50 protein-coding genes (2 of these 50 cut by a window edge) are annotated in these 57,454 nt (G+C 58.5%); 30 read left to right on the top strand and 20 right to left on the bottom strand.

Annotated elements, in window-relative coordinates; translation table 11 throughout:
* Positions 1-906: the 3' portion of a RidA family protein gene (locus QEH57_RS11495; protein WP_309006876.1), read on the top strand. The gene continues 345 nt to the left of window position 1, outside the view; the window shows 906 of its 1,251 coding nt (coding positions 346-1,251); the start codon falls outside the window, past its left edge; the stop codon is at positions 904-906.
* Here QEH57_RS11495 and QEH57_RS11490 read toward each other — a convergent pair.
* Together QEH57_RS11490 and QEH57_RS11485 are read right to left on the bottom strand one after the other, a co-directional pair.
* Positions 896-2,323, bottom strand: a complete 1,428-nt coding sequence (locus QEH57_RS11490) for a polynucleotide adenylyltransferase (RefSeq protein WP_309006875.1) — start codon at positions 2,321-2,323, stop codon at positions 896-898. The genes QEH57_RS11495 and QEH57_RS11490 overlap by 11 nt on opposite strands.
* Before the next feature lie 85 nt (positions 2,324-2,408).
* Positions 2,409-2,777, bottom strand: coding sequence for a DUF423 domain-containing protein (locus QEH57_RS11485; protein ID WP_309006874.1), 369 nt, complete (start codon positions 2,775-2,777; stop codon positions 2,409-2,411).
* A gap of 67 nt (positions 2,778-2,844) precedes the next feature.
* On the opposite strand from QEH57_RS11485, the gene QEH57_RS11480 reads away from it, so the two are divergent.
* The 10 genes from QEH57_RS11480 (at position 2,845) to QEH57_RS11435 (ending at position 12,746) form a co-directional block, all read left to right on the top strand.
* Complete coding sequence (locus tag QEH57_RS11480; RefSeq protein WP_309006873.1) at positions 2,845-3,522, top strand: TorF family putative porin; 678 nt, start codon at positions 2,845-2,847, stop codon at positions 3,520-3,522.
* Positions 3,523-3,608: 86 nt separating this feature from the next.
* Entirely contained in the window at positions 3,609-4,037 is a 429-nt protein-coding gene (rplM, locus tag QEH57_RS11475; protein WP_309006872.1) for a 50S ribosomal protein L13, read from the top strand.
* Positions 4,038-4,055: 18 nt separating this feature from the next.
* Positions 4,056-4,454 carry a 30S ribosomal protein S9 gene (gene rpsI, locus QEH57_RS11470; protein ID WP_309006871.1) on the top strand — a complete coding sequence of 133 codons (399 nt, stop codon included), beginning with the start codon at positions 4,056-4,058 and terminating at the stop codon, positions 4,452-4,454.
* Between the two features lie 159 nt (positions 4,455-4,613).
* Positions 4,614-5,639, top strand: coding sequence for an N-acetyl-gamma-glutamyl-phosphate reductase (argC, locus tag QEH57_RS11465; protein ID WP_309006870.1), 1,026 nt, complete (start codon positions 4,614-4,616; stop codon positions 5,637-5,639).
* Between the two features lie 92 nt (positions 5,640-5,731).
* Positions 5,732-6,952 carry a bifunctional glutamate N-acetyltransferase/amino-acid acetyltransferase ArgJ gene (gene argJ / locus QEH57_RS11460; protein ID WP_309006869.1) on the top strand — a complete coding sequence of 407 codons (1,221 nt, stop codon included), beginning with the start codon at positions 5,732-5,734 and terminating at the stop codon, positions 6,950-6,952.
* 126 nt (positions 6,953-7,078) lie between these two features.
* Complete coding sequence (argB, locus tag QEH57_RS11455) at positions 7,079-7,957, top strand: acetylglutamate kinase (RefSeq protein WP_309006868.1); 879 nt, start codon at positions 7,079-7,081, stop codon at positions 7,955-7,957.
* 102 nt (positions 7,958-8,059) lie between these two features.
* Positions 8,060-9,286: an aspartate aminotransferase family protein gene (locus QEH57_RS11450; RefSeq protein WP_309006867.1), complete on the top strand. Its 1,227-nt coding sequence runs from the start codon at positions 8,060-8,062 to the stop codon at positions 9,284-9,286.
* 36 nt (positions 9,287-9,322) lie between these two features.
* The gene (argF, locus tag QEH57_RS11445; RefSeq protein ID WP_309006866.1) at positions 9,323-10,267 is read left to right on the top strand and encodes an ornithine carbamoyltransferase; all 945 of its coding nucleotides are present in this window, start codon (positions 9,323-9,325) and stop codon (positions 10,265-10,267) included.
* Positions 10,268-10,389: 122 nt separating this feature from the next.
* Positions 10,390-11,619, top strand: coding sequence for an argininosuccinate synthase (locus tag QEH57_RS11440; RefSeq protein ID WP_309006865.1), 1,230 nt, complete (start codon positions 10,390-10,392; stop codon positions 11,617-11,619).
* Between the two features lie 143 nt (positions 11,620-11,762).
* A complete protein-coding gene (locus tag QEH57_RS11435) occupies positions 11,763-12,746 on the top strand; it encodes a transposase (protein ID WP_309006864.1) in 984 nt (327 codons plus the stop codon).
* Positions 12,747-12,825: 79 nt separating this feature from the next.
* Here the strand turns inward: QEH57_RS11435 and QEH57_RS11430 are convergent, their stop codons facing one another.
* The 5 genes from QEH57_RS11430 to QEH57_RS11410 form a co-directional block, all read right to left on the bottom strand.
* A complete protein-coding gene (locus QEH57_RS11430; RefSeq protein ID WP_309006863.1) occupies positions 12,826-13,365 on the bottom strand; it encodes a hypothetical protein in 540 nt (179 codons plus the stop codon).
* A gap of 87 nt (positions 13,366-13,452) precedes the next feature.
* Positions 13,453-14,673, bottom strand: coding sequence for an ABC transporter permease (locus tag QEH57_RS11425; protein WP_309006862.1), 1,221 nt, complete (start codon positions 14,671-14,673; stop codon positions 13,453-13,455).
* Positions 14,674-14,697: 24 nt separating this feature from the next.
* On the bottom strand, positions 14,698-15,438 hold the full coding sequence (locus QEH57_RS11420) for an ABC transporter ATP-binding protein (protein ID WP_309006861.1): 741 nt from the start codon (positions 15,436-15,438) through the stop codon (positions 14,698-14,700).
* A gap of 12 nt (positions 15,439-15,450) precedes the next feature.
* Positions 15,451-16,764 carry an efflux RND transporter periplasmic adaptor subunit gene (locus QEH57_RS11415; RefSeq protein WP_309006860.1) on the bottom strand — a complete coding sequence of 438 codons (1,314 nt, stop codon included), beginning with the start codon at positions 16,762-16,764 and terminating at the stop codon, positions 15,451-15,453.
* 23 nt (positions 16,765-16,787) lie between these two features.
* Entirely contained in the window at positions 16,788-18,179 is a 1,392-nt protein-coding gene (locus tag QEH57_RS11410) for a TolC family protein (protein ID WP_309006859.1), read from the bottom strand.
* A gap of 193 nt (positions 18,180-18,372) precedes the next feature.
* Between QEH57_RS11410 and QEH57_RS11405 the strand changes: the two genes are divergently transcribed.
* From QEH57_RS11405 to QEH57_RS11375, 7 genes are all read left to right on the top strand, one after another.
* Positions 18,373-18,963 (top strand): RNA polymerase sigma factor, encoded by a 591-nt coding sequence (locus QEH57_RS11405; RefSeq protein WP_309006858.1) that lies wholly within the window; start codon positions 18,373-18,375, stop codon positions 18,961-18,963.
* Positions 18,960-19,367, top strand: coding sequence for a hypothetical protein (locus QEH57_RS11400; protein ID WP_309006857.1), 408 nt, complete (start codon positions 18,960-18,962; stop codon positions 19,365-19,367). Before QEH57_RS11405 ends, QEH57_RS11400 begins: the two co-directional genes overlap by 4 nt.
* Positions 19,364-19,726: a hypothetical protein gene (locus tag QEH57_RS11395; RefSeq protein ID WP_309006856.1), complete on the top strand. Its 363-nt coding sequence runs from the start codon at positions 19,364-19,366 to the stop codon at positions 19,724-19,726. The genes QEH57_RS11400 and QEH57_RS11395 overlap by 4 nt, the downstream gene beginning before the upstream one ends.
* 105 nt (positions 19,727-19,831) lie before the next feature.
* A complete protein-coding gene (locus QEH57_RS11390) occupies positions 19,832-20,299 on the top strand; it encodes a DUF3015 family protein (RefSeq protein ID WP_309006855.1) in 468 nt (155 codons plus the stop codon).
* Between the two features lie 128 nt (positions 20,300-20,427).
* Positions 20,428-22,284 (top strand): DUF4105 domain-containing protein, encoded by a 1,857-nt coding sequence (locus tag QEH57_RS11385; protein WP_309006854.1) that lies wholly within the window; start codon positions 20,428-20,430, stop codon positions 22,282-22,284.
* A gap of 90 nt (positions 22,285-22,374) precedes the next feature.
* A complete protein-coding gene (locus QEH57_RS11380) occupies positions 22,375-23,184 on the top strand; it encodes an alpha/beta hydrolase (protein ID WP_309006853.1) in 810 nt (269 codons plus the stop codon).
* Positions 23,185-23,230: 46 nt separating this feature from the next.
* Positions 23,231-24,550, top strand: coding sequence for a TAXI family TRAP transporter solute-binding subunit (locus tag QEH57_RS11375; RefSeq protein ID WP_309006852.1), 1,320 nt, complete (start codon positions 23,231-23,233; stop codon positions 24,548-24,550).
* A gap of 52 nt (positions 24,551-24,602) precedes the next feature.
* Here the strand turns inward: QEH57_RS11375 and QEH57_RS11370 are convergent, their stop codons facing one another.
* Both QEH57_RS11370 and QEH57_RS11365 read right to left on the bottom strand, forming a co-directional pair.
* Positions 24,603-25,718: a hypothetical protein gene (locus QEH57_RS11370; protein WP_309006851.1), complete on the bottom strand. Its 1,116-nt coding sequence runs from the start codon at positions 25,716-25,718 to the stop codon at positions 24,603-24,605.
* A gap of 7 nt (positions 25,719-25,725) precedes the next feature.
* Entirely contained in the window at positions 25,726-25,995 is a 270-nt protein-coding gene (locus QEH57_RS11365; RefSeq protein WP_309006850.1) for a MoaD/ThiS family protein, read from the bottom strand.
* A 220-nt stretch (positions 25,996-26,215) separates the two neighbouring features.
* Between QEH57_RS11365 and QEH57_RS11360 the strand changes: the two genes are divergently transcribed.
* From QEH57_RS11360 to QEH57_RS11345, 4 genes are read left to right on the top strand one after another with little or no spacing between them, the layout of a single operon-like run.
* Positions 26,216-26,722, top strand: coding sequence for a hypothetical protein (locus tag QEH57_RS11360; protein ID WP_309006849.1), 507 nt, complete (start codon positions 26,216-26,218; stop codon positions 26,720-26,722).
* A 24-nt stretch (positions 26,723-26,746) separates the two neighbouring features.
* Complete coding sequence (locus tag QEH57_RS11355) at positions 26,747-27,448, top strand: PspA/IM30 family protein (protein ID WP_309006848.1); 702 nt, start codon at positions 26,747-26,749, stop codon at positions 27,446-27,448.
* A complete protein-coding gene (locus tag QEH57_RS11350; RefSeq protein WP_309006847.1) occupies positions 27,441-28,115 on the top strand; it encodes an OB-fold-containig protein in 675 nt (224 codons plus the stop codon). Before QEH57_RS11355 ends, QEH57_RS11350 begins: the two co-directional genes overlap by 8 nt.
* A gap of 6 nt (positions 28,116-28,121) precedes the next feature.
* A complete protein-coding gene (locus QEH57_RS11345) occupies positions 28,122-29,840 on the top strand; it encodes a flotillin domain-containing protein (RefSeq protein WP_309006846.1) in 1,719 nt (572 codons plus the stop codon).
* A gap of 208 nt (positions 29,841-30,048) precedes the next feature.
* On the opposite strand, the gene QEH57_RS11340 is transcribed toward QEH57_RS11345, so the two are convergent.
* The 4 genes from QEH57_RS11340 to QEH57_RS11325 all read right to left on the bottom strand — a co-directional run bounded on the left by QEH57_RS11340 (position 30,049) and on the right by QEH57_RS11325 (position 35,383).
* Complete coding sequence (locus QEH57_RS11340) at positions 30,049-31,647, bottom strand: S8 family serine peptidase (RefSeq protein ID WP_309006845.1); 1,599 nt, start codon at positions 31,645-31,647, stop codon at positions 30,049-30,051.
* A 94-nt stretch (positions 31,648-31,741) separates the two neighbouring features.
* Positions 31,742-33,508 (bottom strand): hypothetical protein, encoded by a 1,767-nt coding sequence (locus QEH57_RS11335; RefSeq protein ID WP_309006844.1) that lies wholly within the window; start codon positions 33,506-33,508, stop codon positions 31,742-31,744.
* Between the two features lie 6 nt (positions 33,509-33,514).
* A complete protein-coding gene (locus tag QEH57_RS11330) occupies positions 33,515-33,811 on the bottom strand; it encodes an STAS domain-containing protein (protein ID WP_309006843.1) in 297 nt (98 codons plus the stop codon).
* 18 nt (positions 33,812-33,829) lie between these two features.
* Positions 33,830-35,383: a response regulator gene (locus QEH57_RS11325; RefSeq protein WP_309006842.1), complete on the bottom strand. Its 1,554-nt coding sequence runs from the start codon at positions 35,381-35,383 to the stop codon at positions 33,830-33,832.
* A gap of 337 nt (positions 35,384-35,720) precedes the next feature.
* Between QEH57_RS11325 and QEH57_RS11320 the strand changes: the two genes are divergently transcribed.
* The 7 genes from QEH57_RS11320 (at position 35,721) to QEH57_RS11290 (ending at position 43,556) form a co-directional block, all read left to right on the top strand.
* The gene (locus QEH57_RS11320; protein WP_309006841.1) at positions 35,721-36,086 is read left to right on the top strand and encodes a response regulator; all 366 of its coding nucleotides are present in this window, start codon (positions 35,721-35,723) and stop codon (positions 36,084-36,086) included.
* 13 nt (positions 36,087-36,099) lie between these two features.
* Positions 36,100-38,475, top strand: coding sequence for a chemotaxis protein CheW (locus QEH57_RS11315; RefSeq protein WP_309006840.1), 2,376 nt, complete (start codon positions 36,100-36,102; stop codon positions 38,473-38,475).
* A complete protein-coding gene (locus QEH57_RS11310) occupies positions 38,468-38,917 on the top strand; it encodes a chemotaxis protein CheW (RefSeq protein ID WP_309006839.1) in 450 nt (149 codons plus the stop codon). The genes QEH57_RS11315 and QEH57_RS11310 overlap by 8 nt, the downstream gene beginning before the upstream one ends.
* Positions 38,918-39,116: 199 nt before the next feature.
* Positions 39,117-41,207, top strand: a complete 2,091-nt coding sequence (locus QEH57_RS11305) for a PAS domain-containing protein (RefSeq protein ID WP_309006838.1) — start codon at positions 39,117-39,119, stop codon at positions 41,205-41,207.
* Positions 41,208-41,241: 34 nt separating this feature from the next.
* Positions 41,242-41,616, top strand: coding sequence for a response regulator (locus QEH57_RS11300; protein WP_309006837.1), 375 nt, complete (start codon positions 41,242-41,244; stop codon positions 41,614-41,616).
* Between the two features lie 15 nt (positions 41,617-41,631).
* Entirely contained in the window at positions 41,632-42,690 is a 1,059-nt protein-coding gene (locus tag QEH57_RS11295; RefSeq protein ID WP_309006836.1) for a chemotaxis response regulator protein-glutamate methylesterase, read from the top strand.
* An 11-nt stretch (positions 42,691-42,701) separates the two neighbouring features.
* On the top strand, positions 42,702-43,556 hold the full coding sequence (locus QEH57_RS11290; RefSeq protein WP_309006835.1) for a protein-glutamate O-methyltransferase CheR: 855 nt from the start codon (positions 42,702-42,704) through the stop codon (positions 43,554-43,556).
* A 14-nt stretch (positions 43,557-43,570) separates the two neighbouring features.
* Here the strand turns inward: QEH57_RS11290 and QEH57_RS11285 are convergent, their stop codons facing one another.
* The 7 genes from QEH57_RS11285 to QEH57_RS11255 form a co-directional block, all read right to left on the bottom strand.
* On the bottom strand, positions 43,571-45,631 hold the full coding sequence (locus QEH57_RS11285; RefSeq protein ID WP_309006834.1) for a hypothetical protein: 2,061 nt from the start codon (positions 45,629-45,631) through the stop codon (positions 43,571-43,573).
* Positions 45,628-47,628: a hypothetical protein gene (locus tag QEH57_RS11280; RefSeq protein ID WP_309006833.1), complete on the bottom strand. Its 2,001-nt coding sequence runs from the start codon at positions 47,626-47,628 to the stop codon at positions 45,628-45,630. The genes QEH57_RS11285 and QEH57_RS11280 overlap by 4 nt, the downstream gene beginning before the upstream one ends.
* Positions 47,629-47,754: 126 nt before the next feature.
* Complete coding sequence (locus QEH57_RS11275; protein ID WP_309006832.1) at positions 47,755-49,101, bottom strand: ABC transporter permease; 1,347 nt, start codon at positions 49,099-49,101, stop codon at positions 47,755-47,757.
* Positions 49,102-49,161: 60 nt separating this feature from the next.
* On the bottom strand, positions 49,162-50,085 hold the full coding sequence (locus QEH57_RS11270) for an ABC transporter ATP-binding protein (protein ID WP_309006831.1): 924 nt from the start codon (positions 50,083-50,085) through the stop codon (positions 49,162-49,164).
* 113 nt (positions 50,086-50,198) lie between these two features.
* The gene (locus tag QEH57_RS11265; protein WP_309006830.1) at positions 50,199-51,992 is read right to left on the bottom strand and encodes an SLC13 family permease; all 1,794 of its coding nucleotides are present in this window, start codon (positions 51,990-51,992) and stop codon (positions 50,199-50,201) included.
* A gap of 233 nt (positions 51,993-52,225) precedes the next feature.
* Positions 52,226-55,105 carry a response regulator gene (locus tag QEH57_RS11260; protein WP_309006829.1) on the bottom strand — a complete coding sequence of 960 codons (2,880 nt, stop codon included), beginning with the start codon at positions 55,103-55,105 and terminating at the stop codon, positions 52,226-52,228.
* A gap of 141 nt (positions 55,106-55,246) precedes the next feature.
* On the bottom strand, positions 55,247-55,894 hold the full coding sequence (locus QEH57_RS11255; protein WP_309006828.1) for a hypothetical protein: 648 nt from the start codon (positions 55,892-55,894) through the stop codon (positions 55,247-55,249).
* Between the two features lie 271 nt (positions 55,895-56,165).
* Between QEH57_RS11255 and QEH57_RS11250 the strand changes: the two genes are divergently transcribed.
* Positions 56,166-57,454 carry the start of a PAS domain S-box protein gene (locus QEH57_RS11250; RefSeq protein ID WP_309006827.1) on the top strand. Its footprint extends 2,674 nt past the window's final position, so 1,289 of the gene's 3,963 nt are visible here — the first part of the coding sequence; its start codon is at positions 56,166-56,168; the stop codon falls past the right edge of the window.

The following is a 57,454-nucleotide window of genomic DNA, read 5'->3' as shown; positions in this document are numbered from 1 at the left end:
AGTTTGGATGCGGTGGTAGCCGCTCCGGCTGCAGCGGTGGCGAACTTGCGGGAGTCGGGAGCAAATAGCCGCGTCTTTTGGGCCTCCGATCGAAGGGAATCGTTGCGAGCGGTGCGCCCGTACTCGAGCTTGCTGATTACTTCTGGAGTGCTGGCGGACGGGTTGCCGGGTGAAGGGAACGGCTTTGGTTCGATGGCGGAGCAAACGGCTTCGGTCTTGGCGAAGTTGGACGCGACCTTGCGGGACTGGGGCTTGAACCGAGGAGATCTGGTTTTCGTGCGAGCTATGTTGAGTCCAGTCGAATCGGAGGAAGGGGCGAGGGAGACGGACTTCGCTGGCTTCGAGGGAGCGTGGAAAGGCTTTTGGGAAAGGACGCTAGCGGGGACGCCCCCGTTGAGCGTATTCTCGGCTCCCGGCTTTTCGACCACGGGGAGGATAGTGGAAATCGAATTCTACGCGGCTTTTCCGGATGCCATGGGGCCCTTCGTTCCCAATACTCCCGGCGAGGAAGGAAGCCGAGACGGCCTAGCGTGGCGGGAGGGGGCCGATTCGTCCTTTCTCAGCCGCTCGGTGGCGGTGGCTCGGGATGCCAAGCTTACCTGGTTTGCGGGAGTGATCGATCGGGAGGAGTCTGCCATTTACGGGCAAGCGATGCAGTCCTTGCTTACCTTGGAATCTCGCATGGCTGAGGTCGGGCTCGATTACCCGAATGTGGTCCAACTGCGGGCGTATTTGAATATTCAGGACAACTTTGGAATGGAGTTTGGCGAGTGGAACAAGGCTTACCGTCGCTTTTTCGATCACCCAAAGCTGAACCCCGAAAAGCCGGTACGCACTGCGTTTCCGATCGAAGAGCTGCCAGCGGGAGCCTTGATCGAGGTGGAGGCCTTGGCCGTTAGCTATTGAGGGCGTTCCAATTTTGATCGAGCCAATCGCTAGCGGTGGACGCGTCTTGGAAGGCTCCGTCGAGCTGGGCTTCGTAGGCACGGTCGAGGATGGCCTTGAAGTCAGGACCGGGCTTCAGGCCGCGCTCTATGAGGTGGCGTCCGAGCAGGATCGGTTTGGGAGCGTGCTTTTCTAGATCCAGTTCTTGGATACGCTTTTTGAAGTTGGCGATTCGCAAGGTTTGAGCCTCTGAAATGAGGGGCGGGCGTCCGCGGTGGTCGGCGGTCATGACGTAGACCAGCTCATGGGTGCTCGCAGGACTGAGACGCTTGGCAAGGCGCCGGAGCGAGGCGTCGCTGTGGCCGCCTTCGGGAACTGTATTCAAAAAGTGGTGATTCCCAACTAACCCCATGACCTTGTCGCGGATTTCGTGCGGCGCCCGCATGGCGTTGAAGAATTGCTCGGCGAGCCATATGCTTTGGGTTTCGTGCCCGGGGCTGATCCAGTGCATGGCGCCCCGCTTTTCGGCCCAGCGGGTGCAGCGGGCTTTGCCGAGGTCGTGACAGAGGGTGCCGAAGGCGAGCACGCCGCGTTCCTTTTCTGGGAGCGAGCTCCAGTCGGTTTCGCGGATGAGGGCTTCGAGGCAGCAAAGGGTATGGCTCCAAGCGTTGCCTTCCGGATGCCACTCCGGATCCTGGGGAAGGTTTCTGAGAGCGTTGAGTTGGGGGAAGTAGCGGATCCAGCCGCTCTTTTCGAGAACCCGCATGCCGTGGGAGAGGGAGGTGGAGCGGCAGGCCCACTTTTCCCACTCGGTCCAGATGCGCTCCTTGGCCAGGGTCCAGAACTCGTGGCCGATCTCCTGGCATAGGGTGGCGGTGTCGTCGTGCAGCTCTAACTGGAAACGCCCGGCGAACTGCATGGCCCGCAGGACGCGGAGGGGGTCTTCCTTGAAAGCGGGACTGACGTGGCGAAGGGTGCGGTTTTCTAGGTCGCGCAGGCCGCCGAAGTAGTCGATGACCTCGCTGCTTGCGTGGTCGTAGAGGAGGGCGTTGATGGTGAAGTCGCGGCGCTTGAGAGCTTCTTGCTCGCTGAGGTGGGCGTCGGCCTCGATGACGAAGCCCCGGTGGCCGGAGCCGGATTTGGATTCGCGGCGGGGGATGGCGAAGTCGTACTCTTCGCCATGTGTCCAGAGTTTAACTACGGCGAAGGCCTTGCCGACGAGGTCGGTCTTGCCGAGCTTGGCTAGGGCTTTGGCGATGGTTTCGAGGTCGAGGCCGTAGACTTCCACGTCGAAGTCCTTGGGCGTGATGCCGAGGAGGGCGTCGCGCACGGAGCCGCCGACGATGCGGCAGGTGCCGCCGGCGGATTCGAGGGCGAGCAAGGCCTGCTTGAGCGGGGCGGGGAGTTCGAGGGCGAGCGGTTGACGGATGGGCTGCATGCGGAGAATGTGGCGGAGTTGGGAACGAGACCGCGGTAGGCGCGGGCGCCGAAGTTCGCCCTAGGAGCGAGCTCCTGCGGTTAGGCTACTTTCGATTTTCGAAGACGATGCTGATCCAGCCGGCGATGAAGGCGAGGCCGCCGAGCGGAGTGATGGGGCCAAGTAGGCTCCATTTGGTGAGGGCCAGAGCGTAGAGAGATCCTGAGAAGAGCAGGATGCCAGCGGTCCAAAGGCGGAAAGCCCAAGCGCTGCGCAGCTTGTCGGAGTTGACCGCGGCGACGAAGAGGGCGACGGCGTGCACGAGGTGGTAGAGCACGGCGGTGTCCCAGGTGCCGGCGCTGTCGTTGGCGGCGAGCTGAGCTTTGAGGCCGTGGGCGCCGAAGGCTCCGAGGCCGATGCCGGCGGCAGCGATAAGGGCGGAAAGGTTGAGTCGTGTTTTTGAAGCGTGTGGCATCGGGATTATTTGCTGTTTGGGGCGAGATTGGTTTGTTAGGTCCTGTAGCCCAAACCTTTTTCTTTGCATGAGATCCCATCAAACGTTTTCCCTTCGCCTCGTCTTGCTGCTTCTATCGTTAGGTAGCGGAAGAGCGCTAGCGGGGGAGTTCACCGCGGAAGCGAAGTTCCAGAGCGCCTATCTCGACCGTGGCTTGAAGGCAGGGGAGTTCACTTGGTTTCCCTCGATCGAGTTCGCGGAGAACGATTTCTACGCGGGCGTTTGGGCTTCGCTGCCTTTGGAGAAGAAGGGCAGTCCTCACTTCTTCAGCGACGAGATCGATTTTTACGCCGGCTACGGCTGGGCCGTGGCTGACAAGTGGGCCGTGGATTTGGGCGGAATCCATCACAAGGTGCCTAACGGCTCCGCTACCAACGAGGCCTACCTCGGTCTCTTCGGGGAATTGGGAACTGTCTCTCCATCAATATATATATACAAGGACTTCGACACGGAGGAACTCTTCGTGGAGGCGGCGGCCACGGTGGCGGTGCCGCTGCAGGGCTTTCCGTTCCAGGCGACCGGCCGCGTCGGAATCTTGGATGGCGATTTGGACTACCGCTATTTTGGAGTGGACCTTGTCTACCCGGTGGAACTGAGTAGGACCTCGACGCTGTCGCTCGGTCTTCACTACGACGACAACGACTTCGGCTTCGGCGTCCCTGACAGCAACTTATACGGAAGCGCCTCCATCCGGCTTCGATTCTAGGGCCGCGGCGACGCAAAATTAATTCAGTAAACCATTGACAAGGCTCCGGCGCAGGCTAGGTGTTTTGCTCTTTTTCTCGAAATCCGATGAAAACATTTCTAGCCAAACAGGAAACAGTACAACGCAACTGGTACGTGATCGACGCAAAGGATCAGGTACTCGGACGTCTATCTGTTAAGATCGCAAACATTCTACGTGGCCGCAACAAGCCTGCCTACACTCCACACGTGGACACAGGAGACTTCGTTGTCGTTATCAATGCCGACAAGATCGCCCTCACTGGTAAGAAGGAAGAGCAGAAGCAATACATGTTCTACAGTGGTTACGTCGGTGGAGAAAAGCGCCTCAGCGTTGCGCAGATGCAAGAGCGCCAGCCAGACTTCGTCGTAAAGCACGCAGTCAAGGGCATGCTCCCAAAGAACCGCCTCGCTCGCAAGATGCTCACCAAGCTCAAGGTATACGCTGGCGAGTCACACCCACACGAAGCACAAAACCCAGAGGCCATCTCCCTCTAGTACAACCGCTCTTAAGACATGTCTGTTGAATCAAACGTATTTCTAGGCACCGGCCGTCGCAAAACTGCAGTTGCTCGCGTTCGCCTCCAGGAAGGCACCGGCAAGATCGTAGTAAACGGCAAGGAAACCGAAGACTTCTTCTCGCACGATAACTTCAAGCGTATCGCCCTCTCCCCACTCGCTACTTCCGAGCTCAAGGACAAGGTCGACATCATCGCTAAGGTTCAGGGCGGCGGCGACAGCGGACAAGCTGGCGCGATCTCTCTTGGTATCGCTCGCGCTCTCCTCAAGCTCGACGGCGAGCTCCGTATCCCACTCAAGCAAGCTGGCCTCCTCACTCGCGATCCGCGTATGAAGGAACGTAAGAAAGCCGGTCAGCCAGGGGCACGTAAGAAGTTCCAGTTCTCGAAGCGTTAATCCGCTTATCAACAGAATTTTTCGGAAGCCCTCACTGGTTTATGCCATGAGGGCTTCTTCTATTCTGAATTCAGGCGCTTTTGCCTTTTCACACTCTTTTTCCCGTAGGAAGCGACATCTACCGCTAGACGGCCAAACTCTATCCAACTTTTTCCCGCAATGAACGCAGCCATCGTAGGCGCCTCCGGATATGGAGGAGAAATTCTAGTCAAGCTCCTCGCGGCTCACCCGAAGGTGACGCTCAAGGCCGTCACCTCGCGGAGCAAAGCGGGCCAGCCGGTCAGCTCCGTCATCCCTGCTATGCGGGGAATCCTCGACGAGATGCTCTTCGAAAACTCGGACCCGGCGGAACTCGCCGCCCGGGAGGATATCGATGTCGCAGTTCTGGCCCTCCCGCACGGGGCGGCCGCCGAATACGCGCGGCACCTTGTCGATGCCGGCAAGAAGGTGATCGACCTCAGCGCCGACTTCCGGATTTCCGACCCCGCGACCTACGAGGAATTTTACGGCGCTGCCCACCCGGACGTGGAGCTGCTCGGCCGGTCGCGCTACGTGATGCCGGAGCTTTCCGACGATTCCTGGAAGCAGAAGGATCTTTTCGCCTGTCCCGGATGCTACCCGACGAGCATTTTGATTCCGCTCCTCCCCCTCGTGAAGGCAGGCATCGTTAGCAAGGAGCACATCGTGGCCAACTCCTTTAGCGGCACCAGCGGCGCCGGCAAGCAGAGCAAGGAAGCGTTTTCCTTCTGCGAGGTGAACGAGAGCGCCAAGGCCTATGGCGTTCCCAAGCACCGGCACCTCTCAGAAATCGAGGAGCAGCTCAGCGCCGCGGCAGGGGAGAAGGTTGTTATGCAATTCAACCCGCATCTCGCCCCCATGAATCGGGGCATTGCCACTACGATCACCGTTCCCTCCAACGGATCGAGCATCGAGGGCCTCTACGCCGAGTGGGAAAAGACCTATGCCGGCAAGCCTTTCGTCTGTATTCTGCCAAGCGATACGCGGCCGGATACGAAATACGTTGTCGGAACCAACCGGGTCGATATTTCTGCAGTCAAGGACCAGCGTACCGGCAACTTCGTCATCACTTCCGCTGAAGACAACCTCGTCAAAGGCGCCAGTGGCCAGGCCGTTCAAATCCTAAACCTCTGGCAAGGTTGGGAGGAGACTACCGGCCTCATCTAGAATTCGATCCCTCCGGTGGGACGACTTGTTCGCAGGCGTCTGAAACCAACCGCTATCCGAGAAGACGCTCCCCTTTCAAAAAGAGAAATTTTATGTCACACGAAATTACATTCACGCCCAACACCGCCGGTGTAACGGATCCCAAAGGATTCTTTGCCAATGGAGTTTCAGCTGACATACGACGTAAAGGTAACGACCGGCTGGATACGGGCATCGTCTTTTCGAAAACCCCTTGCGCCGCAGCAGGAGTCTTCACCAAAAACCGCGTTAAGGCAGCTCCGGTTCTGCAGTGCGAAAGCGTCCTGAAAGTTGCCGGTCCGATTCACGGGATCATCGCTAACAGCGGAAACGCGAACGCTTGCACGGGCGCCCAGGGAAAGTTGGATGCCAAGAGCATGGCCGACCAAGCGGCTGCTGCCTGCGGGGTGGAAGCGAACAGCTTTCTGGTTTGCTCGACTGGCCGTATCGGCGACCTGCTTCCTATGGACCGGATTTCGCCAGCGATCGCGAAGTCCGGAGCGGGAATCGTGGCGGGCGATACCGATGGGGAGAGTTTTTCGAACTGTATCCTCACTTCAGATACGCGGAAGAAAACCTGTACCGCGACTTTCGAAGTAGACGGAAAAACGGTCACCCTTGCTGGTTCTGCAAAGGGTGCGGGCATGATCCAACCCAACATGGCCACCATGCTCGCGTTTATCACGACTGATATTGCCGCGGATAATGCCACGCTCAAGGAGCTCCTGGCCGAAACCGTGAAGCATACCTTCAACGCAATCACGGTCGACGGCGATATGAGCACTAACGATACGGTGCTCGTTCTCGCCAACGGCGAATCCGGCGTGACGCTCGACGACAAAACTTTGGAAAAGTTTAAGGAGGCGCTTTTTCTAATCTGCGATAACCTAGCGGACAAGATCGTAGCCGATGGCGAGCGCATCACCAAGGTAGTGGAGCTCCTTATAAGCGGCGCGGATTCGGAAGCGGGGGCGGAGAGCATTGCCCGTTCGATTGGCAATTCCTTGTTGGTGAAAACCTCCTGGTATGGAAACGACCCGAACTGGGGACGTCTCATGGACGCGCTTGGTTACGCGGATTCGGAATTCGATCCGGACAAGATCGATATTTCATACGGCGACGTTCCAGCTCTTGTATCCGGTACGCCGATACCGGAAAACAAGCCGAAATGGAAGGAAGTGGTAAAGGAGCGGAGGTTCACTATCCACATCAACATGCACGCCGGTGAAGCGAGTTATCGCTTGCGGGCCAGCGACCTGACCGAAGGTTACGTCGATTTTAACAAGAGCGAGTAGTATCATTTTCCCACGGGTTGTTCAGATGTTCGCTGGTATATACGTTTCAGAATAACGCCTGAGTAAACCTGTGATATCTGTGGGAAACAAAAATAACCCAATCATCCCTTTCCCTATCCTAAATCTATGAACATGCAGGAAATCATTTCCAAAGCGGCTGTATTAGTTGAAGCGCTGCCGTACGTGCAGAACTTCCGCGGGGCGACCTTCGTAATAAAATACGGCGGCAGTTTCATGGACGATCCGGATCCGGAGATCCGCGCTCGCGTCGCGGGTGACATCGCCTTCTTGTCCGCGGTAGGTATCCACGCTGTGGTAGTGCACGGTGGGGGAAAAGCGATCAGCCGAGCCCTCGAGGAAAAGGGAATCGAAACCAAGTTCGTCAACGGCCTCCGCTACACCGATGGCGAATCCGTTAAGGTCGTCCGTGACGTGTTAAGCGGTAAGGTGAACGGCGAGGTCTGCGAGATGTTGCAGGTTCGCAAGGACCACCCCATCGGCATTCCAGGGGAAAACGTGCTGCAGTGCGAAAAACTGGATACGGATGTTAATGGCGATGCGGTCGATCTTGGCTTCGTCGGAAATATCACCACCGTAAAGGCCAAGATTATCAAGAAGGCGATCAAGGACGGTTACACGCCAGTCATTTCTCCGGTTGCTATCGACGATGACGGTCAGCTCTACAACGTGAATGCCGATGTTGCCGCGGCCTGCGTCGCTAGCGCTTTGAGGGCCCGCAGACTCGTTTACATGAGCGATGTTCCCGGCCTGCTTGCGGATCCCAAGAATCTGGATACGCTGATTTCTACGCTTAAAGTGAACCAAGTCGAAAAGCTGAAGAAGAACGGAACGATCAGCGCTGGAATGCTGCCGAAGGTCGAGAGCGCCGTAAAGGCTCTCGATGCGGGAGTACATCGCGTCCACTTCATCGATGGCCGTCTCCCTCACAGCCTTCTTCTCGAGATCTTCACCGATAAAGGTATCGGAACTGAAATCTGCCACTGACATGTGCGTAACGTGGAGCTTTAGCCCGCGTATCCGTTGCAGCATCCCACCACTTAATTACGCGGACTAAGTCTCCGCGCTACGAAAACAATAACAAACATCATGACTACACAAAACACCGAGCAGCTCTATAAAGACAATGTACTCGGCAATTATGGATTGCCGCCTATTACGTTTACTCGTGGTCGCGGTGTTCGTGTGTGGGACGACGCTGATAATGAGTACATCGACTTTTGTTCAGGGATTGCGGTGCTCACTCTGGGACATAGTCACTCGCGACTTGTATCCGCGATACAATCACAAGCGGAAAGCTTGATCCATGTTAGCAATCTCTACCGGAACGAGAAGCAAGCCCAGCTCGCGGCCAAGCTCAACGAGCTGGCTGGCGGCGGCGGAAAGGTCTTTTTCTGCAATAGCGGCGCCGAAGCGAACGAGGCTTTGATCAAGCTGTCGCGGCTTTATGGGAAATCCAAGTCCGGCGAAGAGGGAAAGCAGTTCAAGGTCATCGTAGCGGATAAGGCCTTTCACGGTCGGACCTTCGGCGGTATGAGCGCTACGCCACAGGAGAAGATCCAAAGCGGCTTCCGCCCCTTGGTACCGGGGTTCGAAACGGCTCCGCTCAATGACTTGCAAGCGTTCGCCGAAAAGGTAGACGAGACGACATCCGCCATTTTCGTGGAAACCATCCAGGGCGAAGGCGGAATCAACCCTTGCTCAGTGGAGTTCCTGCAAGGCTTGCGCAAGCTCTGCGACGAGAAGGGCATCCTGCTTCTTATCGACGAGGTGCAATGCGGTGCCGGGCGTTCCGGAACGTTCTTCGCTTTCGAAAAGGCGGGCATCCGGCCGGACGCTATCGGCATGGCGAAGGGCCTCGGCGGAGGCGTTCCGATCGGCGCGGTGTGGATGGACGATAAGCATGCCGCCCTGTTTGGCCCTGGTTCGCATGGTACGACTTTCGGCGGAACGCCGCTCATCTGCGCGGCGGCCTTGGAAACGATCTCGGTTGTGGAAGAGGAAAAGTTGCTCGAGAACGTTTCCGAAATGGGCGCGTATTTCTTGAAACAGCTTGAGGCGCTCAAGGCTGAGTTTCCTGACTACATCCTAGATGTGAGGGGGCAGGGTTTCATGCTTGGTATCCAGATTGCGGAGCTTCCCTTCGAGATGGTCACCAAGTTTCGCGAAGCCGGACTGGTGGTGCCGCCTGCAGGCGGAAACGTAATCCGCTTCTTGCCGCCGCTGATTGCGACCCGATCCGATATCGATGCAGCTCTTGCGATCGTCAAGGGAGTCGTCGCCACCCGCGTCGCCGAGCTGGCGGCAGCCGTGTAACCAATTACCCAATACCCGAAAAACCAACATTTATTCATGCAGCACTTTTTAAAGGAAACCGATTTCACCGTTAACCAGGCCGCGGAGGTCTTCACTCTGGCCCACGCCCTCAAGAAGGGACGCGGCAAGCACACTCCTCCGACCCTCAAGGGCCAGACCTGGGCCATGATCTTCTCCAAGTCCAGCACCCGCACCCGAGTTTCCTTCGACGTGGGCATCCACGAACTCGGCGGGCATCCTATCTTTCTTAACAAGAACGATATCCAGCTCGGTCGCGGCGAATCGATTTACGATACGGCGAACGTGCTTTCGCGCTTCGTGCACGGACTGATCGTGCGCACCTACGAGCAATCCGAGATAGAGCAGTTGGCGGAGTTGGGCAGCGTGCCGGTTATCAACGCGCTTACCGATTACCTGCATCCGTGCCAGATCTACACCGACGCCTTCACCATGGCGGAGCGTTGGGCGGATGGAGCGAATTTCCTCGAGTCGCTCAAGGGCAAGAAGCTCGCTTACTTCGGCGACACGGCCAACAACATCGCCAACTCCTGGATTCTCGGCGCGGCGATGTTTGGCATGGAGCTCGTGTTGGCTGGACCGAAAGGCTACGAGCCGGGCGAGGATATCAAGGCGACGCTGGCCGAAAGCGGCCACGCTCCGACCTGGAGTTTCACCACGGACCCAGAGGCGGCAGCCAAGGATGCGGACGTGCTCTACACGGACACCTGGGTGAGCATGGGACAGGAGGAGGAATCTGCCGAACGCATTGCCGTGATGAAGCCTTATTCCGTGACTTCCGATCTCATGAAGCTTGGCAAGTCCGACGCGCTCTTCATGCACGACCTTCCAGCCTACAAGGGAATGGAAGCTCAGGAAGACGTCCTCTACGGGCCGCAATCCGTCATCTTCGACGAGGCGGAGAACCGTCTGCATACCCAGAAGGCGATCATGTCCGTGCTTGCCGAAGCGAACCGCAGGTAGGCTTAATGTTTTCTTACCGCAGATGACGCAGGGTTGGATCAGGTGATTTTCTGAATTTGATCTGTGTACATCTGTGAATTCTGTGGTTTAAAACTACTCTCTCAATTTCCACTTTATCCATTATGAAAATCGTACTCGCATACTCGGGCGGCCTGGACACTTCAGTCCTCGTTCGCTGGCTCAAGGATCACTACAACGCGGAGATCATTACTTTCGCCGCAGACGTCGGCCAGGAAGAGGAGCTCGACGGACTCGAGGAAAAGGCGAAGGCCACTGGTGCCTCCGCCCACTACACGCTCGATCTCAAGGACGAGTTCGCCAAGGACTACATCTACCCGATGCTGCGGGCTAACACCATCTACGAAGGCCAGTACTACCTCGGCACTTCCATTGCCCGTCCGCTCATCGCCAAGGCCCACATCGAGCTCGCTCGCAAGGTTGGAGCAGACGCGGTTGCCCACGGGGCGACTGGCAAGGGCAACGACCAAGTACGCTTCGAGCTCAGCTACGCGGCCCTCGCTCCGGAGCTGCAGATCATTTCCCCATGGAGAATGGAAGTTTTCCGCAAGGCTTTCCCGGGCCGCACGGAAATGATCAAGTACTGCGCGGACAACAACATCAACGTTGAGGCCTCCGCTTCCAAGCCGTATTCGATGGACCGCAACTCCCTGCACATTTCTTACGAAGCTGGCATCTTGGAAGATCCTTGGTTCGACCCGACCACTCCGGAAAACAAGAAGATGTACAAGCTTACTGTCGATCCCGAGGACGCTCCGGACGAAGCCCAGTACATCGAGCTCGATTTCGAAAAGGGCGACTGCACAGCGATCGACGGAGAGAAGGTCACGCCAGCCGAGGCTGTCTACAAGCTCAACAAGATCGCCGGCAAGCATGGCATTGGCCGCGTGGACATCGTTGAAAATCGCTTCGTCGGCATGAAGAGCCGCGGCGTGTACGAGACACCCGGCGGTACCATCATCATGATGGGCCACAAGCAGGTCGAGTCGCTCACTATGGATCGCGACCTCGAGCACCTGCGCGACAGCCTCATTCCGAAGTATGCGGAACTTGTATACAACGGATTCTGGTTCGCTCCCGAGCGCGAAGCCCTGCAAGCCTTCATTGACAACAGCCAGAAGAGCGTTACGGGAACGGTTCGCCTGAAGCTCTACAAGGGCAACGTTACGACTGTCGGCCGCAAGTCACCGTACTCGCTCTACGACGAAAACGTGGCTTCCATGGAAGGGGTACAGTCCTCTTACAACCCCGACGACGCTACGGGCTTCATCCGTTTGCAAGGCCTGCGCCTCCGCGCTCGCGCCGCGACGCAGTTCGAGTTCATCGAACAGTAGCTCGCGGCTCGGATGTAATATTTCCAACGACGAAGGCGTCTCCCAAGCGGGAGGCGCCTTTTTCATGCAGCGAATAAATAGGGACAGGCTATTTATTTGCGTGTCTGGGTTGCGGGATCGGGAGTGTTGGGTAGGCTGCCTCTATGAGGACGCGGCGCTTGAAGGTGGAAGGGGTGGGTGCCGTTTATCACTGCATATCGCGTATCGTGGGCGGGGAGTTCCTGCTGGAGGGCGAGCGCGAGAAGGAGGTGCTTAGAAACCAAATCTGGAAAGTGGCGGACTTTTGCGGCGTGGAAGTGCTCACTTACTGTATCATGTCCAACCACTTGCATGTTTTGGTACGCACTCCTGACCAGTGGACTTTGAGGAGGATTCCAAATAATGAACTGGTGCGTCGAGCCAAACGTATCTACTCGAAGGAGAAGGCTGGAAATTTCGAACTGGCTCTCACTCACCCCGAAAACGAAGTTCGTGAGCTGGCTCGCTCTCAGTTGCTTTCTCGTATGGGCGACGTTTCCCAATATATGAAAGAGCTCAAACAGCGGTTTTCGATTTGGTACAATAAGTCCCACGATCGTTTCGGAACCCTCTGGGCAGAGCGATTCAAGAGCGTTTTGATTGAAGATGAACCAATGGCGCTCTCGACGGTAGCCGCTTATATAGAGCTTAATCCAGTAAGAGCGGGGATCGTCGACGACCCGTCCTTGTATCGATTCTGTGGATATGCGGAGGCAATGGGAGGTTTTACTCCGGCTAGGAAGGGGATCTCATCTCTCTTTGGTAAAAAGGAACAATGGGCGATGGCGAGCAGTTGGTATCGGGTTGCCATCTTCGGAAAGGGGCAATCTCTAGATGCCTCGCGGCCCCGTACTGCTGTCAACGCTGAGAAAGCAGCCCAGGTGATGAGCGAGGGCGGCAAAATTTCATCCGAAGAAGCTCTTCGTTGCCGGATACGTTACTTTTCCGATGGGGTGATTCTTGGTTCGAAGGAGTTCGTACAGCAACATTTCGAAAGGCATAGACAACTCTTCGGCATCAAGCGTCGCGATGGTCCGCGTCGCTTGCGCGGCTCTCCATGGTCGTCCCTTCGCTGCGCCAGGGGCTTAAGGAAAAACGCCTTCGGCTAAAGAAGTGAAGTTGAATAACGAATACGGGGTATCCAACTCCACTTTGTGTTTCGCTTCAGTCTGAGCTAACCTTTTCAGGCTAGAAGCCTCCTCCGCGTTGACCTCCGCCCGCTCCGCCTCGCATGCCTCCTCCTCCGCCGCCACGCTGGCCGCGGGCTTTGGGAGTGAGCTTTTCTTTGGCTTTCTTGAAGGCCTTGAACTGATCCTTTTCGAGAAGCTTCTTCATCTCTTTGGTTACTTGAGTGTCGATTTTATCAACCTTGCTTCGAATGGCCGTCATGGCTTCGCGATCGGGGCGGCCTGACTGCTTTTCGCGGAGCGCTCGCATTTCTTGCATGATCTTGGCTCTCTCGATTTCCGCGCTGCCGAGAATTTCGGTAAAGGATTGCAACTGGTCTTCGCGAGGCGCGTGTTCACCCATCTCCTCGAGGTACTGGGTGACGCTTCTTTCGATTCGTTGGGACAAGGCTGCTTTGCGTTCCTCGGCGCTCATGGCTGGCGCTTGCTCTCGTTTGCCTCTGCGCTCTGTCTCGTCCTGAGCGGAGGCGGTAAACGGGGCCGAGAGCGTGAACGCGATAGCGAATAGCATAGCAATGAAGGTGGGTTGGTGTGCTTTCATTCTTTAGGGGGCTGTGGGTTTTATTAGAGATGCGGGGATTGAGATCTGAGAACGACTGCGAGTCCTGCCCCGCGTTTCGGTTTAATATTATTCGTGGCGGAGGGCGTCGATCGGGTCAAGTTGAGCGGCTTTATATGCAGGGAAGAGTCCGAATATCAGCCCTATGGATACAGATACGCCGAGCGCTGCGGCCACAACCCAGGTTTCGATTATCATGGTCATGCCTTGCTGCGTTTCCATGAAGTGGGCTACGCCCCAAGACAGCAATACTCCTGCTACGCCACCGGTGAAGCTGAGAGCGATCGCTTCGATGAGGAATTGATAGAGGATGTCCGAGCCTCGCGCTCCGACGGATACGCGCACGCCAATTTCCCGCGTCCGTTCGGTGACGGAAACGAGCATGATATTCATGACGCCTACGCCGCCGACGATGAGCGATACGAAGGCGATCCACATGAGCAACTGAGTGAGGGCCGCGGTGGTAGAGGTAAACATTTCCGTAAGCTCCGTTTGGGTACGGATGTTGAAGTCGTCTTCTTGGCCATCGATGAGCTTGTGGTTGCGGCGGAGAATTTCGGTAATCTGTTCCGTCGCGGCTTCGGTATCTTCGATGGTACGGGCGCTGGCGTAAATATCGCTAACCCACTGGCGGTCGCCAACAAGCCGGAAGAGGGCGGTAGTGACGGGGATAAGAATGAGGTCGTCCTGGTCGCGTCCGAAGGAGCTCTGGCCTTTCTTTTCGAGCGTGCCGATTACCTTGAAGGGGACATTGCGGATACGGATGCTTTGCCCGATAGGGCTTTGGTCGGGAAAAAGGTTTTCCGCTACGGTGGAGCCGAGTACGGCGACTTTTGCTCGAGCGCGTAGTTCGGCGTCGGTGAACATGGAGCCTTCGGTCAAATCCCAGCTACGGTTGTAGAGGTAGTCCATGTGCACGCCTTGGGCCTGGGTATACCAGTTCTTGCCACCGCCGATAACCTGTCCGCTGACGGATACGGTAGGGGATACGGCCACGACGAGGTTGGCTTCCCGGCGGATCGCGTCGGCGTCTTCCATGGTGAGACTGCGCGAGGAACCTGCGCCTCGGCTGACACCGCCTCTAGAATTGGTGCCGTTGCGGATCATGAGTAAATTTGTACCCATGGAAGAAATACGTTCTTCGATGTTCTTTTGAGCGCCGGTGCCCATTGCCATCATGACGATCACGGCGGCTACGCCGATGATGATGCCAAACATGGTTAGAGCGCTACGGGTCTTGTTTTTCAGCAGGCTTTGTCGAGCGGCTTCTAGGAGTTTCCAAAGTTTCATGTGCGTTCGATTTCTGGATACGGATTAGATGCCAGTGACGGTGGTGAAGTTGGCGAGGTCAGTACGGGCGTTTCGCTGCTTTTCAACTTGGTTGTCGGCGACCACCAAGCCGTCTCGCATTTCGATGCAGCGCTTGGTGTAGGTGGCGATTTCGGGCTCGTGAGTAACGATCAAAATAGTGGCTCCTTCTTCGTTGAGCTCTTGGAAGAGGCCCATGATGTCGAGCGAGGTCCGTGTATCCAAATTTCCTGTCGGTTCGTCGGCTAGGATGAGGGTGGGTTCGTTGACGAGGGCGCGGGCGATGGCGACGCGCTGTTGTTGTCCGCCGGAGAGTTGCGAAGGGTGGTGGTCCATGCGGTTTCCGAGGCCGACGCGCTCGAGGCATTTCTTGGCGCGTTGGGCGCTGTTGCGGAAGGCTTTGCCGCGGTGGTAGACGAGGGGAAGCTCCACGTTGGCGAGGGCGCTGGTGCGGGCCAGCAGGTTGAAGCCCTGGAAGACGAAGCCGATTTTCTGGTTGCGGATATCGGCGCGTTGGTCGCGTCCCATGCCGCTGACTTCGATGCCGTCGAGCTTGTAGTTGCCGGAGGTGGGGCGGTCGAGGCAGCCGATGATGTTCATGAGGGTGGACTTGCCGGAACCGGAGGCTCCCATGATGGAAACGAATTCTCCGGGTTGGATGGTGATGTCCACGCTGCGTAAGGCGTGCACGGGCTCGGCGAGTTGGTAGGTCTTGCGGAGCTGGGAGGTTTGGATGACGGGCTGCATTTTCCGGCGGGGCTAGAATCCGAGGCGTCGCAGTCCGGAGGGGCGTCCGCTGTCCTGCGAGGAGGAGCTCGACGAGCTGGTGGGCGTGTTGACGCGCGAGATGAACTCGAGGTCTTCGGGTATCTCTTGGTCGCGCAGCGGTAGCACTTCGGTGAAGGCGCCGTCGCTCACGCCGGCCCGCACGGGGAGCATGGCGAGCTCACCGTCCTTGATGTACCAGAGGGATTGCATGTTGCGGCGCCGTTGTCCGGCCTCACCGCCGGCACCGCCGCCGCGTGGGCCGCCTTCGCCGCGGTTGGGGCGTTCGGCTCGCTCGCCTCCTCCGCCTTGTCCCGGACCGCCCTGGCCTTGCCCGCGACGCTCCATCATCTCGGCGCGGCGCGCTTCCATGACGGCTTTCATTTCGTCGTTGGTTCGCAGGCTGAGGGCTGCGGTGGGCACGGAGAGTACGTTTTCAACTTCGGCCACTACGAAGTCCAAGCTGGCGGTCATGCCCGGCATGAGGAGGCCGCGCTTGTTGGGGGCTCCGACGACGACGGTGTAGTTGACGACGTTTTGCACGACGGAAGGGAGGAGTCGGATTTCTTCGACCTCGCCTTCGAAGGTGCGGTCGACGTAGGCGGCTACGGTGAAGCGGACTGGTTGTCCGACCTTGATTTGTCCGATGTCGCTCTCGTCGACCTGGGCGAGTATTTCCATGTCCGAGAGGTCGGCGGCGATCGTGAAGAGTTTGGGAGCGCTGAGGCTGGCGGCAACGGTTTGGCCGGGTTCGACGGTCCGGTCGATGACGATGCCGGAGATGGGGGAGCGGATTTCGGCGTAGCCGCGGTTTTTCTCGGCGCGAGAGAGATTGGCTTCGGAGCTGAGCAGGTTGGCTTCGGCAGTTTGGAGGGCGATCTGGTAGGGCTGGAAGTCGTTGTCGGAGAGGAATCCCTTTTCGTGGACGGGCTTGAAGCGCTCGTAGTTGTTCTTGGCTTGCAGGAGCTGGGCTTGGGTGCGCATCAAGTCCGCCTTGGCGATGGAGACTTGAGCGTCGAGCACGGAGGGGTCGATCACAGCGATGAGCTGTTCTTCTTCGACGTTGTCGTTGAAGTCGGCGTAGACCTCGTTGAGGATTCCGGAAACTTGTGTCGAGATTTCAACTACGTCACGAGCGGAAAGGGTGCCGGTAGCGGAGACCATGTTTTGGATGGTTCGACGCTCGACCTTGGCGAATTGGTACTTCGGCTCCTTGTCTGTTTCAGCGGAAGCGGACTTTTGGCTGAAGTAGTAGTAAGCGGCCCCGCCGGCGGCGAGTATTAGCAAAATGGTTACGAATCGTTTCATGGGTCTGAGTTTAGAAAAATGGGTTAGTTGGCGAGTTGCAGGGTTTGGCGGAGGAAGGACTCGATGGTGCCGTCCTCGTAGGCGACTCCGAGGCGGCTGGTGAAGAGGGCGAAGCGGGCTTCTTCGACTGCGACGGCGGCGTCGAGGCGCGAGGAGCGCAGGCTGTTGACTTCGAGTAGGGTGGCGGCTCCGGCCTCGTAGCGTGAGAGTTCCGCTTCCAGGGCGGACTCGGTGGCTGCGAGCTGGTTTTGGGAAGCGGCGAGCTGGAGCTTGGCGGTTTGGTAGTCTTGCTCCGCTTGGTAGAGCGCGGTTTCGGCGGAGAGCCGCAGGTTTTCCAAGATGAGCTCTTCTTGCTGGAGAGCGATGCGGGAGCGCAGGGTGCTGAGCTCGGTGCGGCGCTTGTCGAAGATGGGGAGGCTTACGGAGATGCCGGCGCTGGCTCGGGGCTCGTCGCGGAGGGCTTGGTCCGAGAAGGAGCCGGCGGTGTTGCTGGAGTAGCCGGTGCTGAGTGAGGCGGAGGCGGATACGGTGGGGCGTTTGCCGGAGCGGGCGATCACCAAGTCCTTTTCGGCGGAGTAGAGGCGGGCTTTTTGGGCGGACAGGTCGGGCCGTTTTTCGAGGGCGGCGAGCGAGCTGGGCAGGTTGGGTTCGCTCAATGTACTGGGGTCTTCGATACTGAGGTTCGGGTCTTCGCAGACGATGCTCTCGGGAGCGGGAATGCGGAGAATGTTTTTGAGGGCGTAGAGGCTGTTGGCGTAGGCGTTGCGGGCTTGGGCGAGCAGGCGTTCGCTGTTGGAGACGAGGGCTTGCTGGCGGAGGTATTCGGATTCGGTGCGGATGCCGTTTTCGACGTCGATTTGGATTCGTTCGAGTTCCTCGCGGCGGGTCGCCAGCTCTTCTAGCTGTATCGCGATCTCCTTGCTGCGGAGGAGGGTTTGGAAGAATTGGGAAACGGTGTTGTAGAGGAGGGCTTGGCGGTCGCGGTCGAAGTCGAGGGTGGCCGCTTCCAGTTCGGCCTTGGCGAGCTCGAGGGAGGCTTGGCGGGCCCCGCCGTTGTAGAGGGAGAGGGAGGAGCTGAGGGAGGCGGAGCTGGAGTCGCTCCATCGGCCTTCGCCCTCGAAGATGCCGCCGTTGTCGTTGGAGCTGAGGCCGACGTTTTCCGAGAGGCGCAGGCTGAGGTCGGGGGAGTAGTCGGCCTGGGCCTGGTCAACGGTTGTAACTCGGGTTTCGATGGCGAGGCCGGAGCGCTGGAGCCCGATATTGTGGTCGAGAGCGAGATTGATCGCTTGGGGCAGGGTCAGGGCGCTCGGCTCTTCGGCCTGGGCGGCTGGGAGGGCGAGCAGCGCGGCGAGGGCGCAGGCGGCGAGCCGTGAGTGGAAGGAAGGGGTCTGCTTGGGAATCTTTTGGTGAGCCATCTTTGTCTGCTTGCTTGGATACAGCTGGGGCGGCGCTTCATTCCCGAAAGTTTTGGAAAAGTGGATATTTTCGTTTTTCGGGCCGAGGCAGGCGGTTGGCTTGGCGGAAGATTACATTTATTGAAAATTAGGGAATGCGGTTGGCGCGGCAGGGGTCTAAGGACAGATTGAACTACGAAGATGCGAAATCCCAATGTGTAGAAGCGAGTCGCCCTTGCCCAGCGACGAGGACCTGCTGGCGCGTTGCCGAGAGGGCGACGGGCGGGCGTTTCGCGAGATCGTGGAGCGCTATCATGGAAAGCTCTTGGCTACGGCGACGGGCATGCTGGGGGCGGGCATGGATGCGGAGTCGGTGGTTCAGGAAGGGCTGCTGCGCTTTTACCGCAACGTGGACAAGTTCGAGGGTCGTTCGGCCTTGGGTACCTACCTTACCCGTATCGTTATGAACCAAGCGTTGAAGCAACTGCGGGTTCGCCAGCGTTGGTATCGCCGTTTCCTGAGCAGCGACGATCCCGAGCTTTCCTTGCGTGAGGGAAGCGAGGATGCGGATATCGCCCAAGTGGAAGAGGCGGAGCGGGCGGCGGCGATCCGGGAGGCGGTGCAGCGGCTAAAGCCCGAGTTTCGCAGTGTGGTGGTGCTGCGCTTTTTGAACGAATATTCTACGGAGGAGTGCGCCCGCGTGTTGGGGATTCCGGCCGGGACGGTGATGTCCCGTCTGTCTCGAGCGCTCGACAAACTCGCTCCGCTGCTGAAAGATCTTAACCCATTATCTCGATCCCGATGAACGACGAACAAGCCTGGAAACAATTCGAACGCCTGGCAGACCCTGAGCTACCGGCAGGGGAGCGAGCCGCGCTGGAGTCGGAGATCGAGGGCGACCCGAAGCTTTTGGCCCGCTACGAGGCGTTCCTAGCATTGAGCGCTTGGCCGCAAGTAGAGCCGGCCTTGGAAGGCGAGGCGGCTCGAGCCCGCTTGTTCGACGAGCTGGCTCGCGATCGGGAGGAAGAACTGGTCGCGGTCAACCTCGGCAAGCTGTTTCCGGTTTTCCTCGGGAGCGCGGTGGCAGCGGCGCTGGTGTTGGGGCTTTTGAACATTTTGCAATTCGAGACGCTTTCGGGAGACATGTGGGAAGCGTTGTTTGGCCTGCCTGCCGAAACCATTGAAAGCACGATCGTGAGCCAGCTATGAAACCGAGGTCCCGTTCCCTACTGATTCTTAGCACGACCTTGCTGGTCGGCATGCTGCTCGGCGCCTTGGTGCACGCCCGCTTCTTCGAAAAGCGGGTGAAGCGGATGCATCGCCTCTCTACCCCGGAAGGCTTCGTGGAGAGCTATGTTCGTACAATCGAGCCGTCGAGTCCGGAGCAGGAGCAAGCGGTCCGCGAAGTGGTCGCGGTGGTTGCGGGGGAGGTAGTGGAGTCGATCCGCGCCAATCGCGAGGAGAACGGTCGCCGCATGGATGCGATGGTCGAGCAGCTCGAGCCCTTGCTGGACGAAGTCCAGAAGCAGCGCTTGCAGGAACGCCGGGACAAGTACCGTCGCCGCTAGGCTTCACGATTTGTCTGGGGGTAATAGCTTTGGTCTTGCCTAGGTGTTTTTTATCAAGGTATATCCCGACCCGTTTTCATACCTTAATTAACTCTAGAAATACTTATGATCAAAATGACCCTCAAGGGATTGTCCCTCCTCTCTGTCGCTGCTCTCGCCTCTACTGCTTCAGCACGTTCATTTGAAGAAATCTACACCGATTGCGGTCTTGGCGGCATGATTGCTCCAAACAACGACGTCTTGGCTGTGATTACGAACACGACCTGGGACCTTGGCACGACGGCGATCAGCTCGAACATTTCGAGCAAGGACGCGTGCATGGGCGGCCAGGAGACCTCCGCTGCCTTCATCCTGCGTTCCTACGACGAGATCGCTGCCGCCATCGCTCGAGGCGAAGGCGAGCACCTTGACACTTTGCTTTCCTTGGCTGGCTACGCTGAAGAAGACCGCTCTGAAGCGGCATCCTTCTTGCGCGAAGATTTCGCAAAGGTCGTAGCGGCGGCCGACTATGCAGAGAAGCCATTTCTCGAGAAGGCCGAAGCGCTCTACGGCATTCTCTACGGTGAAGCTTAATTGGCAGACTTCCTGTCTCAAGCTAGCGTATTAGCTTGATCAATACCTTTTGGCTGCTGCGGACTTATTCGCAGCGGCCTTTTTTATCCCAAATGTATCCCTTTCGATTTTGTACAGCCGTTTTATTTGTGTCTTTCGTCCTGCCGTTTTGCGCCTTCGGCGAGGAGGACGAATCGCTTTACCTCTATTTTCTGGAAAGGGCTGAAGAGGCGAGGCTTCATGAGGAGCCTACTTGGCGGCGGCTCTTGCATTTTCGGGACGGTCGGAAGCGGAGCGAAGTGAATACTCCTGAGTTTTTTCTGTCGTCGAAAGGTCGAAGCGATCCGAAGGAAGAGCTTAAGGCAACCCTAAGCGCTTATTTCGAACAAGGAGATTCCGGTAAAGAGGAGTCGGCCCGGTGTCGATTCCCCGCTCGCTACTACTGGTTGCACAGTCGCTTGGAGCTACCCGGCTACGAAGTCGCGCCTAGCGATTGCGATCGACTGAAGCGATGGAAGCTCTTGGAAGAAACCGATTCGGTAAGCATGTATTGGGTAAGCGGGTACTTCGGGAACCCTGCTTCGTCCTTCGGGCATGCGCTTTTGCGTCTGAATTCTCGCAAGGCGGAGCGGAACCGCTCTCACCTCCTGGACTTGACGGTAAATTTCGGGGCATTGGTGCCGGAGAGCGAGCCCATGTTGCTGTACATACTGAAGGGGTTGGGAGGGGGATACCAAGCGGGCTTTTCCGACCAGTACTATTTTACTCAAGACCAAGTCTATTCGCGCACGGAGTTTCGGGATATTTGGGATTACGAGCTGAATTTAAGCGAGCGGCAGAGAACCCTTCTCGTTTTGCACCTTTGGGAGATCATTGGGAAAAAATACACCTACTATTTCGCTAAGGAGAATTGCGCCTATCGTTTAGCGACCTTGTTGGAACTGGTCTTGAATGAGCCGATGGTGGACCGGCGGCCTTGGTACGTTCCTGTTGATTTGTTCAATCGCTTGGAACGTATCGACCAGGGGCGAAGGGATTCTGGGCTTCCGGGGATCGTGGATACGATTACTCCGATTCCGTCTAGCAGAAGGGTTTTATATTCGGAATTTTCCCGCTTGAGTCCGGAAGCCTTGACGCTTGCTAACGAATTGATTTTGGCCGGACCCAATTTGAAGTTCGAGCGTATACGAACTTTGGATACCGGAGATCAGATCGATTTGTTGGACGCATTGCTCGCCTATTACAACTACAAGGAACTGAGCCAAATAAAGAATCCTGATCCGGAGCTCCAGAAAGTGAAGCAGGAGATCTTGGTGCAGCGTCTGGTTAGGCCGGCTCGAGCGAAGACCCCGATAGAGACGCGACTGGAGTCGCCTCCGACTTCAAGCACTCCACCGCTCTTCTTGTCTCTAGGAATCGCCCAAGCTGAATCAGGCTCTACTTATGCGACTCTTTCCTTCTCTCCGTTTTCGCAAGAGTCAATAGCGTACAACGCGACCTTGGGAAGCGATATGACCGTGCTCCGCGCTACTTTGGCTGGGGATGAAGGTGAGGTGTTCCTAGATCGAATCGATTTTATAGACGTTCGAAAGTTGGCTTTGGAAAAGGCTCCGGTGGCGGGAGAAAATTCGTTTTCCTGGAAGGCCAAGCTCGGGGCTCGGCGTTCGTTGGAACGGAAGAAGTACCCAAATGAGTGGTACGCGAACGTTGGTTTCGGGAAGAGCTGGTTGCTGAGTAAGGACCAGGCGTTGTCGGGCTTTAGCAGCATCGTCGCTTCGACTGATGGCGATCCGCTTCGTTTTCGGCCGGAGATTCAGTGGACGGGCCGGGTTGGTATGGTGGGCTACGACCTTTCTGCGGGTACGGAAGTCGGGGAGTCGGAGCGGTTCGATTTTGTTTGGGGCGCGAATATTCAGGTGAACCTGGAGAGAAGAAAAGCTGTGCGCTTGCAGCTGGACAGTGGGGAAGCGAACCGTTCGAGCCTTTCATTCGTTTGGAGCTGGTAGTTAGCGATGAAGGTTATTGGGGCACATCGTTTTTTGATCGGAGCATTCCTATCGGTAGGGATATGCGTTCTAGGAGGTTGCGCGAACAGCTTGTTCTATCACCCGGATGAGGATCAATATAGCAGTCCCGATGAAGATGGCCTGCGGTACGAGACCCTGTCGTTCTCCAGTTCGGGAGGGCCGCTTTTGCATGGTTGGTGGGTGTATCCTGAAGGTGAAGAGAGCAAGGGGATCGTCCTGCATTACCACGGAAACGCGCAGAACCTTGGGGCCCACTATCGTTTCGTGTCATGGCTTCCTCAATACGGATACGAACTCATGGTCTTCGATTACAGAGGGTATGGACGATCCGAAGGAAAACCGAATCGCAAGGGCTTGTTCGAAGATTCGCTTGCGGCTTTGGAGTTTGCGGAGAAGAGGGCGAAGCGATCCGAGCTGCCGCTTTTTGTCATTGGACAAAGTTTGGGAGGAGCCAACGCGATTGTAGCCTTGGGAGTGGAACAACGTTCGGAAGTGAAGGGGCTTGTCGTTGATTCCGCTTTTTCTTCCTACCGTTCGGTAGCGAAAGCTGCCTTGGGGAAGAGCACCTTAGGCAGACCCTTGCTGCTCGCTTTGCCGACCTTGGTGTCGGAGGGCTTGGATCCGATCGACTATGTGTCGAACATTTCGCCCACGCCGATTGCATTTGTCCACGGAACGGCGGATACGGTGGTGCCTTATGAGGAAGGTCGACGCTTGGAGGAAGCGGCCGGCGAGCCGAAGTACTTTTGGACTATAGAAGGTGGACAGCACGTTAATGCGCTTTCTAGCAACCGACATATATTCGTGCCGCGGATTTTGGAGTTTTTCCAACAGTGCTTGAATGGCGAACATCGTGCGCGTCCGGTGGTGATGGAGTGAAGGGTTTAGCCTTCCTAAGGTTGGAGCAATTTGTCAGATTCTTCGGGTGACTCTTTCTAAGACTTTTCTGAAGGCGAACCTTTGGGTGATTGCGGTGGTGGCGGTTTTGGTGGCCGTGTTGTTTCAATTCGTCGATCCGGCGCCTCCGAAGGAGATCACCATCGCGAGCGGTAGCGAGACGGGGCGCTACTTCGAGCTGGCGAAGCGGCTGCAGGGCGAGCTGCGGCAGGAAGGCGTGACCTTGAACATCCTCACCACGGCGGGCTCGCAGGAAAACCTGGAGCTCTTAACTGACGGGGAAAGTCCGGTGTCGATCGCCTTCGTGCAAAGCGGAATGGAGGAAATTTTCGATGCGGGCGAGACGCCTTTGCATGGTCTGACGAGCTTGTACTACGAACCGATATGGCTGATCTACCGCAAGTCGCTTGAGGTGGAGTTCGTATCTGACCTGAAGAATCGCAAGATCGCGGTGGGGGAGCCGGGGAGCGGGACCAAGGCGGTAGCTCAGTTTCTGCTGAACGAAAACGGGCTGCTTTTCGGAGCGGGGGAGACCGAGCTGGTGGATGCGGGCGGCGAGGATGCGGTGGCGTTGCTGGAGTCGGGGGAGATCGATGCGGGTTTTTTCATGCTATCGGCGGAGAGCGACATGATTCGACGGTTGATCGGGATCGAGGGCTTCGACTTTCTCGACATGCGGCGGCATGAGGCTTACCGGGCCCGCTATCGTTCGCTCTCGAGCGTAGCGATCACGGAAGGCCTGCTGGACTTGAAGGATAACTTGCCGCCGGAAGATAGGGTGGTCTTGGCTGCGGTGGCGACCTTGGTGGTGAACGACAGGTTCCATCCGTCGCTCACGCCAATCGTCCTGGAGGCGATGCGTCGCATCGTATCCAAGGGAGGAGTACTGGAGCAGCGAGACGAATTTCCGTCGCCGGAGGGCGTGGGATACCCGCTTACCAAGGAGGCGGATCATTATTTTGAATACGGACCGCCGTTTCTGCTTCGATTCATGCCTTTCTGGGCGGCTTCCTTGGTGGATCGCCTCGTGATATTGATTATCCCGCTTCTCGTGATCCTGATCCCCTTGGCGAAGCTGGCTGGTCCTGTATACCGATGGCGAATACGTTCACGGATTTACAAGTGGTACAAGTACCTGCGGGAGACGGACCAGAAGATTATCGGCGGCACCATCCAGGAAAGTTTGGATGCGGAGCGCGAGCGATTGCGGAAACTGGAGGACGAACTGGCTTCGGTGGAGGTTCCCTTGTCCTATTCGGACGAATTGTACCACCTGCGCCAGCATGTGGAGTACGTTTCCCGCCGTCTGAAGTCGATCGAAGCGGCGAGGAACGAAAGCAAGGAGTAGGGCGGGTTGCGCGAGATAGCTTCTCCGGTGTATCGATTCTAGAACTACTGACTCAGAAGTAGCAAACGCTGGCGATGGGTGGGAGGTTGCTGGAGGCGAGCTTCCAGACGTCGCCTTGGTTCTTGCTGGTCCAGAGGTTGCCGGTGGTGCTGCCGAAGGCCAGTTGATGGCCGCTGCTGTCGATCGCGAGGGCGTGCCGATAGACGAGGTCGTAGGCGTGTTCCTGAGGAAGCCCTTGCTTGAGCGTTTCGAAGCTTTCCCCGCCGTCCCGGGTACGGGTGACGACCAATTGGCCGTCGACGGGGATGCGTTGCTCGTCCTTGATGGCGGGAACGAACCATGCGGTATCCGGTTTTTGGGGATGCACGGCGGCCGCGAAGCCGAAGATGCTCGGGCCGGCCTTTTTGATCTCGCTGAAGTTTTTGCCTCCGTCGGTAGATTTGAAGATCCCGTTGTGGTGTTGCACCCAGAGATGGTCGGGCGCGGCAGGACATTGCACCATGATGTGGGGATCTTGGGCGACGGGATCGAAGGCTTGGTCGGGGGGGAGGTAGTCGTTGCGCAAGCCGTGGCCGATCTGGCTCCAGCTGTCTCCGTCGTCGTAGCTTTCCCAGATGCCTCCGCAGGAAATGGCGACGGTGACGTGCTTCGAGTTTCTCGGGTCGACGCAGACGGAGTGGATGCCTGGGTAGTCGTAGCCGCCGCCCATCCAGCGGGCCCGTTCCGGTACGTCCCAGAGGCTGCGGACGAAGGTCCAGCTATCGCCGTGGTCGTCGGACTTGAAGAGTCCGCCCGGGAGGGTGCCGCACCAGAGGCGGCCCGGTTGCTCGTCGCCGCCTGGAACGAGGGCCCAGATCAGTTCCAGCTTCCAGGGAATCTCGATGCCGCGCATAGGGCAGAGGTCGGGGGCGCGCCCGTCCGGGAATTCCGGATACGCAGGGGCGCTGATTTCTTCCCAGGAATCGAAGCCCTTGTTCTTTCGGTGCAGCTTCACGCCGAAGTGCCCGTGGTTGAGGGCGGCGTAGCTGTGGCCGCTGCGTGGATCGACGATGGCGAGGGTAACGGGATCGCCGAGAAAGGTGGTGGACTGGATGCGCCAGTCGTTGGGGACGGCTTGGCCTAAGGTGAAGAGGCCTTTGCGGGTGCTGACGAGTAGGTTCTGCTGCATGGTGGGACTAGCCTCCGGATAGGGCTTGCATGATGAAAATCTCGTCGTCGCTTGCGACCGGCAGGTCGAAATGCCGGCGTTCCCGAATGGCTTGGCCGTTTACGAGGATCGCCATGTGGCGGTGGAGGGAGCCTTGCTCGTCCAGCACGTAGCCCTTCAACCGCGGGTGGTCCGCGAAAACGGCATCGAGCGCCTCGGCGACGGTGGAGGCGGCTACGACTTGCTCGGGACAGTCGACGTGGCGACGAAGATTCGAAGTGAAGGAAACCTTTGGCACGACGGGGGAGATTTTGGAATTACGGCTGCGATTGGCAATGTCGAATGTTCGGCTGACACGAGTACGTACTTTTAAGAGGTCACGTAGGTATAATCTCTTGACTGAGCGCATTTGTAGAATAATTATACGTAACCTCGGATTCGTATTCCGTGTATCCCACTCTTGAAATCCGAGCGCGGCGACCGCGTTCGAAACTGTTACCCTAAGCCAAAACCCGATAGTGAACGAAAACAAAGCGACGGTGCCGATCAGCGGCCGTGTGACCGAGGACGACTTCCAGTTTTTGATGGAGTATCCGGTCGACGGAAAGGTCACGGCCAGCGAGAAGCTCCGCTACGTGCTGTCCTTCTTCCGCTCCTACCATGAGAGCTTGAACGACTATTCCGATTGCTTGGCGGAGTTGAACCGCTTGCTCGAGCCCTCGCGCAAGGAGATCAAGAAGGCGGAGCTTGAGGCGAGCGTGAGTTCGGAGCTGTTGGACCGCTTGCTGCAGGTGCTCCCTGAGATGTTGGCCCTGTGTATAACGGCGAACGTACCCAAAAAGTCTGACAAGAAGTTGCCGGCGCTGCTCGCTCTAGAGGAGCGGCAGCTAAAGCTGGTGATGGGACTTATCGAGAGCGTGTTGCGTATGGGCATAACTCAGAAGTCCCCCACTTATAACCCCACAATATTGAAGGACAAGATGAAGACGATCAGCGAACTGGTAGAGCTGAGCCGCCAGACTTGAAAGAAATATTAACCCATGCAGATTATGAATGATAGTATCTCCAGCCGTATTGGCAGAATTATTACGGGTACCGCTTATTCGATCGTTTCGAAGATAGAAGGGCTCGCTCCGGAGACGGTATTGGAGCAAGCCATTTCGGAAGTGGATCACGTGTTGGACGAAGTGCGGGCGGCGCTTGGCGGGATCACCGCTCAAAAGCATCATGTATCCAAAACGATGGCACGGCTCAACCATGAGCATGCCGAGCTGGAGGAGCAGGTGGTGGTGGCCTATAATCAAGGGCGCAAGGACTTGGTCGAGTCCGCCTTGGCGCGGCAGACGGATATCGAGGACCAGTTACCCGCTTTGGAGGGGCAGCTGGGACGTTTGTCCAAGCAGGAGTCCGACCATAGCCAAGCCCTCACGGGCCTGATCGCCAAGCGCAACGAGATGGAAGACGAGCTGCAGGAGTTCATTGACAGCCGCAAGCGGGACGCGGCTCCGGTATCCGATACGGATGCGGAGTTTGCTCGGCCCGATTCCGCCCTTTGGAAAGCGGAGAGGGCGGATGGCGTTTTCTCGCGGGTGATCCACCGGACGACAGGCATCAACCGGAGTTCGCTCAAGTCCAACAGTCGCGAGAGCGCGAAGCTGGTGGAGTTGGCGAATCTCAGCCGCAATGCCAAGATCGAGGCCAAGCTGAAGGCTCTCGAAGAGCGGATTGAAAGGGAGTCGGCCCATGATTGAAAACCTGCTTGCTCCGGAGAACGGGGTCTTCTTGGTAACGCTCTGCCTCTTTCTGCTGATCTTTCTGGTTCAGGCGATTAGCGTGGTGGTGGGAATGGAGCCGTTTGGATTCCTGGACAGCTTGCTGCCGGATATCGACATCGACGTCGATACGGATCTGAACTTAGGCGACGTTTCCCCGAGCTTTATAGACAGCGTCATGTCGATGCTGAAGCTCGGGCGTGTGCCCTTCGTATTCACTTTTATACTCTTTCTGTTCCTGTTTTCGGTTATCGGGCTTTACGGCCAGATGGCGATTTTCGAGTTGAGCGGATCGCGACTGAATGGGGTTCTTGCTTCGGGAGGATCTTTTGTAGTTACGCTTCCACTACTGAGATTTGGAAATGGGATTCTGGAAAAGATCCTCCCTAAGGACGAAACGGCTGCAATATCCGCAGGTACGTTTGTTGGCCGGATGGCTACGATCTTGATCGGTACCGCGACGCATGAGCGAGCAGCCGAGGCAAAGGTGGTAGGACCGGATGGGAAAACTCACTATATCAACGTCGTCGCGGACAACGAAGGTAAGTCCTTCGGAAAAGGCGACCACCTGCTCATCGTAGGCCGCCGTACGGAAGGTATATTCACTGTTATAGAAAATAAAAATCCCCTCTTAGAAGAAGAATAAAATATTATGTTTGATCTATCGTCACTAGCCGGAGTTGTGGGCTTAGGCCTCATCCTCATCCTTACCTTCCTTTTCATCCTCTCTCGCTTTTATCGGCGCGCGAGCAAGGAAGTCGCTTTCGTCCGTACTGGTATGGGCGGCGAAAAAGTTATTCTCGACGGGGGCGGCCTGAAGTGGCCGGTCTTCCACGAAATCATTCTCGTGAACATGCGCACCCTGCGCCTGCAGGTGGACCGCAAGAACGAGGAGGGCTTGATCACAGCGGACCGCATGCGTGTCGACGTGACGGCGGAGTTCTATCTTCGCGTGAAGCCCGAGAAGGAGTCGATCGCCAAGGCGGCCCAGACTTTGGGCGAGCGCACGTTGGAGCCGGAACGTTTGAAGGAGTTGCTGCAGGGCAAGTTCGTCGACGCTCTGCGTTCGGTGGCGGCTGGATTGTCGATGGAGCAGTTGCACGAGCAGCGCGCTTCTTTCATCCAGTCCGTGCAGGAGTCGCTCAGCGAGGATTTGCTCAAGAATGGTTTGGAGCTGGAGTCGGTTTCTTTGACTGCGCTTGACCAGACGGGGCGCGAGTACTTCAAGGAAGACAATGCCTTCGATGCTCAAGGTTTGGCCAAGTTGACTTTGATCACGGAGTCGAAGCGCGAGGAGCGCAACCGGATCGAGCAGGAGACGCGCATCAAGATCGAGAATCAGAACCTCGATGCGGCTAAGCAGAGCTTCGAGATCAAGCGAGCGGAAGAGTTTGCTCGCCTCGATCAGCAGCGCGAGGTGGAGATGGCGACAGCCCAGCAGTCGGCCCGTATCAAGACGGAAGACGCGATTCGCAGGCGGGAAGCGGAAGAGTCGCGTATTGCTTCCGAGCAAGCGGTTAAGGAAGCGGACATCCTCTCGCGTCAAGCGGTCGAGGAGCGCGATATCGAAGCGAAGCGTCGTATCGAAGAAGCGGATATCCAGCGTAAGCGTTCGGTAGACGTAAGCGGCCAGGAAGCGGCGATCATCGTGGCGAAGAAGTCCGAGGAGAAGTCGCAAGCGGAAGCTGAGGCAGCCAAGGCTCGGTCCACGTTCGTGAAGGAAGAGGAGCAGGTTGTCACGGTGCGCGAGACTGCGATTGCGAATCGTAAGAAGGAGATCGAGTTGATCAAGGCCCGCGAGGAAGCGGAGAAGCAGGCGATCGACGTAACGGTGGCGGCGGAAGCTGACAAGCAGGCGGCTTTGGACAAGGCGGAAGCGGTGCTGACGGAGTCGAAGGCGGCTGCGGAAAAGATCCGCATCATCGCGGAAGCGGACCAGAAGCGATTCGAGGTGGAAGCGTACGGCGAGAAGGCGATCAACGAGGCGAAGAATATTCTCAGTTCCGAACTGATCGGTTTCGAGCTGCGCAAGATCTTGGCTCAAGTCGCTCCTCAGATCATGGAAGCGAGCGTCAAGCCGATGGAGAAGATCGACAGCATCAAGATTCTGCAGGCCAACGGCTTCGGCGGCGTTGCTGGCGGGAACGGCTCCAACGGGACTGCGGCTGGCAGCGGCGGCGGATTGCCGAACCAGCTAGTCGACGCGGCCTTGGGTTACCGCATGAACCTGCCGTTGGTGGACAAGATGCTCGAAGAGCTCGGGCTGGATCCGAAGTCGGCCGAAGGCTTGAGCGCTTTGCTCAAGGAAAAGGCGGATACGAAAGCGGAGGAAGAGCAGTTGGAAACTGCGATCGCGAAATCCGATTCCTAGGGTATCGACTTTATGAATACGTTACGGGGCGAAGGATTCTATCCTTCGCCCTTTTTCTTTTGGTTCACGACTCTTTCGCTTTTCCTCTCTTTTTGGAATCGGATAAGGGGGCGAGTGCTCCTTCCAGAAAGAGCGATCTACCATGGAGCTGGCGCTTGTCGCCACGCAGCGGGGCAAAGGGAAATGCGGCTTCTCGCGAGTGTCAGCCCTACGGAGACTCGTTTTTCGGGAGGGTGAGGCGAACGGATTTGGTGTCGTTTTCGGGGTTTGTATCCTTCTTGAAACTACGGGTTTCGGCTTGGGCTGTGATTTCGTAGCCGAGCTCGAGGGCGGTGGGATCGACGGCGAGGGTGTGGCTGGCGGATTCGCCGGGTTCGAGGGCGCCGAGGTAAATGTTTTGGGTGATTCCGTTGGGCAGGGTGTATTGGAGGTTGGCGGCGGGGAGCGCTTCGGTTCCTCGGTTTTGGGCGGTGAGGTGGACGGAGTAGGGGTCGCCTTCTCCTGCGGGGGGCACGAGGTAGATATCGGCGAGGGCGAGGTCGGTGTAGCTTGTAGCGGAATTGTAACTACGTTGCAGGTCTATGTATCCTCGACCGAGTTGGGAGTCGGGGCCGGGGAGTCCGCTGTCGTTGGCGTTGGCGAGCAGGATGGCGGCGGCTTCGGTGGCGGGAATTTCCAGGGTGGAGCTTAGAGCGGCGATGGCTCCGGAGACATAGGGGGCGGAAGCGGAGGTGCCGGTGAAGCTTATCCATTTTTCGTCTTCCCAAGCGGCGTAGACGCCGACTCCGGGGGCGGCGATATCGACAGCGGCGCTTTGGTTGGCGAAGGAGGTGGGGTGTCCATCGGCGTCGATGGCGGATACGGCGATGACGGATTCGTAGGCGGCGGGGTAGGGCAGGGCGGCGACGCTTTCGTTGCCGGCGGAGGCGACGAGCACGACGCCTTGGGATTCGGCGTAGGCGACTGCGTTGGCGAGGGCTTGGTTGCTGCCGTAGCTGCCGAGGCTCATGTTTATGATATTGGCTCCGGCGTCGACGGCTTGGACGATCGCTTCGGAGAGGCTGAAGGCGTCGCCGATACCGTCTGTGTCGAGAACTTGGATGCCGAGGAGTTCGGCTTGGGGGGCGATGCCGATGCCTTCTTGTCCGGCGATGAGGGATGCGACGGCGGTTCCGTGGGAGAGGTAGCTTTGCGGGTCGGAGAATCCGAGTTGCTGGAGGTTATGCGGGTCGAGTGTCGTGTGGGAGCGGATACCGGTGTCGAGCACGGCGACTTTGATTCCTTTGCCGGCGGTGGGGTTGGCGTTTAGGCCATTGATGAAGGAGAGGGCTGAATCGCCGAAGGATTTGTCGGCGGCCAGGGTGTCGGTGAGGATGGGCTGGGGGGTGAGGAGGGTATAGTTGAAGTCGCTCTGGGCGGAATCGGGCAAGGCGCTGCTATCGAAGGAGCTGGGGACTTGGACGCGGACGGAGAGCAGCCGGTCGTTTTGGGCGAGCAGGCGAACGCCGGGCGGGAGGGTGTCGAGGAAGGCGCGGTAGTCGGAGTCGCTGGCGAAGGTGAGGACGCGTTCGTTGGGGATGGCGGCTTCGGGGAGCTGCTCGTTGGCGTCCGAGGGGAATTCTTCGGGGAGCGAGGCGTCGGCTTGCTGGGGGGAGGTCTCGTGGGGGGAAGGGGGCGGCGTTTTAGAGGAGCGGCTCGTTTGTTCGGAGTCGGTCGAATTCGTGCTCAGCCATAGGTTCACCGTGAGGGCGATGATCACGGCGCTGAGGGCGATGGCGACGGCTGGTGGAATCGGGCGACGGTTCATGGGGGAATGCGTGCCTCGTATATTGGCACGGCAGTTCCTGCGATACTAGCTTGGAGTTAGGTGCGGCCGATATTGTTCCTTGGGGAGGGCGCCTTTAGAAGAGGTCGATATTGTCGGAGGTGAGGGACTTGGAGCTGGTGGCTCGGTTTTGCAGGTGGGCGCCGATGCCGAGGTCGAAGGATTGGGATTGGCTGTCGTTGTGGACGCGGGTGTGCATGGCTCCTTGTTTGTCGGAGAGAAGCGCTTGGATTTCGGCGTCGACCTTTTGGCGGGCTCGAGGTTTCAGCTGGTCGAGATTGGCTTGGGCTCTGAGGTCTCGGGCGAAGGCTTCCAGCTTGTCGGATTGGAGGGTGAGCTGGTGGAGGCGTTCGGCGTCGTCGTTGGAGAAGCTGGCGACCATTTCGCTGAGGCTGGCGACGATTTCCAGCGAGTTGAGGGTGCTGTCGCGCAGGGCGTGCAGTTCGGCTTCGAGGGCGGGGCTTTGGGCTTCGACGGAAGCGAGCTGTTGTTTTCCGCCATTCCATTCGGCGTCGATGGTGTTGACCAGTTCGTCGACGGCTTGGTGGAGTTCGTTGATTTGGATGGCGGTGCTGTCGCCGAGGGTTCGCAGTTCGGTGGAGATATCGGCGGTCCTGGCGGCGAGGACTTCGAGGCCGCTTCCTTCGCCGACCTGGATGGAGCGGACTTGGGCGTTGAGGGCGATGAACTGTATCTTGATGGAGACTTCGAAGACGACGGCGGAGAGTTCTTTGGTGAGGTTTTGTACGGGTTGGATGGCTTCCCGGGAGTCTTGGGAGAGCTGGGTGCTTTGCTCGAGCATGCCGCGGATGGATTCGAGGGATTCGAGCAGCATCTGGACCATGCCGTCGGCGGAGGCGGTGATGTGCTCGAACTGGTCCATGGTGGTGGCGGAGCGGTAGAGCTCCTCGGCTTGGTGGGAAATGGCGTTGAGGCCGCTGTTGAGCTCGTTCGAGGATTGGCGGATCTCTTCGGCGGCGGTTTCGATTTGGCTGGCCATGAGGACGAGCCAGCTGGCGTCGGAGACGTGGTCCGGCTTTTGGTCGAGGTCGCTGAGGATGGTTTCGCAGCGTTGGCGGATGATGTCCTCGTACTGGAGGGACATGACGAGGGTTCCGATGGCGCTTTCGAAGTTGTTGGTATGGATGTCGAGGTCGGCCGAGGTTTTGGCGTTGGCTTCGATTTGGCCTTTGAGCGAATCGATGGCTTGGGAGATTTCGCTCTGCTTGTCGGAGATGCGTTGGGATTGCAGGACGCGTTCGCTTTTGGAGTTTTTCTCGGCGGTCAGGATGGCGTCGCGGGCGTCCTGAAGGTTTCTGATGTTCTTCTGGAAGGTTTCGTCCACGAGCACGTGGAGGCGCGAAATTTCTTCGGAGACGGAGTGGAAGGTTTGGCGGTTTTCTTCGGAAAGCTGGGAGGCTTCGATCTTGAAGAAGACGAGCATGAACTTGAGGGGCTCGAGAGAGGTGACCATGTCGTTCTGCATCTTCAGCAGGTCGGCGGCGCTTTGCTGGCTGGCGAGCATGAGGTCGTGGTTTCGCTGGTGGTCCTGGAGGCAGCTCGTGAGGAAGGCCATGGGGCTTTCGAGTGCTTCGGCGACGCGGAAGAGCAGCTGGGTGCTTTCGTTTTGTCCGCCGGCGGCGGCGAGGAGGATTTGGCAGTCCTGGCGGAGGCGCTTGGTCTTTTCGTCGATGAGGTCGAGGTTGTCGCTGATGCCGCGGAAGACGTTTTCGACTTCTCCGATGGTGTTTCGGATATGGGTGGACAGGCCGTGCGCAGGCGCGGGCTGGCGCGTCGCGGAGAACCAGTTGGCGTGGATTCGTTCTTTGATTTTTTGTAGCACGGTAGTTTAGGGGCCGACGATTTCCGCTTTTTGATCGAGACGGGTGAAGGTGCAGATGCGCTTGAGGCTTTTGCTCCCGATGAGCAGGCGCACGCGAGCTTTGCGGGCGTCGACGGTCTTGATGGTCTTAACGATCACGTTAAGGCCAACGGAATCTACCATATTGGCGGCCCGCAGGTCTACTTCCAGTAGTTCGTTTTCCGATACGTTTTGGATGGCAGACTCTAGGCGAGTCCAGTGCTGGCTCGCGTTTGTGCTGACGATATCGCCGTCTGCTTTGTAGGAGTGGGTGGTTGGATTCATTTTGGTCGTTTCGTTTGCTCAGTTGAGGGAGGTGTCGTGCTCGAATTCCATTTGTACGCGGGAGCCTTGTTCGAAGAAGTCTATCCTGCTGGGGATGGAGTGCATCATGATGAGGCCTCGGTGTTCTGGGATTAGGGTATCGGCTGCAGCTTGGGCGTGGGTTTCCCAGTCGAAGTCATGCCCATCGCCCTCGTCCTGAATTTGTATCGAGATTTTGGATAGGTCCGGGGAGCGGGCGAGCCTTAGTGTGGCTGACTTGTGGGGGCTTGCCTGGCATCCATGCTGGAGGGCGTTTATGAGGGCTTCGCGCAGGCAAACGAGCAGGTCGGCGAGGTAGGCGCAGTCGATCTGGGGAGCGACGATGCGGATGCTTTTCTCGCAGTAGGCTTGTATGTGGTCGATCTGACCAACTTGGTCGCCGGTCAAGTCGAGGGAGATGAGGGGGACCATGGGGTGGAAGTCTGCAGGCGTGCAGGGCGGGGTGACGCGTATGATGGCGATGTCGTCCTGGGCTTGGGACAGAAGGCTGGAGCTGCTCAAGTTTTTGTTTAATAGCCTGTCGGCGAGGGAGAGCGGGTCGATGCCGATGCTTTCTGCGAGGTCGCTCAGTCCGTCCGTCCAGGCGCAGATGTAGCCCGGCTCGAGGTCGGTCTGGGATGTTTCGAAGGGGTCGGCGAACCAGCCGAGAGGAGCGAAGCTTTCGCGTTCGCCAACCTTGGAGGCGAATCCGTCGGCTTTCGAGAAGTAGGGGTGTGGGGCGCCTGCGTTGATGAAGGAAAGGCTTTGCTCTTCTCTATTGAAGTTGAGGGCGATGGCGGCGAGGGAGTGTCCGATGAGGCTGTCGTCGTTCCATTCCTCGAGGAGGATGGCGTTGAAGTGCTCGAACACTTGGGAAAGGGAGGCTCCGTGCTTGAGCATGCCTCGCGCGAGGCCGTGGAAGTAGTTCGACTGGAGGGCGGAGGAAAGTTCGTGCCCGGAGGCGTCGGAGAGCAGCAGCACTTTTTCACCGCTTTGTAGGGGAATAATTGATACGAAGTCGCCGCTGGCTTGCGATTTGGAGCTGAAGGTGAACTCGATGTTGGCCCATTCGCCGTTGAGTTGCTTTTGCTGGAGGATCCGTTGGTTTTCGCCGAGGGTGTTGGCTTGGGACTCGGTGGCGCGGAGGTGTCGCAGGCGTCGGGTTTTGGCAGAGGCGTCGTCGACGCACTTCCTGAGGTTGTCTTTGATGATGGGCTTTTGGAGGAACCCGCAACCGTTGATCTCGATCAGCTTTTCGAGGATTTTGCGTTCTCCGTCGCTGGTCATGAGGATGACGGAGAGGGTGGGGTCTTCGCTGCTGATATACTTGAGCAGCTCCAATCCGTTTTGCCCGGGCATCCAGTAGTCCGACAGGACGAGGTCGAAGTGGTCGAAGCCGAATTTTTGGATGAGCTGGCGGGCTTCGAGGGCGGACTCGGCGGCTTCCACTTGGTATCCGAGGTTGCACAGGACGAAGCTGACGATGCGTCGGGTGCTTCTGTCGTCGTCTACAAGAAGAAGGTGGTTATGCGGGGTGCTGGAGTCTGCGTCCATAGGGGCAGGAGATCGACCCGCTCGGCTTCCGTTTAAGAACTTGTGGGAAAAAGCGCTTAGTTGTCTGAGTATTTATCAGAATTTTATGGGAAGAGTTCTCGGTTTTAGGGAGAAGACCTTAGCTTTTCACTACCTATCTATACGAGTATAGGGTAGATATTACATAGGAAATGCCGAAGGGAGGCGCTTCCGATCCTCCCGAGTAAAATAAGTATTTAGCACTATGGGGGCGGTGGTTTTTTGGGAATACCCACTTATATTCCGCCGAATCGATACGATACTAGGCACTCCTCTCAGTTGTTTCACTGAGTGACTAGGTACTTACCCACGCAGCGATATGAAAACGATAATCACAGTCGACGATGCGTCGACGATCCGAAAGATGGTTGGATTTACCCTGAAGTCCGCGGGCCACCAGGTCTTGGAAGCGGCAGACGGTCTGGAAGCTTACGAAAAGCTTAAGGGCAAGTCGGTAGATTTAGTCATAACAGACGTTAACATGCCGCGCATGGACGGCATAGAGCTGACTCGCAAGTTGCGGGCGCTGCCGGCTTACAGCCGGGTACCGATCGTGTTGCTCACGACGGAAGCGGGCGCGGCGAAGAAGAGCGAGGGGAGAGCGGCCGGAGCGACTGGCTGGATCGTGAAGCCTTTCAGCCAAGATCAACTGCTGGCGCTTGTTTCCCGAGTGCTGCCGAACTGAGGGGGCGAGCGTTATGAGCAGCGAGAGCTTCGACGACTTTCAAGCCGAGCTGGTTAAGGATTTCCTCCTTGAGAGCTCGGAGGGTCTTGAGACCTTTGACCAAGACCTTCTCGTTATCGAGAAAGGGGAGTTCGACCCGAGCTTGCTCAATCAAGTCTTTCGGGTGGTGCATACGATAAAGGGTACGGCTGGCTGTTTGGGCTTCAGTCGCATCGAGAGCATTGCCCACACGGGGGAAAACGTGTTGTCGCTGATGCGCGACGGGGAGCTCGAGTCATCTCCGGACATTGCGGATGCTCTATTGAAGCTTTCCGATGCCTTGAGGGCGATGCTGGAGGTCATCGAATCGAGCGGATCGGACGAGATGGCGGGAGACTACACCGAGCTAAAGGCGGTGTTGGATGCCATCAAGAATGGGGAGCAGCCTAGCGGTTTTGAGCCTCCGTTGGAGGAAGCTGCGGCGCGGGAGCCTGAGTCTGTAGATACAGATTCGGACGGAGCCTGGGGGTTCTTCGACGACGAGCCGGAGCAGGAGACTGTTGCTGGAGGTGAGCTTGCGGAGGAAAGCGCTGGCGTCGCGCAGGCGAAGGAGGAATCGGTTTGGGGACTTTTCGGCGACGACGAAGAACCTGTAGTTGAAAAGACGGTACAGGAAGCGAAGCCTGTGAACGTACCGGCCCCTGTCGCGAGCAAAGCGGAGTCGATCGCCGGCGCTACGGTGCGGGTGGATGTCGAGCTGCTCGATTGCTTGATGAATATGGTGGGCGAGCTCGTGCTTTCGAGAAACCAGCTTTTGCAGCTTAGCTACCAGCGAATGATTGCTCCGTCCGACGTATCGGCGATTTCGCAGCGATTCAACCAGGTGACTACGGAGTTGCAGCAAGGGATCATGAAGACGCGCATGCAGCAGATCGGCACGGTCTGGGGCAAGTACCCGCGCATCGTGCGGGACCTGGCGAGCGACTTGGGAAAGCGGGTAGAGCTGGAAACGTTTGGGGCGGACACCGAGTTGGACCGCACGATTATAGAGGCGATTAAGGATCCGTTGACGCATATTATTCGCAACGCGGTGGACCATGGAATCGAATCTCCGGAAGTTCGGAAGGCCGCGGGTAAGTCGGAGTCGGCTCAACTTCTGATGCGCGCGTTTCACGAAGCCGGCCAGGTAAACATCGAGATCGTCGACGATGGCGCTGGAATCGATGGTAACAAGATTTGCGGAAAGGCTCTGGAAAAGGGGCTGATCGACGTGGAAGAAGCGGGTCGGCTCTCGGAGCGTGAAAAGATCAATTTGATATTTCTGCCAGGATTTTCGACTGCGGAGAAACTGAGCAACGTATCGGGGCGTGGCGTGGGAATGGACGTGGTTAAGACGAACATCGAGAAAATCGGTGGTTCGGTAGAGATTCATTCGGTATGCGGGGAGGGGACGACTCTCCGTATCAAAATTCCACTTACATTGGCGATCGTGGCTGCCCTTGTCGTGAAGAGCGGCGATCAGCGGTTCGCAATTCCGCAGGTGAATTTGGTGGAGCTTGTCCGCATCAAGGCGGAGGACATGGAAACCTCGATCGAGACGGTGTACGATACGCCGGTCTTTCGTTTGCGGGGGAAGTTGCTGCCCTTGGTCTTCCTCGACAAGTTTCTCAAGCTTCCAGCCCGCGAGGCGGTGAGTCGCTCTTCGGTAAGCATCGCCGTGTTGCGGGCCGACAGCCAGGACTACGGTCTGGTGGTGGATGTGGTCAGCGACACGGAGGAGATCGTGGTGAAGCCATTGGGCAAGCAGCTTGCGGACATGCCGATTTACGCGGGGGCTACGATCATGGGCGACGGGTCGGTCGCTATCATTCTCGACGCGGTCGGCGTCGCTTCCCGTTCGGGCGTTTTAGGGGCTGCTCAGAAGTCAGCCGAAGCGCTCTCGAACGAGATCGAGGAACCGCAGGATACGGGAGAGAAGGTGCCGCTTATCCTATTTTCGTTACCGGGCTGGGAGAATTTGGCGGTCCCGCTTGAGGCGGCGGAACGTCTCGAGGAGTTCGATCCTTCCGTTATCGAAACCTCGGGCGGCATCGAGTCGGTTCATTACCGCGGAGGAATCATGCAACTGCTTCGGCTTGGTGATTTGCTGGGATTCGAGACCAGTTTCGAAGGAGCGACCCGCGAGCAGGTGATCGTGTACAAGTGCGGAGGACGCTACTTGGGTATCGTGGTGGGAGAAAATCGCGATATCGTGGAGCAAACGCTCAAGCTAGAGAATATCGGCTCTCGGCCTTATATCAAAGGATCCGCGCTCGTAAACGGCCGGATTACGGATCTGGTCGACGTTGATGCGATCCTAGTAAGAACCGGACTAAAGGAGCTCCCTGAATCTGCATTGTGTCATGGATAATTCAATACAACTTTGTACGTTCCGTCTCGGTTCCCTCCATCTAGGGATCGATGTTCTCTCGGTCCAGGAGGTGATCAAGTGTCCGGCTTTGACGCCGGTGCCGCTGGCGCCTGCGGAGATTGAAGGGTTGCTTAATCTGCGGGGGCAGATCCTTTCCGCCATCGATCTTCGCCGCCAGTTTCGCTTGCCGGATGACGCTGACGAAGGGACCGAAGGCAAGATGCTTATCATCGTCCGCACGCGGACGGTAGAAGCGGCGCTCTTGGTCGATTCGGTTGGCGACGTTCTCGACGTTTCCGATGACACCTTTGAAGAGACTGCAGCCAATGTTCCCGCTTGTGTTCGGCCTTATATCAAAGGCGTGCATAAGCTAGAGAGAACGCTGCTGCATGTTCTCGACGCGGAGGCGACAGCCTCCCTTTCCTCAACTCCAACACTTTAGTATTAAAACAACTCAGACCCACTATACCATGCGATTAGGAACTAAACTAATATTACCCTCAGCCCTGCTCATTGCTTTGCCCGTTCTTGCAGTTCTCATAGCGCTGCAATTCCAATTACAAACTCTTAGTATCGTTGCGCTATCTGCAGTGGCGATCGCGATAGGTGTGGCGGTGATGTATTATCTGGTAGCGCTTCCTATGGCGCGTCGCATAAAGGCGGCGGCGGATGCGATCGAAGCGCTCTCGAGTGGCAAGCTTGAGAATGCTTTGGAAACGAACGCGAAGGACGAGATCGGAGACTTGGGCCGCTCTTTGCAATCCGTGTGCGCTGGGCTGAAGAAGACTTTCGAATCGGATACGATCGACTGGGAAGCGGTGGCGGAGCTGAAGGTGAAGGCTGCCATCACGGACATGACGAGCATTGTTTCCGAGGCGGACTTGAAAGGTCGCATCGTTTCCTGCAACGACAAGTTTTGCGAAGTTTCTCAATATAGCCGCGACGAACTGATTGGAGAAGGCCACAACAAGACGCGCCACCCCGATATGCCCAAGAGCGTATTCAAGGAGCTGTGGTCGACCATTGGTCGGGGGAAGATATTCCGAGGCATGGTCAAGAATCAGAAGAAAGATGGAACGCCTTACTACGTAGACGCGGTTATCGCTCCGGTGATGGGAGAGAACGGAAAGCCCCGTAAGTACTTGGGAGTTCGATACGACGTTACCGAGTCGGAGATCGAGCGCCAAAACGCGAAGGGGATTCTGGCCGCGATCGACAATGCCTTTGCTTATATCGAATTCGATACCAGCGGTATTATCCAAACGGCGAACAAGCACTTCTTAGCTGCGATGGGCTACGAGCTTGAGGAAATTGTAGGCAAGCACCACCGCACCTTCGTTTCGAGCGATGAAGCTCGTTCGGCTGAGTACGCAGCCTTCTGGGCTGACCTGAAGGAAGGAAAGTCGTTTTCGAGCAGCTACAAGCGCATAGCGAAGGGTGGCAGAGAAATTTGGATACAAGCGGTGTATGCTCCTGTTATGGACGAGGTCGGACGTGTATCCAAGGTTATCAAAATCGCAACGGATATCACTGAGTCTAAGGTTGAATCCATTAACAACGAGCGTCAGCTTGCGGAGGCGAATCGCAACCAGGCGGTTATTGAGTTCGACAACAAGGGAATCATTCTCACTGCCAACGACAACTTCCTTTCCTGCGTGGGCTATTCGCTGGGCGAGATCCAGGGCAGGCATCACAGCATGTTCGTGGAGGAGGACTATGCTAAGTCTGCGGAGTATTCCCAGTTTTGGGCGGACCTCAACAATGGCCGATTCCAGACGAGCGAGTACAAGCGGCTTGCGAAAGGCGGCAAGGAATTTTGGATACAAGCGACCTATAATCCCCGCTTCGATGCTTCTGGCAATGTAAACAAGGTGATCAAGTTCGCTTCGGACATTACGGCCAAGAAGCTGGCGGAAGAAGGGCTTACGAGAACCTTGGCTCTCGTGGCCGAGCACTCCCAGACTTTGGCTTCCGCGTCGGAAGAGCTGTCGGCGACGGCTCAAAGCATGAACAACAATACGGCTGACACGGCGCGCCAGGCCGGTGTGGCGAGTTCGGCTTCCGAGCAGGTGGCGACGAATATTTCGATGGTGGCGACAGCTGCCGAGGAGATGAGCGCTTCGGTTCAGGAGATTGCAAAGAACGCAGCGGAGGCGGCCCAGGTGGGAGCCTCTGCGGTAGGCGTCGCGGCGTCCACGAACGAGACCGTTTCCAAGCTCGGTGCGTCGAGCGTCGAAATCGGAGAGGTGATCAAGGTGATTACTTCGATCGCGGAGCAAACCAATCTTCTGGCGCTGAACGCGACGATCGAAGCTGCCCGAGCAGGCGAAGCTGGCAAGGGATTCGCAGTGGTCGCCAACGAAGTGAAGGAGCTCGCCAAGCAGACGGCGGCTGCCACGGAGGACATCTCGTCGAAGATCGAGGCGATCCAGACGGATGCGTCGGGCGCGGTTGCGGCGATTGGCGACATTTCCGAGATCATTCGTCGGATCAACGACATCCAAAACGAGATCGCGAGCGCGGTGGACGAGCAATCGGCGACCACGAACGAGATTGCCCGCAACGTTTCGGAGGCATCCCGTGGAAGCTCTGAAATCTCCGAGAATATCGTGAATGTATCCAGCGCCGCGCAGTACACCACGGAAGGCGCGAACGATACCCTAACGGCTGCTCAGGGGCTGGCGAAACTGTCTACCGAGCTTCGGGCGATCGTCGAGAACTCGAGGAACTAAGCGTTTACTTTGTATCGAAAAATAAACTACATTTGTGAAATCGATCGTGATAGACGATAGCCGTACCGTTCGAAAGATGCTCTGCCATTTCATGGAGGAGCTTGATATCGAAACGGTGGAGGCCGAGGATGGCTGCGACGCTCTCGCCCGATTGGGCGAGGAGGATCCGGCGGAGATACGAATCGCTTTGGTGGACTGGGATATGCCTAGGATGTCGGGGATCGAGTTTCTCCGCGAGATTAGGGCGTGCGCCGAGTTTGAGCATCTCAAGGTCATGATGGTGACTTCCCACAACAAGCCCGAGGACCTGATGCAGGCGATCGAGCTGGGAGCGAACGAGTTTCTCATGAAGCCGTTCGACGAGGGAATGTTTCAGGACAAGATGCGCCTGATGGGCATGCTTAACTGAGCGATGGTAAACGCTATGAAGAAGATTCGCGTACTCGTGGTCGACGATACCTCGGTGATGCGCAAGATCGTCTCGGAAGTCGTGGACCGCGATCCCGAGATGGAGACTGCGGGAGTGGCGGCCAACGGTCGCATCGCTCTGCAGCGCGTGAACCAGGTGAGTCCGGACGTGATCACGCTGGACATGGAGATGCCGGAGATGGATGGGATCGAGATGGTGCGCGAGTTGCGAAAGACGCACCCCAAGATTCCGGTCATCATGCTGAGCGCTCTGACGGTGAAGGGAGCGGAGGCAACCTTCGACGCCTTGCAAGCGGGGGCTAGCGACTATGTCGCCAAGCCAGCTCGCTCTATTGGCGTACCGGCGACTTTGGCTCAGCTGCAGAGGGAGCTGCTCCCGAAGATCAGGCATTTCTTCCCAAGGAAGAAGGAAGCGGTTGCGGTGGCGCCAGTACGTCGCGCCCCGGCGGTCCCGAGAAAGCGGCAACCGATCGAAGTGGTGGCACTGGCAACTTCGACGGGTGGTCCGAACGCTCTGGCTAAGGTCTTCGAGCAGTTGAAGGAGCCCTTGGCGGTGCCGGTGGTGATCGTGCAGCATATGCCGCCGATCTTTACCCGCACCTTGGCGGAGCGTCTGGATGCTTGTTCGGTGATGTCGGTGCACGAGGGGGAAGACGGGCAAGTCCTGCAGGCAGGCCATGCCTACGTGGCACCCGGCGGCTACCATATGACGGTCAAGAAGGAGGGTGTTAGGCATGTTATCAGGTTGAACCAAGATCCTCCGGAAAATTCGTGTCGGCCGGCGGCGGATGCGCTATTTCGAAGCGTTGCGGAGTGTTACGGGGCGTCCGCCCTCGCGGTCGTTATGACTGGGATGGGGCGTGATGGATTTTTGGGTACGCGGGAGATCTGCGACCAGGGCGGACTGGCGCTTGCCCAGGATCAGGCCAGCAGCGTGGTTTGGGGGATGCCGAGCTTTCTCGCGAAGGAAGGTTTGGCAGAGAGCGTTTTGCCGCTCGACCGAATCGCGGATGAGATTTCGAAGCGGGTAAACGGGGCTCTCAAGCTATGGTAGCTCCTGTGTGTATGTCGCTAAGCAAGGAACAGTTTCAATATATCAGCGAGCTGGCGATGGAGCAGGCGGCTATCGTGCTGAATCCTGGGAAGGAGTATTTGGTGGTTTCCCGTTTGAGTCCCTTGGCCCGTAGCTCGGGGCATGAGAGCTTAGGCAGTTACATCGAGCAAATGCGGAGAGAGGCGGAGTATAGCGAAACGAAAAAGCTAGCGGTTGAGGCTCTTACCACCAACGAGACTCTTTTTTTCCGAGACCTGCATCCGTTCGAGGCGCTGGAGAAGAAGTTGCTTCCTGAGATAATGGCACGACGGGCGTCGGAGCGGCGAATCGACATCTGGTCGGGAGCGAGCTCGACGGGGCAAGAGGCGTACAGCATTGCCATGATGTTGCGGGAAAAGTTTCCGGAACTCGGTAGTTGGAATGTGAATATCCTAGGGACCGATCTTAGCGGCAAAGCGATTGAAAAGGCTCGTGCTGGAATCTACTCGCAGCTGGAAGTGAACCGCGGGCTGCCTATGCCTTTTTTGGTAAAGTACTTCGACAAGGTTGCTGAAGGATGGCAGATCAAGCCGGAGCTGAGGAAAATGGTGACTTTTCGTCAGATGAATCTCGTTGACCGGTGGGAAGGCTTGCCGGTGTTCGATGTGGTGATGATGCGAAATGTGCTCATCTATTTCGACGTTCCGACTCGCAAGAGAATCTTGGATAGTATCCAGAGAACCATACACCCGGAGGGTGTCCTTTTTCTCGGTGCGTCAGAAACGACGCTAAACGTGGTCGACAACTGGGGCGTAGAAAACTGCGGGCGTACCTTGCTTTACCGGGTCAAAGCTCGGATGGCGGAGGCGCGTACGCTTCCTAATTAAGCGGCGGAGTTTCGCTACCAGGTGAAGTCGGTTTGGTAGTCTATGCTGTAGTTGATGAGATGGGTGAAGCCTAGGACCTGAAGTTGTTCGCGCTCGGTGTCGCTCCAGATCGGGAGGTCGATGAGCGGAGTGGAGCGGCTGCCGCCCGTTTCTTGGTTTTGGGCCATGAGTACGGCTTTTGCGGTGATGAATCGCTCGGAGCTAGGAAGTGATTGGATCGTGGATACGATTTCGGAGGCGGGCTTTCTGCTCAATTTCCGCCCGGTTTCGATTCGCTGGAAAGCTTGGGTGATGTTGGGGTCGTTGGTGTCGGTCTGGGAAACGAGGTGGTTGCTGGCGATAGCGAGGTAGATGTCGTCGCGGTGCGGGTTTTCGGAGATGGCTTTTTTGAGAGCTGGGTCCTTTTGGTAGGTTTCGAGTTCTATGCTTTGGGCTACGATGAGGGTTTCGTTTTGGGTTTGGGCGAATTGCAGGTAGGCGAGCTTGTTCGGGTCGAAGACTGATTTGCGAAGAGCGTGGTTGCGGGCGGTTGCCATAATGCTCTCGGCGTCTTTCTGTGGAAGGTCCTGGAGGAGTGGGGGCAGGGAGGACAGGTTTTGGATGCTGGCGTTGGAAGCGAATTCGTAGTGGTGAAGGCTGTTGGTCAGCCAGCTGGGGTCGGCCGTCGAAAGTATATTTTGGATACGCTCGGGAGCGATCTGTTGGGCGGAAAGCAGCATGCCGGGGCTTAGGCTCCAGAGAAGATCTTCGTCGCTGAGGGAGAGAAGGGTTTCTTTGGCGGCTTGGTAGTAGGCGTCGGGCCAAGCGTCGAGATTTCCCATTTCGAGGACTTGCATCAAGCGGTCCGGGGTCGGGGATTCTCGGGTGGTACGGGCGACGATGGCGTCGCTGTAGTCGGCGGGGGCTTTGAGCATGAACTGCTCGAGCAAGCTTAGGAGGGGGTGATCGTTTGCGATTTCGAGGTAGAGGTTTTTGATAGCGTCGGGATTATCGACGAGGAAGAGGTAGGCCGAAAACTCTTCTTGGAGGCTGCTGAGGTGGCAGAGTTGGGGGGAGTCCTTGAGGGTGGAAAAGAGGGCGGATTGATTTTCCGCGTCCGTGTCGGCGCTGATGCCTTCGCAGAGCCACTTGGCGGCGTATTCCCAATCGGAGAACTTTTCGGTGGCGAAGAGCTTCCTGAAGAAGGAGGCGTGTTCTGCTTGGAATTCGTATTCAAATTCCAGGAGTTCGTTTTGTTCGCGGACCCACTGGGCGGCATCGGCGGGGTGGGCTAAGGCGTATTCGGTGGCGAAGCGGGTTTTTTCGTAGCCGGTGAGCTTGGCGGCGTAGTCTAGGAGCTGGTTTTGGGCGAGGTAGGCGTGCAGTTCGCTATCGAAGGTAAGGGATTCCCAGCCGGATAGTTCCCAAAACTGGAGGGCTAGGTCGTAGAGGGTTTTGCTGCTGGCCTCGTCGATGATGGCTTGGTTGGAGGCGATCAGCTCTTTGTGTTCCCAGAGCATACTGGGATCAAGCTCTATGAGTGTACCCAAAAGGTTGTTACACAGTTGGGCCTTGAGCTGCTGGTGCTGGATTTTGGGGAGGATATCCAGCAGGGCTAAGGGTTCCATGTAGGAAAGGTGGTAGCTGGGAAAGAGCGTTTCTTGCTTCGCTTCCGCGAGTTCCTGGTATTTGGCCTCGGCGTAGGGCAGGAAGGTGTTGGGGGAAGCGCGCATCCATTCGGAGTGGAAGGCGCCGCGGAGGTCGTAGTTGGAGTAGTCCCAGATTTCGGGGGACAGCTTGGCTAGGTTCTCCAGTTGGTTTTCGCGGGCGGCGTGGTAGCCGATGGCGATCATGCGTCCGTAGCGCGCTACGCTGTTGGGCAGGGAGAGGGTGGCGTTGAGTTCCTCTCGAGGGGAGAAGGGGTCCTGGAAATAGTAGGTAGGGACGGTGTAGGGGGCGTCTGTTTGGGCGGTCGGAGCGAAGGCCGGCTGTTCAGGAGCTGGGGTGGGGCTGGCTGGGCTTCGGGCGAGCCAGAAGCCGATGGAAAAACTGGATACGGTGGCGGCGAGCAGGCCGATGGTTTTGAGGGAGGTCATCGGGAAGGAGCTCCGTAAAGGGCGTTGTGGATCTGGAGTTTTTCAGCGGTGGAGAGCTGGGGGGAGCTGAGCAGGCGCTTGGTTCGTTGCTTGAGGGAGTCTTGCGGATGGTTGCTGACGACGGCGGTGAGGGCTCGAATGAAGGTTTCCGGGTTTTCTTGGCGAAGGGCGAGCAGGGGCTCGGGGTCTTCGCTATCTTGCTGGAGGCTTGTCGCGGTGCGGTAGAGGTAGTCGTGTTGGGGGGAGAGTTGGGCGAGTTCTAGGGAAGTGGTTGGGGTCGCACCGAGGTTGTTTTCGGTTAGGAAGTATTGGAGGAGGGAGAGTTGGCTGCTGTTGTGGCTGAGGTCTACGTTTCCGAAGTAGGAAAGGGTGGTTTCCGGCATTCCGCCGTAGGCGAGGGTGCCGCCGATTTGGGTTGCTTGCTGGGGATTGATGAGGGCGGGGTCTTCGTGCTTGAGGATTTCGGTGCTGAGGTAGGGCATCTCGTGTATTAGCGATATCAATACGTCGGTTTGCTGGTCGAAGGTGCCGCTTTCCAGGATCATGCTCAGTTCCTCTTCCGCGGCGGATGCGGCGATCATCTTAAGGTGGTTAGCTTTGCTGTATCCATGGAGGGATTCGATGGAGCTGAGGTAGAGTTCCGGGTTGGTCTGCCAGAGCGCGTTTGCGATTTGGGAATCTCTGGGCAAGAAGTGTTTGGATTCTGGATACTGGGAGCGGAGAGCTTCGAAGGTAGCGACGTCTCCTTTGCGAAGGGAGTGTTCGAGGGCGGCGTTTATCACTTGTTCGCTGCGCCATGCGGCGGGAATTTGGGCGAGGAGATCGGATCCTTCGGCTGCGGAAGCGGTTTGGATCATGCTGAGGAGTCCGCGCTGGCCTGCGTCGGCGTCGAGCTCGCCGATCAACTGGGTGAATTCGGTTTTGCTGTAGAGGCGGGCGGCGTGGGCGAGGACGTAGCTTTGTATCCGTTTTGCGAGGTGGGGGAGGCGGAGGAGGCGGGCTGCTATTTCGCGGTCGAGGGCGTTGTTGATGATGTCGGCGCTGAAGTGGGAGCTGTTTTCGCTCCAGAATTCCTCTTGTTTGCTGAGAAAGGAGAGGAGGGTGTATTGTTCGGATTGGCTGAGGTGCTTGCTGACTTGTCCCCAATTGCTGGGCCTTTCGAGGAGCAGGGCGAAATGGGCTTCGGAGGCGCTGCCAGTGGCGACGATGGAGCCGACGATGGCGGTTGCTTGCTGGAAGGTATTTGCCAGGCGTTGGATGCCGTGGCTGCGGTAGCGTCGCCCGATTTCGAGGGCGAGCATGGAATCGATGGCGATGCTTTCGGCGGGATAGCTTTCGGGGTGGTCCCAATATTCGCTTGCGGCTTGGGAGAGTTCTGCGGGGCTGAGGTCGGCGTAGGTTTCTTGGGGGCCGAGGAGCCGGAGCCGGGTGGGGAAGAGCTGCTCGGGGTGTTCGAGGCGGATGCCCTCTATGAACTGAACGGCGAGGAAGCGGCGGTGTTCCTCGTTATCGATGGCTTCGATGGTGCGGAGGGCGCTGCTTCGATTTTGCAGGCCGAGGTTGAAGAAGACGCCGTCGAGGTTGTCTTCGAGATCTGGATACGTGTTGAGCAGGTGTTCCGTGAAAGGGGCAAGGCTGGCGGGGTCGCGTTCCGCCCACTCCATGTAGAGGGCGAGGGGGAGGTCGCCGCGGAAGCGGGTCCAGCCTTCTGGATACATGGCCTCGAGGAAGTAGGGCTTGTCTGGGAGGGAGAGGTCCTGGGCGACGGCGTAGTAGCTGGCGCTTTGCAGGGAGAAGGACGGCTCTTCGAGGATTTTGAGGAAGCGGGCGCGCCAGAGCTGCCGCAGGTCGGAAGGCAGGGGGGCTGGGCTGAGCTGGTGTGAGTCGGGGGCGGGATCCGCGATGCTTGGGAAGGTGGCGGGGGGGACGAGTTGGCCGACGCCGTAGCCGAGGGCGAGTCCGATGGGAATGAGGGTGAGGAGATAGGGGCGTTTCACGCGCGGAAGGGGTTTCGACGATTCCCTTTAGTACACCTACAACTGTAGGAGTTCCAGCGATTATCGTCTATCCCTTTATTCGCGCAGCGTCTCGTTTCGGTTTCGAAGCTTTTCTTCGCGGAGGGCTTAGCGGAAGAGGTCGCCGGTTTTGAAGCGCCAGCTGGAGATGAGGTTGAGGCCGATGGCGATGCCGGCGAGCACGCTGAGTTCCGGGATGAGGCCGAGGAGGCCGCTTTCTTCCCAGAGGGCGCCGAGGTAGGATTCGACGCCCCAGTAGACGAGGGTGAACTTGCCGATGAGCTGCATGGGCTCGGGCATCATGCTGAGCGGGAACCAGGCGCCGCCCATGGCGCTCATGCTAATGATGAGCAGGGTGCCGAAGCCTTGGGCTTGCTGGGGGGTTCTGGAGAGGGAGGCGAGCAGCATGCCGAAGGCGGTGCAGGCGGCGGAGGCGAAGAGGCTGACGACGAAGAGGTTGAGGAGGTGGGGGAAGACTTCGACATGGAAGAGGAAGGAGGAGGCGATGAAGAGGGTGAGGGCTTGGGTGACGCCGAGGAGGGTGTTGAAGATGAACTTTGACCAGAGGATGTGGGTACGTTTGACGGGCATGGAGAGCAGGCGCAGGAAGATGCCGTCGTTTCGTTCTTCGAAGAGGGAGGCGGCGGAGCCGGTGGTGGCGAAGAGGAGGAACATGATGGCGTAGCCGCCGATCATGCGGGTGAGGTAGGGATTTTTGAGTTCCTTGCCGAAGACCTGGTCTTCGTCGAGGTCGATGATGCCTTCGATGAAGGCGGAGCTGCCGTTGGCGCTTTCTGCGTCGGCGTCGTCGCCGGAGAGGAGTTTGGCGAGGCCTGCGAAGCTGATGTTGGAGCGGAGGTCCTCGTATTCGACCTCTTCGTAGGAGAGGGCGATGAGGGCTGCCATGCCGTCCATGAACTCCGTGTATTTCTGGTCGCCCATGAGCTCGCGTTGGTAGGTGTCCAGTTGGCCGGACAGGAGCTGGGGCAGTTTGGTGAAGATGGCCTTTTGCACGAGGCCGTTGATGATTTGGGCCTCGATTTGGTTTTTGGGGTTGGAGAGGAATTCGAGGCGGAGGCCGATGCCGTCTTCCTTGAGGTAGTTTTCTGGGATGACGAGGGCGAAGTTGTAGTGGTGGTCGACGATGCCTTGGCGGATCGACGTGCGGTCGAATGGGATTCGGGTGTCGCCCGGACCGGCGGTGTCTTGCACGAGCTCGATGCTTTTCTCGGCGGCCAGGCCGTCGATGAGGGCTTGGGCGTTGCGGTCGCCCGACTCGTTGTAGACGGCCAGCTTTATGCTGGACGAGAGGCCGCCGTTGTCGCCGGCGCCGGAGAAGATGTTTCCGACGATGTAGATGACGAAGAAGGGGACGAGGAAGGTGAGCAGGATGGCGGTCTTGTCCTTGAGGAAGAGGGTGAAGTCCTTGCGGACGAGGGTGAGGGTAGCTTTCATTTCGTTGGGGGCCGGGGGCCTGGAGACGGTGGGTGACTGGCGAGGGGTGATTTCGGTGGGCTACTCTCTCAGGGCTTTGCCGGTGAGGTGGAGGAAGAGGTTTTCGAGGGTGGGGCGGGCGATTTGGAAATGGGTGGGGTCGAGGCCGTGCTCTTCGGCCCAGTGGAAGAAGCTGGAGAGCTTGAAGTCGGGGGCGGTTTGCAGCTCGAGGGTGGCGGCGTCGCGGGAGAGGGCGCCGAAGCGGGCGAGGTCGGCTTGGCGCTGGGCGCTGAGCTGGCTGGCGCGAGCTCGGATGAGGTTGGAGCGAGGGAGCTCTTGCAGGAGGGCGTCGAGGGTGCCGGTGCGAAGGATGGTTCCGGCGTCGATGATGGCGATTTGGTCGCAGAGGCGTTCGGCTTCTTCCATGTAGTGGGTGGAGTAGACGATGGTCATGCCTTCGGACTTGAGTTGGAGGAGGGTGTCGAAGATGGCGTTGCGGGATTGGGGGTCGACGCCGACGGTGGGTTCGTCGCAGAGGAGGACCTGGGGCTTGTGCATGAGGGCGGCGGCGATGTTGAGGCGTCGCTTCATGCCGCCGGAGTATTCCTTGACGGGGGGCTTGCGTCGGTCGGCCAGCTGGGCGACTTCGAGGGCGTATTCGATTTGCTGGGACAGGGTTTTGCCGGAGAGGCCGTAGAGCTTGCCGAAGAGTTTGAGGTTTTGTTCGGCGGAGAGCTCTTTATAGAGGGCGATGTGCTGGGGGGAGAGGCCGATCTTTTTCTTTTGGGCGGTGTCGTTGGGGTCGAGCTGCTTGCCTGCGAGGCTTAGGGTGCCGGAGTCTGGGGTCAGGAATCCGGAGACGATGCTCATGAAGGTGCTTTTGCCGGCGCCGTTGGGGCCGAGCAGCCCGTAGCAGGATCCGGCTTGGATTTCTAGGCTGAGGTCTTGCAGGGCCGGGGTGGAGCCGAAGCGTTTGCAGAGGGAGTTTGCTTGCAGGATGGGCATAGGCGTGGGGTGGTCGGGGCGTTTGGTTTGCCCGGGATTCTACCGAAGGTCATGGCTGGAGGGCAGTGCCGATCGGCCTGTTGTTGGCTAGGCCGTTGGTCATGGAGGGGCTGTTAGAAGCTCCAGAGGAGGGGGATGACGAGGACGGCGACGAGGAAGGCGACTAGATTGAGGGGGATGCCGATTTTGAGGAAGTCGGTGAAGCGGTAGCCTCCGATGCCGTAGACGTAGGTGTTGGTTTGGTAGCCGATGGGGGTGGCGAAGCTGGCGGAGGCGGCGATGGCGACGGCTACGAGGAAGGGCTTTGGGTCGACGCCGAGAGTTTGGGCGGAGCCGATGGCGAGGGTGGCCATGAGGACGGCGGCGGCGTTGTTGGAGAGGATTTCGGTGAGGATGGTGGTGACCAGGTAGATGGCGGCGAGCAGGGCCAGCGGCCGCCAAGGTTCGGCGACGAAGCTTTGGGTTGCGTGGACGAGGGTGTTGGCGAGCAGGGCGGTGGCTCCGCTGGTTTCGAGGGCTTTGCCGACGCCGAGCATGGCGAAGATGAGGAAGAGGATGGGCCACTGGATGGCGCGGTAAGCGTCTTGGGGGGTGAGGCAGCCGGCGAGGATGAGGAAGGTGGAGGCGATGATGGCGGCTCCGGCGATGGGGATGAGCCCGGCGGCGGAAGCGGCGATCATGCCTGCGATGGCGAGGAGGGTGAGATTGCGATAGCGGCTCGGGGCGGGGGGCTCGATCGGGGTTTCGTCGATGACGACGAAGTCGGGCTCTTGGCGGAGCTTGGCGATGGCTTCGCGGCTGCCGAGCAGCAGGAGGATATCGCCGCCTTTGAGGGGCATTTGGGCGACGTTTTCGCTGAGGTTGCGACCGTTGCGGTGGATGGCGACGGGGGCGAGGCGGTAGCGTTGGCGGAAGTTGAGGGATGCTGGGGTGTGGCCGGCGAGGTTGGTTTCGGAGCGGAGGGCGACTTCGACGAAGCCTCCTTCCACGGAGGCGATTTGTTCCATCCCGCACTGTTCGATGAAGGCGGCGAGGGCGTCGCCTTTGGGGGCTTGGGCGAGGGCGCGGGGGCTGGCGGCGATGAGAACGCGGTCGCCCAGCTGGAGAGGAACTTGGTTGGGGTCGTCGCGGAGGGCGACGCCGTGGCGGATGATTTCGAGGGGGCGGAGGCCGCTGGAGTGGAAGTGGGGGATGGAGGCGAGGCTTTTGTTGTGGAGGGGGGAGTCTTCGCCGAGGAAGGCTTCGATGATGTATTCGCGGCGCTGGTCTTCGCTGAGGATGGAGCTGACGGTTTCGCGGTGGGGGAGCATGCGGTAGCCGACGGTGCAGAGGTAGAGGGTGCCGGCGGCGAGGAGGGGGAGTCCGACCCAGGCCAGTTCGAAGAGGGAGAAGGGGGCGAGGCCTTGGGACTCAGCGACGGAGGAGATGACGATGTTGGTGCTGGTGCCGACGAGGGTGCAGTTGCCGCCGAAGATGGAGGCGAAGGAGAGGGGGATGAGCAGCTTGGAGGGCGGGATGCGGAGCTGCTTTGCGATCGAGAGGACGACTGGGAGGAAGATGACGACGACGGGGGTGTTGTTGATGAAGGCCGACACGGAGGCGACGGCGAGGATAAGGAGGGGGAGGACGATGCTGACGCGGGCGTTGGGGTACGCTTGCAGGCGTTGGGCGACGGACTGGATGGCTCCGCTTTTTTCCAGGGCGGCGCTGACGATGAACATGGCCCCGACGGTGATGGGGGCGGCGTTCGAGAAGGCGGCGAGGGCGTCGGGGGTGCCGAGGATGCCGGTAAGGAGGAGGAAGGATAGGCCGACGAGGGCGGTGAGCTCGGTGGGGATGCGCTCGTAGACGAAGCTCGCGAGCATGGCCAGTAGGGTCAGGAGGACGATTGCGATTTCCCAGTTCATGGCGTGGAAGGAGGGAGCGTGGCTCTTATGATCGGGCGGCTTCGGTTCCGCGAAAGTTTGCGAAGGTTGTAGCTGCGGCGGCGGAGGCTTCCTCGAGTCGCGGTGCTTTTGCGAGAGAATGGATACGACGAGTTGACGCGTCGATCACGAATGTGCGGCGCTTGCGGCGGTCGGGCGCGGACCTTTCTTTGGAGGCCGCAGAGGGTCTGGGCGGCCGAGCGCTGGGGGCGCGTTTAGTGGGCGAGGTGCCGTTGGATGGTGTTGCCGAGCAGTTGGGCGGAGACGGGCTTGGTGAGGAAGTCGTGGAAGCCGTGGGAGAGGCAGGTGTCGCGCAGGCTGTTGGAGGCGTGGGCGGTGACGGCGATGCTTTTGGTCGCTTCCTTGAACGTGGGGATTTGGTTGAGCCGATCGAGGATTTCGAGGCCGTCCATGCCTTTGAGGGAGATGTCGATGAGGGCGGCGTGATAGCGTTTTTGTTGGGCTTTCTCGATGGCTTGGGGGCCGTTGTCGGCGAAGTCGACGTGGCAGCCCATCTGGTCGAGGACGTAGGTGAGGTAGCGGGCGTTTTCGGGGTTGTCCTCGACGAGGAGGATTTGGGTTTGCGGCAGGGAAGCGGGGCGGCTGGAGGCGTCGGCTTGGGACGGCGCGTTTTCGGCGAGGGGCAGGGTTTGGGTGAGAGTGACGGGGAAGGTGGCGGTGAAGCGGCTGCCTTTGGGGGAGTTGGGCTCGTAGGCGATATCGCCGTCGGCCTGGGTGGCGAGCTTGTGGCAGATGGCGAGTCCGAGCCCGAGGCCTTCGTGCTGGCGGGTGAAGGAGCTGTCGGCTTGGGTGAAGGGGGAGAATAGGGCCTTGCGGAAGGTTTCGGGCACGCCGGGGCCTTGGTCTTCGACGATGAGGTGGAGGGTGCAGGCCTTGGCGCTTTGGGTGAGCCCGGTGGTGATCTTTATGGGGGAGCCTTCGGCGTATTTGAGGGCGTTCTCGAGGAGGTTGAGCAGGATTTGGGTGAGGTTGAGCTTGGGGCCCTTGAGGGTGGCGCTGGGGAAGATGGCTTGCAGGGTGTCGCTGCCGTTTTGGAAGGTGACTTGTCCGCCTTGGGCGTTGAGGCGGGCGTAGTCGCGGGATTCTTGGAGGAGGGTGTCGAGGGTGAAGATTTGGGGGGTGGCGGGGGATTCGTCTTGGCTGAGGTGGGTGAACTGGAGGATGCGGTCGACGACGCCGAGCATGTGGTTGGCGCCGGTGAGGATGCCTTGGGCGAATTCGTTGGCGTCGGATTCGGGGGAGGAGCTCGATTCGAGCAGTTGGGCGTAGCCGATGATGGGGTTGAGGGGGGTGCGGAGCTCGTGGCTCATGACGGAGAGAAACTCGTCCTTGGCGCGGCTGGAGGCTTCGGCCGCTTCCTTGGCCTTGAGGAGTTGTTGCTCGAATTCGACGCGTTTGCTGATGTCGTTGATGAGAATGAGGGCGTGGGGAGCGGCGTCGATTTCCACCGTGCCGGCGTAGACTTGGGCGTCGAAGGTGCTTTGGTCGGAGCGTCGCTGGAGGCTTCCGAACTGGAGGGAATGGGTGGCGGGAAGCTGTTTGATGCTTTGGGCGATGGTGTGTTGGGAGGAGGCGCTGGCGGCGTCGAACTGGGCGAGCTCGCTTTCGCGGAGTTGCTCGATGCTGACTTGGTAGAGTTCTGCGGCGGCTTGGTTGGCGTCGACGATCTTGCCGGTCTGGGGGTTGGCGAGCAGGGTGGGGGAGACGGAGTTGTAGAAGAGGCTGGAGAAGCGGGTTTCGGAACGGGAGAGGCGGGTGAGGGCGTCCTTGTGGGCTTGGATGATGTCGACGAGGCGTCCCCGCATGGCGTTGAGGTTGTCGGCGAGCTGCGTGAGCTCGAGGCTGGGGAGGATGCGTTGGGGCGGGGTGCGGTAGGGGGTGCTGAGCTTTTTTTCGTCGAGCTCGGAGAGGTAGGTGGAGAGGCCGATGAGGTTGCGGACGAGTCGCCTTTGGAAAACGAGCAGGACGAGGAAGCAGAGGAAGGCGAGGATGGCCAGGAAGTTGAAGAGGGTGAGGTAGGATCGGGCCCGATTGCGGATATTGTCGCTGGTGCTGAGGGCTTCGGTGCGGGCGGTTTCGAAGGCGGCGAACTCCTGCACGGCGATGGACTTGAGGCGGGCGTGGGCTTTGGAGAGCCAGTCCTGGCTTTGGGCGAAGAGGAGGTTGGCGTCGTGGATGCGGCGTTCGCGCAAGCGGAGCTTGTCGAGGATCTGGTCGGAGATGGCGACGGCGGCGGCGGAGTGCTGGGCCCATTTGCGGTAGAGGTCGTTGACGACGGCGAAACCGATGTTTTCGGAGTTGCCGAGCAGGGTTTGGGCTTGGCTGAGACGTTGGACGATTTGCTCCATGTTGTCCTCGTATTCGGCCCGGGTGCGGTGGTAGCGCTGGGTGTCGGTCTCGACGTGGAGGACGATGCGTTGGGCGGCCATGCGGGCTTGGAAGGAGTCGCGGTCGGCGTTGAGGATGAGGCTGACGGCTTTGCCGAGGTCTGCGACCTTGGCGCTTGGGTCTGGGGCGAGGAGCTGCTGGTCGGCGCGTTCGCCGAGGGTGTCGATGCTGGCTCGGAAGGGGATGAAGGATTGCTCGGCCAGTTCGTGGTAGTGGGCGCGTTGGGAGATTTGTTCGGAGAGCTCTTCGGTGAGCTGGATGATTTGGCGTTCTTCTTGTATCCAGTTGTTGATGGTTTGCTGGTGGCTTTCCCAGTCGGTCTTGAGGGCGACGGGGAGGGTCTTGCTCAGGATTTGGAGGGTGGACTCCATGTTTTGCAGGCTGCGACGGGCGTCGGAGCTGAGGCGTTGGATCTCGTCATGCGAGCGGCTGAGGTAGGTGGACTTGATTTGGGCGATGCGGGCTTGGTTGGCGTCACGGATGGTGTTGAGCAAGCCGGTGAGGCCTTCGTAGGTTTCCTGGAGGCGGGGCGCGTTTTCGAAGACGAGGGGATTGAACTGGTGGTCGACGATTTGCTCGGTGTCGGCCACGGCTTCGCTGAGGCGTTGGCGGCCGAGGAAGAGGAGGATGCAGAGGCTGCCGAAAACGAGCAGTAGGATGGTGAGGAATTGGGTCCGGAGTTTCATGTTTTGGCTAATGGGCAACCCTAGGAGGTTGGGAGGGACTTGGTGGGATTGCAAGCTGGCGGCCTGATTGGGGCCGGTGAGGGGACGCAAAAAAACGCGAGCCGGGCTGGCTCGCGTTTGGAAAGGCTGTTTCTGGGAAGCTTAGGCTTCGGGGAGCGACTGCTCGAGGGAGCGGGCTCGGGATTTCCAGAAGAAGGATTCGTCGCTGATTGCTTCGATGAAGGAGCGGGCGGTGGCGGCGTCCCCTTCTTGGCTGGCGAGGAAGGCGAGGCGGTATTGGGCCTCGGCTTGGGCGAGCGCGCTGGAGTCGTTGGCGATGGACTGCAGCAGCTCCTTGGCTTCGCTGAGCTTGTCCTGGTCGATCAAGGTGACGGCGAGGGCGACGGTGGCGGCTTGGTCGACGGGAGCTGCGGCGCTTTTGGCTGCTTCGCGGTAGTAGCCTTCGGCCTTGGCGAGGTCGCCGGCGGCGTAAGCTTCGTCGCCGAGTTCCTTGAAGGCGAATCCGCTAAGGGGCTTGCCCGCTTCGTCGGCTGCCCAGGCGGCCTTGGCTTCAGAGGTGATGGCGGCTTGGTAGCCGGCCTTCAGGTTCTCCTCGGCGCGGTGTTGCATGAACTTGATGCCTTGGTAGCCGAGGAAAGCGGCGAAGATGAAGGCGACGGAGCCGAGGATGATCCCCTTGTTCTTGTCCCAGAACATGACGACCTGATCTTCGAGGTCTTGGATTTCGACTTGGTTGGGACCGACGATGTTGCGTTCGTCGGTTTTGGGAGAGGAGCTTTTGTTTGCCATGTCTGGATGGATCGGATGAGCGCGTCGCGCGGGCTTGCGGGTGTAAATTAGGTAAAAGGTTGGTCAGTGAAAGCGTTTCGCCGCCGATTTCGAGATCAATTTTCGGTGGGCTTGGGCTGGGGCTCGGTTCGGATCTGCCTGCGGGTCTAGGTTTTGTGGGCTTTAGCAGGCTTTTAACTGTGGCGAACCTTGACGACAGGGAGGATCGTGAGGAGGTTTTCTGATGTGTTGGGCGACGCTTATTTGCCGCAATTCCTGCTAGTTTAACCTTATGACGGACAACAATTCAGCTCTCAATTCACCTGGCGGCTGGGAGAGCCCGGGGAGTTTGGGCCGTTCGACGGCGGAGGCCCTGCTCAAGACGTTGGACGAGCACGTGATCGTAGCGGTCACCGATGCGGAGGGGATCATCACTTACGCGAACCGACAGTTTTGCGAGATCAGCCAGTTTGCGCGGGAGGAACTGGTGGGGAAGACGCATCGGATAGTCAATTCGGGCTACCATCCGGCGTCTTTTTGGAAGGCGGTCTGGGATACGGTGAAGGCGGGCGAGAGCTGGAAGGGGCAGGTGTGCAACCGGGCCAAGGACGGCAGCCATTATTGGGTGCAGACGACGATCCACCCGATCGTGGACGAGAAGGGGCGGATCGAGCGATACGTGGCCTTCCGCACGGATATCTCGGCCCAGAAGCAGGTGGAGAACAAGCTTCGCACTTCGCAGATGCACCTGCAGGAGGCCTCGCGGGTGGCGAAGGTGGGCTCTTGGGAATGGGATTTGGCGGAGCGCAAGCTCAGTTGGTCGTGGACGACTAAGATGATCCACGAGGTGGCTCCGGATTTCGAGCCGGACTTGGAGACGGCTATCGAGTTTTATCCGGAAGGACCGGAGCGGGAGCGGATCGAGTACCTGATGGAGCGAGCCGTTTCGTTTGGCGAGTCGTTCGACGAGGAGCTGCAGATTCGAACAGCCGGCGGCAAGCGCAAGTGGGTCCGTACCATCGGTCAGTCGGAGATGGTTGGCGGGCAATGCGTGCGTTTGTATGGGGTTTTTCAGGACATCGACCAGAATCGCAAGCTGCTGGATGAGAGCGAGCGCACGGCCTCCCTCTTGCGCAGCTTGGTAGATTCGGCGACGGAGTTCGGCCTGATCGCCACGGACCCGCAGGGGATCATCACCTTGTTCAACGCGGGGGCGGAGAAGTTGCTCGGCTACGAGGCGTCGGAGCTGGTGGGCAAGGAGACGCCGGCGGTGATCCATCTCGCGAGCGAGGTCGAGGAGCGGGCGGCGGAGTTGTCCGAGAGGTACGGGGAGCGCATCGAGGGATTTAGGACCTTCGTGCGGGTGTCGCTCGATGAAGGCAGCGAACAGCGGGAGTGGACCTACGTGCGCAAGGACGGTACGCAGGTGCCGGTTGCCTTGGTCGTGACCCCGATGCGGGGCAAGCATGGCGAGATTACGGGCTTTCTGGGGATTTCGCGCGACTTGTCTGCCCAGAGGAAGGCGGAGAACGAGCTGAGCGACAGCGAGGAGCGTTTCCGGCGGTCCTTCGAGTATTCGGG

The organism is Pelagicoccus sp. SDUM812005, from assembly GCF_031127875.1.
Lineage (GTDB): Bacteria > Verrucomicrobiota > Verrucomicrobiia > Opitutales > Opitutaceae > Pelagicoccus.
This window is presented reverse-complemented; position numbering and strand designations above follow the sequence as displayed.

Coding starts and splice junctions, on each gene's coding strand:
- QEH57_RS11355 (WP_309006848.1), top strand. CDS start 26,747: ATGAATGATAGTATCTCCAGCCGTATTGGCAGAATTATTACGGGTACC.
- QEH57_RS11485 (WP_309006874.1), bottom strand. CDS start 2,777: ATGCCACACGCTTCAAAAACACGACTCAACCTTTCCGCCCTTATCGCT.
- QEH57_RS11285 (WP_309006834.1), bottom strand. CDS start 45,631: ATGACCTCCCTCAAAACCATCGGCCTGCTCGCCGCCACCGTATCCAGT.
- QEH57_RS11315 (WP_309006840.1), top strand. CDS start 36,100: ATGAGCAGCGAGAGCTTCGACGACTTTCAAGCCGAGCTGGTTAAGGAT.
- QEH57_RS11265 (WP_309006830.1), bottom strand. CDS start 51,992: ATGAACTGGGAAATCGCAATCGTCCTCCTGACCCTACTGGCCATGCTC.
- QEH57_RS11350 (WP_309006847.1), top strand. CDS start 27,441: ATGATTGAAAACCTGCTTGCTCCGGAGAACGGGGTCTTCTTGGTAACG.
- QEH57_RS11275 (WP_309006832.1), bottom strand. CDS start 49,101: ATGAAAGCTACCCTCACCCTCGTCCGCAAGGACTTCACCCTCTTCCTC.
- QEH57_RS11420 (WP_309006861.1), bottom strand. CDS start 15,438: ATGCAGCCCGTCATCCAAACCTCCCAGCTCCGCAAGACCTACCAACTC.
- QEH57_RS11395 (WP_309006856.1), top strand. CDS start 19,364: ATGAAACCGAGGTCCCGTTCCCTACTGATTCTTAGCACGACCTTGCTG.
- QEH57_RS11450 (WP_309006867.1), top strand. CDS start 8,060: ATGACTACACAAAACACCGAGCAGCTCTATAAAGACAATGTACTCGGC.
- QEH57_RS11270 (WP_309006831.1), bottom strand. CDS start 50,085: ATGCCCATCCTGCAAGCAAACTCCCTCTGCAAACGCTTCGGCTCCACC.
- QEH57_RS11430 (WP_309006863.1), bottom strand. CDS start 13,365: ATGAAAGCACACCAACCCACCTTCATTGCTATGCTATTCGCTATCGCG.
- QEH57_RS11400 (WP_309006857.1), top strand. CDS start 18,960: ATGAACGACGAACAAGCCTGGAAACAATTCGAACGCCTGGCAGACCCT.
- QEH57_RS11410 (WP_309006859.1), bottom strand. CDS start 18,179: ATGGCTCACCAAAAGATTCCCAAGCAGACCCCTTCCTTCCACTCACGG.
- argC (WP_309006870.1), top strand. CDS start 4,614: ATGAACGCAGCCATCGTAGGCGCCTCCGGATATGGAGGAGAAATTCTA.
- QEH57_RS11330 (WP_309006843.1), bottom strand. CDS start 33,811: ATGAATCCAACCACCCACTCCTACAAAGCAGACGGCGATATCGTCAGC.
- QEH57_RS11480 (WP_309006873.1), top strand. CDS start 2,845: ATGAGATCCCATCAAACGTTTTCCCTTCGCCTCGTCTTGCTGCTTCTA.
- QEH57_RS11390 (WP_309006855.1), top strand. CDS start 19,832: ATGATCAAAATGACCCTCAAGGGATTGTCCCTCCTCTCTGTCGCTGCT.
- rpsI (WP_309006871.1), top strand. CDS start 4,056: ATGTCTGTTGAATCAAACGTATTTCTAGGCACCGGCCGTCGCAAAACT.
- argF (WP_309006866.1), top strand. CDS start 9,323: ATGCAGCACTTTTTAAAGGAAACCGATTTCACCGTTAACCAGGCCGCG.
- QEH57_RS11440 (WP_309006865.1), top strand. CDS start 10,390: ATGAAAATCGTACTCGCATACTCGGGCGGCCTGGACACTTCAGTCCTC.
- QEH57_RS11435 (WP_309006864.1), top strand. CDS start 11,763: ATGAGGACGCGGCGCTTGAAGGTGGAAGGGGTGGGTGCCGTTTATCAC.
- QEH57_RS11325 (WP_309006842.1), bottom strand. CDS start 35,383: ATGGACGCAGACTCCAGCACCCCGCATAACCACCTTCTTCTTGTAGAC.
- argJ (WP_309006869.1), top strand. CDS start 5,732: ATGTCACACGAAATTACATTCACGCCCAACACCGCCGGTGTAACGGAT.
- QEH57_RS11260 (WP_309006829.1), bottom strand. CDS start 55,105: ATGAAACTCCGGACCCAATTCCTCACCATCCTACTGCTCGTTTTCGGC.
- rplM (WP_309006872.1), top strand. CDS start 3,609: ATGAAAACATTTCTAGCCAAACAGGAAACAGTACAACGCAACTGGTAC.
- QEH57_RS11370 (WP_309006851.1), bottom strand. CDS start 25,718: ATGCAGCAGAACCTACTCGTCAGCACCCGCAAAGGCCTCTTCACCTTA.
- QEH57_RS11415 (WP_309006860.1), bottom strand. CDS start 16,764: ATGAAACGATTCGTAACCATTTTGCTAATACTCGCCGCCGGCGGGGCC.
- QEH57_RS11255 (WP_309006828.1), bottom strand. CDS start 55,894: ATGGCAAACAAAAGCTCCTCTCCCAAAACCGACGAACGCAACATCGTC.
- QEH57_RS11405 (WP_309006858.1), top strand. CDS start 18,373: ATGTGTAGAAGCGAGTCGCCCTTGCCCAGCGACGAGGACCTGCTGGCG.
- QEH57_RS11425 (WP_309006862.1), bottom strand. CDS start 14,673: ATGAAACTTTGGAAACTCCTAGAAGCCGCTCGACAAAGCCTGCTGAAA.
- argB (WP_309006868.1), top strand. CDS start 7,079: ATGAACATGCAGGAAATCATTTCCAAAGCGGCTGTATTAGTTGAAGCG.
- QEH57_RS11305 (WP_309006838.1), top strand. CDS start 39,117: ATGGCGCGTCGCATAAAGGCGGCGGCGGATGCGATCGAAGCGCTCTCG.
- QEH57_RS11340 (WP_309006845.1), bottom strand. CDS start 31,647: ATGAACCGTCGCCCGATTCCACCAGCCGTCGCCATCGCCCTCAGCGCC.
- QEH57_RS11490 (WP_309006875.1), bottom strand. CDS start 2,323: ATGCAGCCCATCCGTCAACCGCTCGCCCTCGAACTCCCCGCCCCGCTC.
- QEH57_RS11290 (WP_309006835.1), top strand. CDS start 42,702: ATGTCGCTAAGCAAGGAACAGTTTCAATATATCAGCGAGCTGGCGATG.
- QEH57_RS11295 (WP_309006836.1), top strand. CDS start 41,632: ATGAAGAAGATTCGCGTACTCGTGGTCGACGATACCTCGGTGATGCGC.
- QEH57_RS11310 (WP_309006839.1), top strand. CDS start 38,468: ATGGATAATTCAATACAACTTTGTACGTTCCGTCTCGGTTCCCTCCAT.
- QEH57_RS11345 (WP_309006846.1), top strand. CDS start 28,122: ATGTTTGATCTATCGTCACTAGCCGGAGTTGTGGGCTTAGGCCTCATC.
- QEH57_RS11320 (WP_309006841.1), top strand. CDS start 35,721: ATGAAAACGATAATCACAGTCGACGATGCGTCGACGATCCGAAAGATG.